We start from the raw sequence: 57,671 nt of genomic DNA on the forward strand, positions 1-57,671 counted from the left end.
GAGAAACCCTTTAGTTACTCAAAAGTCTGCACCCAATCCTTATTTTAAAGATACCATTGTAACCAAGAAAGCCGCACCGAGCAACCCCTCAACTTTAATCATGGCTCAATCCATTACCGAGGCGGTGGATGGGACAGGTACAACGGTTCACCAAAACGGTAACCAATTTAACATCGACGGTGGCACAATTTCTGGAGATGGGGCAAATCTATTTCAGAGTTTTCAACAATTTGGTCTTTCATCGGATGAAATTGCCAATTTTATTTCTAATCCTCAAATTAGTAATATCTTAGGGCGGGTGGTTGGGGGGAATGCCTCAATTATTAATGGTTTGATTAAAGTTACGGGAGGCAACTCAAATCTGTTTCTGATGAATCCGGCGGGAATTATATTTGGCGCCAATGCGAGCTTAAATGTTCCCGCGTCATTTACAGCCACAACCGCGACAGGAATTGGCTTTGAGGGTGAGAATTGGTTTAATGTCTTTAGTGAAAATAACTATCAAAGCTTAATTGGTGATCCCAATCAGTTTGCCTTTGATTTGGCTCAAGGAGCAACTCTCATTAATGGTGGCAATTTAGCTGTATCTGAAGGACACAATTTAACCTTACTGGCGGGACATACGATTAACACCGGGCAACTGAGTGCACCGGGCGGCACAATTACAATGGCGGCTGTACCGGAATCCCATCGGGTGCGGATTAGTCAACCGGGACAATTATTAAGTTTAGAATTTGTACCGCCAACAGGTGTCAATGGGGAGATCAAAGCCATTGAACCCTTGGATTTACCAACGCTGCTGACGGGTACAGAGGAAAGTGTGGAGACGGGATTAACCGTTACGGATACAGGTCAAGTACAGCTTCAGGATTCTGGTATGAGTGTACCCACACAAGCAGGCGTTGCGATCGCGTCTGGTACTCTGGATGTTTCTCATGCGTCTCCTACTGTCGATTCCCAGTCTGTGAATGTCTTGGGCAACAAAATTGGTGTATTTGATGCCACAATTAACGCTTCTGGGACTTATGGCGGGGGAACAGTACGACTGGGCGGCGACTATCAGGGTCAAGGTACGTTTAATGCCTCTCAAACCCTCGTCAGTGAAAACTCGCTGATTACGGCTGATGCCGGGGTACAGGGGACAGGCGGTGCGGTTTTTGTTTGGGCAAATGGGGTTACAGGCTTTTACGGGACGATAAGCGCCCGTGGTGGAACTCAAGTGGGAGATGGGGGATTTATTGAGGTTTCTGGCAAAGAGTTGCTAGTTTTTACGGGGCACGCTGATGCTGGAGCAGATAACGGTCAACCGGGTACGTTATTGCTTGATCCTAAAAATATCATAATTGGGGAGACTAATGCTCCGTTAAAAGAACTTTTTAATCCTAATAACCTAACCAATAATCAATTTGGATATTCAGTCGCGGCAGTCGGCTCCAATATATTAGTGGGTGATCCTGGGGATGATACGAAGGGAACCAATGCAGGTGCGGCTTATTTATTTGATGGTAACGATGGAAGCTTAATCCACAGTTTTCTAAATCCCGATGATACTAATGCAGCGGGAGATCAATTTGGTTTTTCTGTCGCTGGAGTAGGGATAAACGTGCTAATTGGCGCTCCTGCAGATGATCCAGGAGGAGTTAATAATGCAGGTGCAGCGTATTTGTTTGATAATTCAGGGAATCAATTAGGAATCTTTTTGAAACCAAGCTTCGCTGGTGGAGCCACACAAGGCGACCAATTTGGTTTTTCTGTCGCTGGAGTAGGGAACAATGTAGTAGTTGGTGTTCCTTTTGATGATACGGCAGGAGCCTCGGATGCTGGAGCTGCCTATTTATTTAGTGGCAATGATTGGCAAGACAAAACAGGTTTGCTCAGCCAAAAACCTACAAATGGTGGTCACTTTGGTTATGCCGTATCAGGAGTTGGTTCAGATATAGTAGTTGGTGCCCCTGGTGATGCTCCAAATACTATCACTACAGGAGCAGCCTATTTGTTCAATAGTCAAGGTAACTTGATACGTAGCTTCCAAAACCTAAATAATGAAAATGGTGAATTTGGCACTTCTGTAGCTGCAGCAGGAGAAAATATCCTGATCGGTGCGCCTAAGAATAACACGAATTCAGGAACAACAGGAGCTGCCTATTTGTTTGATCAGCAAGGCAATCTTCTGCAAACATTTGAAAGTCCCCAATCTACACCGAATGGAGCTTTCGGCTCGTCGATAGCGATGGTAGGAGCAAATGTTTTAGGGGGTGCGCCTAGTGATAATACAAAAATAGGGACGGTAGGCTCTGCCTATTTGTTTAATTCCAACACAGGAGATATACTACAAACGCTTCCCAATCCTTCTGGTGGCTCTCATTTTGGAAATTCGGTGACTACAGTTGGCACACAGATATTTGTCGGAGACTATACGGGTGATGTTGCTAACAATACTGGAAAGGTTTACTTATTTTCTTCAAGCTTCATGTTTGATGATAACCCTAACTCCGAGGTTACCATCGATGCTGACACCATTACCAACATTACTAACACTGGCACAGAGATGGTGTTGCAGGCAAACAACGATATTATCGTGAATAATGTTATTGAAACTCAAGCGGAGGGGGTTGGCGGCGGATTAACGTTACAAGCCGGTCGGAGTATTTCTGTTAAGGCTGATATTACAACCGATAATGGCGATTTGACCTTAATTGCCAATGATAGGAATGCGATTAGAGATTTTCGTGATGCAGGGCAAGCTGAGATTTTAATTGACCCTAAAGTACGAATTAATTCTGGTACGGGAGATACAACGATCCGGTTAGATACAGGTGCTGAAGGTGGCAATATTACTCTCGCTAATATCACTGCCAGAAATTTAACTGTAAACAATAGTGCGACAGGGGGTAAGGTTAACATTCCCGAACAAATTCAGCTAAGTGGTGACTTCCAGATTACTACGGTTGGCGGTACTATTGAATTTGAAAATGCTTTCACTCTGACGGGTGAAACGTTCCTATCTACAGGCGCTGGAACGGGAGATATTCTGTTTAATAATCTTTTGGATGGGACTCAAAATCTAAATCTTACGGCGGGAACAGGTAATGTGATCTTTGAGGAGAAAGTAGGTAGCCGTATACCTCTGGGAAACCTGACAATTAGTAGTGCTTTTAATGTGACGGCAAAAGACGCGACAAGAGCCACTAGCTTGACTCATCAACCGGAAACTGGCACAATTAATCTGGCAAATCTTCGAGATATTCAAATCCTGGAGGGAGACTTACTTCTCAATACCACGAATACCCTGACTGTCGGCAATATTACAGCAACTGACGGCAAGGTAGAACTGAGTGCCAATACTGATCTGAACACAGAAAATATCACCACCTCTGGCGGCATAATTAATCTCACCAGTCAAGCCGGAAGGATTAATACGGGTGACTTAAATTCTTCTGCAGCCACTGGTGGCGATATCACTGTAAATGCGAATATCAGGATTACGACTGGAGCTATCAATTCTAGTGGCACTGAAGGCGATGGCGGTAACGTTCTGCTTGATCCCATCCAAGATATTACCGTCAGTTCCATTAATGCTCAAGGCGGAAGCAATGGTCAAGGCGGTGATGTTGAAATCACGACCCAACGCTTCTTTAAAGCAACAGGCAGTTTTACTGATCAAAATAGCAGAGAAGCTAGCATTTCTACGGCTGGCGGTAACGGTGGCGGCGATATTACTATTCGTCACGATGGTGGCGCAAGAAATGAGCCTTTTGTAGTGGGTAATGGCAGTGATAATGGTACGGCTGAAGCCATTACCAGTGGTGAGTTTACTATCGCACCGGTTCAGTCATTTCCAGGAAGCTATACTCTGGGCAATATTCGGATTATTACAACTGACCCGAATGATCCAAATAATCCAAATAATCCAAATAATCCGAATAGTCCGAATAATCCAAATAATCCAAATAATCCGAATAATCCGAATAATCTGAATAATCCGAATAGTCCGCTAATAGAGTTTAAAAGACCTTTAGAACGACCTCCTACTCCTAATGCCTTAGATCAAGAGCCAATTCTCAATGCTGATGTTTACAAAATAGAACGCTACTTTACTCAAGCATTTGAGAAACAAATGGGAATGGAGGCGGAAAAAATCCTCACCTTAGATGAAATTCGGAGTCGCCTGCGTAGCATTGAAGTTGCGACTGGGGTCAAGCCTGCTGTAATTTACGGGTTTTTTGTACCTAGCAGCACTAACTCAGAAATGGAACTCGAACTGATGCTGGTAACAGCGGAGCAGGATGTGATCACTAAGCGAGTGTCAGGGGCTAAACAATCGGATGTACTGCTTACCGGACAGAACTTTCGTCAGGAAATTATTGATGGTGGGTTTGGGTATTTAAATGATGCCAAACAACTGTATCAATGGTTAGTAGCACCCTTAGAACCAGAATTACAAGAGAAAGGAATTGAAAATCTCGTGTTCATTCTCGACGAAGGGTTGCGCTCATTGCCCCTAGCCGCTATTCATGATGGAGATGGCTTTATTGTGCAGCGATATAGCGTCAGTTTGATGCCTAGTGTTAGCCTCACGGATACCCGTTATGCTAGTATTAAAACAATGCCCGTTTTGGCAATGGGAGCCTCAGAATTTCCCAATAATCCCCTTTTGGAACAATTACCTGCTGCCGCTGCTGAGGTATCGATTCTGACTAATACACTGTGGCGAGGTCAAGCCTTTTTCAATGATAAGTTTACCGTTAACAATCTCAAGAGACAACGAGAAGACAAACCCTTTGGTATTATTCACCTCGCCACCCATGCTGAATTTGTACCGGGTGTACCCAGTAATTCCTATATTCAGTTATGGGATACTAAGGTAGGATTAGACCAAGTACGTAGTTTAGGCTGGAATGATCCGCCTGTAGAATTAGTGGTATTAAGTGCTTGTCGTACCGCATTAGGTGATCCGAGTGCAGAACTGGGATTTGCTGGATTTGCAGCTAAAGCTGGAGTTAAATCAGTATTAGCCAGTTTGTGGTACATCGAAGATTGGGGAACGTTGCCAATGATGGCAGAATTTTACAATCATCTGGATGACGCACCGATTAAAGCCGAAGCATGGCGACGGGCGCAAGTGGCAATGATTGACGGGAGGGTTAGGTATGAAGACAATCAATTAATCTTGTCTGATAAAGCAATTACTTTGCCACCTTCTGATGCCAAACCAGGTAATCCAGATCTGTCTCATCCCTACTACTGGTCAGCATTTAGTATTGTTGGCAATCCTTGGTAAAGTGAAGGCTCCAAGGCAAAGGGTACAGGGATGAAAAATGACCAATGACCAATGATAAATGACAAAAAATGAGCGTAGATAATCAGAATCAGTTTGAGCCACTTTTGGGCGGTGAAGTTTTGTCCGTTGATGAATCAGCACAACTTTTACTTGGGAATCGCACGTTCCGAGTTGAGGAATTCGTAGAAGCGATACGGATGCAGCTTGAAGATTTAGAGGGATGGACTCAAGATAAGAATGCCTGGTTTAGCGAAAAGGGTATTCCGGCTGAAGTTTTGAGATTTACGGCTAAAGGTTGGCAAAAAGGCACGGTGAGAATCAGCCTAGAATTTGTTCCAGAAGAAACTGAGAGTCGGAAATCCAAAAACTTGAAGATCAGCAATACATCACCAGAACAAGAGTAACTACCAATTATTGGAATGATGGGCTAGATTAGCACATTGTTCAATGGTAAGCTAATTTGATGTCGGGTGAGCAAGAGTTATCAAGAACAAATTGCCTCAAGCACAAGTAGGAGTAGACTGATGCCTATTTCATCTCAGCTTATGGTGTGGATTGCGATCGCGTTAGTGCAAGTCAGCCTCCTGGCAATAGCACCGTTGTTGATTCGCTGGCTTTCATTACTGCCTTAAATGTTCGGAAAATCTCTCTCTTATGTCTTAGAAGAAAGCGGTGAGATATTTGCTGATAAAGTGTTAGTGATCAATACCGCTGCAACAACAGAGCCAATTCTGGCAGAACAGAATGTCCGAGTTATTGGGGAAGTTCAAGAACTCGTAGTGGCTGATTTTGAGCGGGATTATGACCTAACCTGGGAGGGGGATATTCGGCGGACGATAGAAGCTGAGTATGCAGGAAAGCCTGTTATCGTTGCTGATGCTGTCGAGGTATTGGATATCCCCTAGACTTTCGGTTGAGTCAAAAACATGGATTATTCCATGGTTGCGCTACATTACCCCCTGATTACGAACTAGGATATCTTGAGAGAAGAACCGTCCCGTAAGATAAAATCCTTTTTCAATGACTGCGATTACTCCCAACTCCGCCAAACACAAAAAAGCTAAAGCCCTGAAACCAGGGACTATACGCCCTGCCAAGGAACTCTGTAGCGAATGTGGTCTGTGTGATACATACTATATTCACTATGTCAAGGAAGCTTGTGCATTTCTTAACCAACAGATTCCCAAATTAGAAACCCAAACTCACGGACGTAGCCGGAATCTAGATAATCCCGATGATTGGTATTTCGGCGTCAACCAAAACATGATGGCGGCGCGGAAAATTCAACCCATTGAAGGGGCGCAGTGGACAGGAATTGTCAGCACCATTGCCATTGAAATGCTCACAAGTGGCAAAGTCGAAGGCGTCGTCTGTGTGCAGAACACAAAAGAAGACCGTTTTCAACCCATGCCGATTATCGCCCGGACTCCAGAGGACATTCTCGCCGCGCGGGTGAATAAGCCAACCCTGTCTCCTAACCTTTCGGTATTGGAACAAGTCGAACAGTCGGGGATGAAACGCCTATTAGTGATTGGCGTCGGCTGTCAAATTCAGGCATTACGGGCGGTGGAAAAAGAACTGGGCTTAGAAAAACTCTATGTTCTGGGTACGCCCTGTGTAGATAATGTTACCCGCGCCGGCTTGCAGAAATTCCTAGACACCACCAGCAAGTCCCCTGATACAGTCGTGCATTATGAGTTTATGCAGGATTTTCAAGTTCATTTCAAACACGAAGATGGTTCAATTGAGAAAGTCCCCTTCTTCGGATTGAATACTAAAGAACTTAAGGATGTATTTGCCCCGTCTTGTATGAGTTGTTTTGATTATGTCAACTCTCTGGCGGATTTGGTTGTCGGTTACATGGGCGCCCCCTTTGGTTGGCAATGGATAGTGGTGCGAAATGAGCGGGGACAGGAAATGCTGGATTTGGTGCAAAATCAGCTAGAAACTCAATCGGTTATGTCTAAGGGCGATAGACACCAAGCGGTGCAACAGAGTATTCCGGCTTATGATAAAGGTGTCACTTTACCGATGTGGGCAGCCAAATTAATGGGGGTGGTGATTGAAAAGATTGGTCCGAAAGGATTGGAGTATGCTCGTTTTTCGATTGACTCCCACTTTACCCGCAATTATCTCTATGTGAAGCGCCATCATCCAGAGAAATTAGAAGCCCATGTGCCAGAGTTTGCTAAGCGAATTGTCGGACAGTATACTTTACCTGATTAAGGGAGTTAACTAAAAATTTGGGGGTAGGGGTGAGCATAGGTTTGGGCGAAGCATTCGCGGTGAAAATTGAGCTGTAGAATCGAACAATCTAGGCGCGAATGCTTCGCCCCTACAGCCCTACACCCCTACTCCTACAGGAATGTAACATTTAAATATTACAATACAATACTGATTATTCTACACCAATGCCCTCCAAAACGTTTATTGTTCGCGCCCACGCGAGAACCATCTATACCCGCCCCGTCACATTTATTTGTGCGAAGTGTCATCAGGCGACGACTCGTGAGTGCTATCCGGGTACACCACCAAAGTACTGCCTCAACTGTGCGCCGAGGAAGAAGAAAGCATCAGCAACCCGAAAACCGGAAAAGGGAATGTTTAAACCCACTCATCACTTGGTTGCTCAGAGTACGGGTGAACGAACACCTGTGTGCTTAGAAATGTCCTCTGTTCCGGGATGTTTCTGGGTGCGTACAGCCCTAGATTGGTTTGCGGGAGAGTCGATTATTCAATATCACAAACAAAAGGGATTATATAGCCGAGATATGCCCTTGGTGGGGTATTCCCTGGACGAGATAGCATCTGATATAGGGACGGGAAACTCTAAGCAAGAGCAAGGCGCGATCGCAACCGCTTCTCCTCCCCAAACCCGACCCCACAGCGCCAGAGAACTCTGCAAGCGCTTCAAATGTGGCGATCGATTACTCAAGAGAATGCGTTCGGCTCCAGACTTTGAACAATGGAGTCAATCGAGAGATCCACTGGGAATCGCCTGGGTCTACCGGGATGAAAAATTCTTGCCCAAAATGCAGGATGAGGTTTAACCTGAATTTGTCACTCCAGGTTAATTAATAGAGGGAACTTTTAAAATCATTAAAGCTAGAAAAATTTCCCCAAAGGATTTGCCCACCCCAGTTTGGCAGGTTTTAAGGCTCGCTGAGTGGGGAAGCGTTCAAATAAAATGTCTAATTCACTTTTGCCGTATTCATTCCACAGCATTTCAATGGGTTTAAATTGCTCGGTATGTGGAAAATCGGCAGTATGGTGGGTTAAGCGTTTAGCGTATTGGGTCAACGGCTTAAAGTGAATAGAATAATATAATCCGTTGACCGGATAGTTTTTTAGTTCAAAGCAGGGAAAAAATTCTGGAAAGCGTTCCCTAGCTTCCTTAAAACGGCTATAGATATCCCGTTCCCAACGCTTGCGGGTAATTTCGTCAATTTCTATAACTTGCTCATTTAGGAGAATCATTGAGTTATTGGAACCGTGCATAATCTGGAGGGAACTCGCTTCACTCCCTACTCTAGAAAGATGGTATGACAAGGTTATGACAACTTAATGACAATCTTACACAGGGCTGAATCAATGAGACATAGATTACCAGCATCTCCTTCTAGATTTTAACCCTTATACGCCATTCTCAAATCGTCGCCCATTTTCAGTTTCAATTGATCAATTATTACTTACTAAGCGCCACTAACTGTGGTTATACCAAGCCATGCTTTCAGAGTGCAGAATGTTCGTTTCCGGATAACCATTAGGTACTGCATCCGCCAGAAAATAATAAACTTACGCGATACCACACAGTCAAATAGTTTAAACATTTAAATGATAACGTCTTTGTAGCAAAAGTTCATAAACTCCAGTTTTTGAGCCATTTTCCCAATAAATTGACGAGATTATGGGGGTTCCAGCGATTTGTCGATTTGGGGTATAATATTATATATTGGGGAATACTATTGACTAAAATAGGGTAACAATTCGCCAAACCCTTAATAATTCGTGCAATTTCTGTATTTTTCTACTCCTCTACTAAGGAATTATTTTCTCGCCAAGCTATGTATTTACTTAAAGACGTGTAAAAAAATATTGCCATGGGTTGACTATAAGCGTGTTGTATTGTTTGGATTTGGGGTTAGTAAGGGCGGGTTTTGCTACAGATGTTATCGGTGGGATTCAACATTGAGTGTCTAAACCCGCCCCTACAGCCCTGCTCCAATAACCTCCCCTTGCAACTACTGCGCCAACGCCAATCCATCCCCACGGGGTTCAGACGCCGCAACAAAAACGCCTCTCTGCCGTAAAATCATCTGACCCTTGCCAAACCGTTTCCCATCGGCACTTATTTCAATGTCATGTCCCCGTTGGGCGAGTGCCAAGGCAACCTCAGCAGGTACAGTTGGCTCCAAAAGTACCTGATTTGCGGCGATAAACTGCCATCGTGGGGCATCCAGTGCCGCTTGGGGATTCATCCCATAATCTGCCAGATTCACCACCATTTGTAGATGTCCCTGGGGCTGCATATATTCCCCCATCACGCCAAAAGGTCCTAAAGGTTGACCGTCTTGGGTGAGAAAGCTGGGAATTATCGTATGATAGGGACGCTTTCCCGGCGCGACTTGATTAGGATGACCTGTTTCTAAGGTGAAACCACACCCCCGATTATGCAGGGCAATCCCCGTACCCGGAATCAGAAGCCCACTGCCAAAGCCTTGATAATTGGATTGAATCAACGACACCATCACCTCCCCATCGGCGGCGGCTAAATAGACGGTTCCGCCTTTGGCTAAACCGGGTTGGGCTAAGGGAATCGCGGTTTGTGTGATTAACTGGCGACGGGTTTGGGCATAGTCTTTATCCAGGAGTCGCTCAACTGCCATGTCCATAAATCGAGGATCGGCAATATAACGATTGGCATCGGCAAATGCCAGTTTCATCGCTTCAATTTGCAGGTGATAGCTTTCCACGGAGTCACGGGGATATTGACTTAAGTCGAATCCTTCTAAGATATTCAAGGCGATTAATGCCGTTAATCCTTGGGTGTTGGGGGGAATTTCCCAAACCTGTAAGTCTCGATAGGTGGTGGAAATGGGGTTAACCCAATCCGCTTGATGGGCGGCGAAATCTGCCACGGTTAATAAGCCACCTGTATCCGCCGCAAAGTTCGCGATCGCAACAGCCATATCCCCCTGATAAAAGCATTCACCCCCCGTTTGAGCAATCTGGGTTAAGGTTTGAGCATGAGCCTCACTTGCCCAAATCTCTCCCGGATGCGGCGCCCGGTTATTGGGGAAAAATACGGATTTAAATGGCTCAAATTCTCGCCCCTTCAGGGGGAGGAAAATCGCCTCCGCTTGTTTCCAAGCCGTTGCGGTAACCGGGGAAACCGGATATCCTGACCGAGCATAGCGAATCGCCGGGGCAAATAATTGCTCAAAGGGTAATTTTCCCCACCGTTGCCATAATGTTCGCCAAGCACAGACGCATCCGGGTACGGTGACAGGTAACCACCCCCGTTGGGGGATGTCTCCCATTCCAGCAAAATGGTCTAAAGTTAAGGCTTGAGGACTTTTACCGGAAGCGTTGAGTCCATGTAACTCACCATCCCAGACTAAGGCAAAGGTATCAGACCCAATCCCGTTAGAGGTGGGTTCAACAACTGTGAGTGCGATCGCGATCGCTAAGGCTGCATCAACAGCATTCCCCCCCGCCCAAATCATCTCCATCCCCGCTAATGTGGCGAGGGGTTGGCTAGTGGCGACAGCACAATGCTTACCCATAATCACCCGTCGCGTTGAAGGGTAAGGATAGTGAGTTAGGTCATGGTTCATTGTTCATTGTTCATTATTTTCTCCCTTATCTCGCAGCATTCCCAGGGAGAGGACACGGGCGTGATTTTACAATAAAAATAAGTCTCTCCCCAAGGGTAATAATACTATGGTACAAACAATCTTTGCCAAAGAACTCAGCCTCTACGATTTAGAAACAGCATTTGATTTACAGTTAACCGAAGACGCTTGTTTTACGGAATGGGTGAGTGATGTCACGGTTACCGAATCTGAAAAGCAAGCATTAAACCGCATCCGCAGCAATTACTTGAATTTAACTCGATACCGTTTCATGTCAGAAGAGGCAGTCAAAATGGTTGTGCTGTCTCCTTTACTGGATTTAGCTGCATTTTATCAGCCCCCCTTTACCATTGAAACGGAAACCTCGATTCAAATTTCGGCTGAAGATGAAGGCATTATCGTTAAAGGTAGTATTGATGTGTTAGTCGTACAGCAACGGTTGTGGATATTAGTGATTGAATCCAAGGCGACTAAATTTGATGTGATGACGGCTTTACCTCAAGCCCTGGCTTATATGCTGAGTGATGGGAACAGAAAACAACCAAGGTTTGGTTTATTGGTGAATGGCAGAGAATTTGTTTTTGTTAAACTCATTGGGCAAGATCAACCCCAGTACAGTTTATCTCAGGCGTTTTCTATCCTTAAACCAGAAGATGACTTATATAATGTCCTAAATTTACTTAAATACATTGGTGGTTTGATTCGCTAGTAGTAGGTTAGGTTGAGGAACGAAACCCAACAAGTTAACCTTAAATACATTAGTGGTTTGATTGGTAGGGGCGCACGCTCCGTGCTATTGGTGTAAACTTAAAACTGAAACCCTTACTTAGTAAGAGATCCCCCCTAGCCCCCCTTAAAAAGGGGGGAACCAGAGGATGCGAGAGCTTTTTTTGCATGGGGGATTAAGGGGGATCTAAACGGCTGAGGTGTAAGTTCAGGGAGAATAAGCCTGAGATTTAGGAGTTTATAGTCAGGGATGCCAATGTTGTTGAGCAGGGGGTTATAGGAGCGCACATTTTCCCATGATGAAATAGTACCTGAAATCACAGCAGAAATCAAGAGATTCATTCGATTTTTTTGAGCAGTGATTTGCCGGATAACTCGGTGGGTTACGACGGCGCGTTCATTCAAGGGTTTGTTGTATTAATGAAGCATCGTCTCACCCATGATGGCGGCTGCATTGAATTAAACAAGAAGTTAGGGAGCGATCGCGCAACCTGCTACAAGCCTTGCAGCGAAGAAAGGATATCGAGAATAGACTGCGGGAATTCAGGTTGGCGCATGATGATTATTGATTTGACTCCAATCATAACTTGACCTCTCCCCCAACCCCTCTCCTTGTAGGAGAGGGGAGTAGAACTCCCCCTTCCGTGCAAAAAAGTGAAACATCCTTTGTCCTCCCCCCTCGCAGGGGGGAACGAAAGGGGAGGGAAGGGGGGTGGGGGCGGTTCGATAATTTATGCGATCGCATAAATCCCCGCATCCTGTCCGGCTTTCTAAACCAACACCCCATCACCCGCCGCCATATCCTTAGCATAGCGAGTCACCAACCAGGGCATTTGCACAAAAATAGAGGCTAGCCTCTGGCTAACCTCTAATCCTAACCGACTATTTCGTTTCCGAGAATTCAGCGTCGATGACATCATCACCACCACCGGATTCACTACCAGGAGCAGCACCGGCTTCAGCACCACCCGGAGCACCAGCACCACCGGGAGCAGCACCGGCTTCAGCACCACCCGCTTGTTGATACAAGTTAGCACTGATGCTGTAGAGAGCTTGTTGCAATTCCGTAGTCAGCGTCTTAATCTTCTCATCGTCTTCTTGAGACACCGCATCTCGCAGATCCTTAATCAAGCCTTCAACCTTAGTCTTATCAGCTGCTGGGACTTTATCACCCAATTCATTAATCTGCTTCTCAGCTTGATACGTCAGAGAATCGGCTTGGTTCTTGCGATCAATTTTCTCACGACGCTCTTTGTCCGCCGTCGCATTGGCTTCGGCTTCCTTAACCATGCGATCAACGTCTTCACTGGGGAGGGTGGATGCGCCAGTAATGCTAATTGATTGCTCTTTACCCGTACCTTTATCCTTCGCCGTAACGTTCAGGATACCATTGGCGTCAATATCAAAAGTGACTTCAATTTGGGGAACGCCGCGCGGTGCTGGGGGAATACCATCGAGACGGAAAGTCCCCAGACTCTTGTTATCGCCGGACATTTCCCGTTCACCTTGGAGAACGTGGATTTCTACGTTGGTTTGACCATCAACAGCCGTGGAGAAGGTTTCTGACTTCTTGGTGGGAATGGTGGTGTTGCGGGGGATAATCTTAGTCATTACACCGCCCAAGGTTTCTACACCCAGGGATAGAGGTGTAACATCCAGTAGCAGAATGTCTTTAACTTCACCCGCCAGAACACCCGCTTGAATCGCTGCGCCAACTGCAACCACTTCATCTGGGTTTACAGTTTGGTTGGGTTCCTTACCCAATACCCGCTTGACTACCTCTTGCACCGCCGGAATCCGGGTTGAACCTCCAACCAAGACAATCTCATCAATCGCGCTTTTATCAATTTTGGCATCGCGCACCGAATTCTCAACTGGGATGCGACACCGGTCAATTAAGTCCGCACAGAGTTCTTCAAACTTCGCCCGAGTCAAGGTCATATCCAGGTGCTTGGGACCTTCCTGGGTAGCGGTAATGAAGGGTAGGTTAATTTCGGCTTGGGTAACGCTGGAGAGTTCAATCTTGGCTTTCTCCGCCGCTTCCGTTAGACGTTGCAGAGCTTGCTTGTCTTTGCGTAAGTCAATCCCTTCGGATTTCTGGAATTCAGCGGCGAGGTAATCGACAATTTTCTTATCAAAGTCGTCACCACCCAAGTGAGTGTCACCGGAGGTAGATAATACTTCAAAGACACCATCACCGACTTCCAGGATGGATACGTCAAAGGTTCCACCACCGAGGTCAAAGACCAAAATCGTTTCGTTGCTCTTTTTGTCTAAGCCATAGGCGAGAGAAGCCGCCGTGGGTTCGTTAATAATCCGCAACACTTCAACGCCAGCAATCTTACCTGCGTCTTTCGTAGCTTGACGCTGGGAGTCGTTGAAGTAGGCGGGAACGGTAATCACGGCTTGAGTCACCGTTTCACCCAGGTACTTACTGGCGTCATCGACTAACTTACGTAGGACTTGAGCCGAAATCTCTTCAGGCGCAAATTGTTTGCCTTGAGAGGGACAATCAAGTTTGACGTTATCGCCAACTTTGAGGACTTTATAAGAGACTTCAGTAGCTTCATTGGTGACTTCGCCATGTCTACGCCCAATAAAGCGTTTGACTGAGTAGAACGTATTTTCCGGGTTCATCACCGCCTGACGTTTGGCGATTTGACCCACAAGGCGATCGCCATTTTTGGCATAAGCCACAACAGAAGGGGTTGTACGTCCGCCTTCGGCGTTAGCAATCACGGTGGGTTTACCACCTTCCATGACGGCTACGCAGGAGTTTGTCGTACCTAGGTCAATTCCAACTACTTTTGCCATAAGAGTGTTCCAAGTTCGCTTAACTACAAATACTGGAGAAGTCGGGGAGCATGACTGTTGAACCTTAACTTGGCTCAATCAGCAGCCTTGGGGAGCTTCAATATTGCTTCGGCTACCAATCTCTATACTGAACTCGGTTAGCCTGTCTCATGAAGGGGGGGTTCCCGAACCTGAGATGGGACGGTTCGATTTGGTGATTGCTAGTTTTAGTCGCTCTCCCATTAACAATAATCAACGGTTAACTTTGTGCTGATGTCTTGCGCTGTGTCTAATGTAAGAAACTCGACGGTATAAAGGATTGGGGCGAACCGTAATGAATCAGTTGTGTTTGCCGTCTGTTACTGTGTTAAAGCATCTGTGTCCCTTCTAGGCTGGCAAACCTTAGTCTCAAGCACAACCAGGAATAAGTGGTTAAGCACTTGATTTTTCCCACGATATCGGGGTAATATATAGGGTTATTTTAGAAGCAATACTCTACTTTTTGTCTCCTAGGGAGCTTCTAAATAGCCGATTTTTTGATAAATAATCAGTCTATTGTAGGGGCGGGTTTAGGAACTACAATCCGCATTGCTGAAATAACTGAACAACAAAACCCGCCCTGATTAAAAAGCCTGGTTACAGATTGACTTAACCATCGCTCAAAAGCCGGACTGCAATCCTAAAGCCATCAACGCTAAAAGCCCACCTGTCAAATAAAACGCACCCACAATTTGGGTTTCTGACCAACCGCTTAATTCCAAATGATTATGAAAGGGTGACATTTTAAACAGCCGTTTGCCTATCCCAGCCTCATCTTTTGTGGCTTTGTAGTAAGCAACTTGGGCAATCACAGAGATCGATTCCCAACAGAAAATACCACTGAGAACAAATAAACACCAGAGATTCTGACTCAATAGTCCTACCGCCGCCAGGGCGCCGCCTAAAGCGAGGGAACCCGTATCTCCCATAAACACAGCGGCTGGGTGGCGATTATGTGCAACAAACCCCAGACAACTACCACTGAGACAGGCACAGAACACCATTAAACCCGGTGAAGTTGGGGCAACGATCGCAGCCAATGCCAAAAGCGCGATCGCACAGGTGCCCCCAGCCAATCCATCGACCCCATCGGTAAGATTCGTGGCATTACTTTCCGCCGCCAGAACAAACAGGGCTAGGGGCCAAAACAGTAATCCTAAGGGTAAAACCACCCCAAACGGCAGTGCGATCGCGGTAATACTAATCGGTTGACTTGCCGCTAGCCAGATACAAAACATCAACCCCACGCTGATTTGCAGTGCCAATTTCAGGCGAGGGGAAATCCCTTTATTAGAACGGCGGCGGATAATTTGCCAATCATCCAACCAGCCAATCATCCCATAAGCCAGGGTCACAACGGATACAACTAGGACATTAACAAACTCTTGCCCTCCCAGCGCCAATCCCGACCAAAATAGAGCAACCATTACCGCCACAGGTACAAAAAACACCCCACCCATAGTTGGGGTGCCAGCTTTTTGTAAATGGGTTTGCGGACCATCCTCCCGGACAATCTGACCCATTTTCAGCCTTTGCAGAAAAGGAACAACCCCATATCCCAGCGCCGAACTCAGCAGGGCACAAATCAACAACGGCAAGGTCATGGAGACTCCGGCGAAAAGGGAGCGTTCCCCCAACCCATCTAGAATGAGTGATCCCAGACTCAAGCCAACGGCTAGTAACGTCAAGAGGCCCGAACCCGTTAAATTAAACGAGCGCCCAGAAGTTAATTTTGCGTCTATCACGGACAAAAACATCCCTTTATCGAACTTCCTCACACACAATGCGACGCATGGCGTCTTGACGATTCCCGTGTGACCCACGGCACTGATGGGAATCGTAACATCAATAGGGTACTTTCAATCAATCCTTCAAGCAAGCAAATTTACTTATTGTTGCCCGATGATTCATCACGATCGCTAACGACCAAGCCATTAATAACGGAAAACTGCCGCTATCGGTGATTGAGCTGGTACTCGCTCTGGTTCTACAGCAAAGACAGTTCCACCATTCAAAACGGTATAAACCGCGGCTAAATCCAATAAATCTTGGTCACCAGCCTGGTGTTGCTCATGTAGCTGCACCGTATTGCTCTGTGGGTCAAAGCTACCCCACTGCTGATGGTTTAGGGCGACAAACAACGAATCAATGCGTCGATTATAAGCCGCCTGCACTACTTCTTTCAGGGCATCAGAGGCTTGTTCCTGATTATTTCCAGAAAATTCTCTGAAGCGGTCAATTGCCTCTTTCTCTGCCTGTTGAAACGTAGGCTGAACGATTGCCCAGGCTTGAGTATGGAGTTCTTCTGGCTTGGAGAGCTCTGGATTGCCCGTAATGCCTTCCTCCAGAAGATGGGGGTAAGAATTCACTCGTTTATAAATCGGGAGGAGATAATCTACACAGGCTAGCACTAGGGGGACAGTCTCATCCTGTAGAAACTCCTGTATCCCTTTATTCACTTTGCTCAAAAAGCGGACAATCTGATTTTCGTGATCTTCATCCACACCTCGTCCATGGAGTGTTCCCGGAGCTGAACCCGGTAATCCACCAGGGGAATAGGTTTCAGAGGACATGAATTGGGTCTGATTTTCAGAATCCTCATCACTGTTGCACACTCATCAGACTTTCTGGCAGATTGTCAACCTCCTCAGGCTGAATTTCCCGAATGCGATCGCGCCCTCCTACTAAAAGTCGCACCTTCTTTTGACTCAGTGCCAAAATATAGAAACGCCCATCGCCCGTCAGCAGTGGCATCAGTGGCTTGAGGTGAAATTGCTCACCGACTACGACTAACTCCTCAAAATCCAGGGGTAGACGGTAATAGCGAAAGAAATTGGGGGCGATGAACAGGGCGAGTCCCTGATTCTGATGACGCCAAAAGTCATCACGATCCAACTCTTGAGCGCTTTTAAGCATTTCTTGGGCATCGGCTGAGCGCATACCCTGCTCAACTAGCTGGGCTTCAGCTTTCCCCATGAGATTCTTGAAACGAATAGGATCTTGTTTGATTTGCGGACCTGCCGTATGGGTAGGCATAAAAATAGAAACACACAATCCTTCTGGCTGTGTAACCAGAGTTTTGAGTTCTTCTGTGGATAGTAATGGCATGAAGTTGAACTCCTATCTTCTCTTCAATTGAAAAAAATTAAACGAACAGGCAAGATAGCCAGCTAACCGTTACGGTTAGAGGCTAAATCTCTGACTATTTTTTGGGTTGGGCTGCCGTTTAGCCCAAAAGCTCGGATCTTGCCTGCCTTCATTTCAACGAAGGTAGTATGTCCAATACATCTGCCTTACGATAGGAAAGTTATGCTCCCCTTGCCAAAGAATATGTGCTGGAAATAATAGCAACTGCTGGTATTGGTACAGAACACACAATTTGGTAGAGACGTTGCATGCAACGTCTCTACCACAGTTGATTTTTCCTAACTTATGTGTCTACTGCTATAACTGTAGTTACGTGAAGTGCGACTTCAAATACCCATCAGTTAACAAGCTTGCCAAAGCAGATATCAGAAACAAATGCAGCCTTATTTTTTATATTAGATGCTACCAAACGTAGGAATTGGGCTATTACTGGGACGACCGAAACTGGGTAAGTCAACATGGGTAATATTGCGATTCTTGACCGCTAGCCGATAGCTGACACTTTGCAACTCAGCATGAAGTTGGCGATTCTCCCGTTGTAGTCTGCTCACCTTCTCTCTCACAGGCGCCATGCGTTCAGCAAACTTCTGACGATAAATTTGGGGTAGCTCCTGAACCACCTGCTCCAACATACGAGAACGATCGGTTAGTTCTTGCACGGACTGGCGCAACTGATAAATTTCTTGATCGCGAGTTGTAATCTGCTCTTGGTAAAATCTAACTTGCTGCTCGACATCTTGCAACTGTTCTCGCAAGACTCGCATTTGGGCTTGATGACGCTCAGAAACCTCGGCTGGCGGTTTGAAGTTCGCATTGCCTTTAACCAAGCGAAATAGCTCTTGAGAGAGCTGCTGCACGAGCTGATCTCTCAGATGTAACTCTTCCCGAAGCCGAGACACTTCAGTTTGCAGCGCTGGTAGGGTTTGGGTTTCAGTCGCGTTCACGATAGCAAAAAGCTCCAATACAATAGGGACTGCTACATAAAACTAATACAATTTCCGCCAAACGCGGACATTGATGTTTACTTACTGCTTCAACCAGGGCTGTCGGCAGCGTCCTGTCCACAGTCGTTAAGTTCCGAGCTAGCCGCCCGTACTTTTTCTTTTGGTGCGTTTTCTAGGTTAACTGCTGCGTTGAAATCACGACACTTAACAGCACCGCACCCAAGACAATGAAATACCCTATCGCTCAACTTCATCGGTTGTGTGTGTCCACAGTCTGAACACATCTTCGATGAAGGGAACCATCGGTCTACCAATTCCACCACTGTACCAAACATCGATTGTTTGTAGGTGAGTTGACGCCGAAATTCATAAAACCCTAAACTGCCAATCGCATCGGCTAACTTTGAATTAGCCATCATCCCGGACACATTTAAATCTTCTATCCGAATGTGATGATAGTTTCGACTGATAGAAGTGGTTAACTTCTGTAGGAAATCACGTCGAATATTGGTAATTCGGCTATGCAATCGGGCAACTCGTTTGTAGAACTTCTTGGCGTTATTGGAAGCGGGTATTCCCTGTTTCCTATTTCCTAGTTGTTTATGGCGGTTACGCCATTGTATCTTAGCTAGCTTGATTTTCGCTTGCTTTATCGATGGGGGCGCTTCTACTGTTGTCCCATCACTGAATGTGGCAAAGCTTTTCACTCCCAAGTCGATACCAACCTTCTCCAAAGCCTGACAGCCAACAGGCAGTTTATCAGCCCGGATAGCAAAGGACACATACCATTTAGATGCAACACGAGATAGAGTAAATGTCTGCGTCGCACAGGTCAAGGGTACGGGTTCAGCTAACCTAAACGTCCCTAGAGTCGGGATTTTTATCCTCCGACCAGCCCACACCGTTACCTGTCCATTCGATGAATCAACTGTGAATGATGCTTTGTCTTTTTTGCGCTTGAATTTCGGGAACTCTCCCAACCCTTTAAAAAAGCGAGTCAATGCGTTTTTCAGGGCAATCAATGCGTTTTGATACACACGAGAGGAGAGCTGATTCATCCAAGTGAATTCGGGCTTTTTCTTTGTGAAGTTGGTTAGCACTTTACGGATTGCCGAAATCTTCTTGGTCACACCTCCTTTGATATCCATCACCTGCTGGTAGAGCGCCAGTCCATAGTTATAGACCAACCGCGAAAAGCCAGCGTGTTGCGCCATCAACGTTTGTTCAATGTTATTGAGTTTTAGTTCCAGCTTGATGGCATACATAGTAGGTAAGACACAAGGGTAGCAACCCCAGTCCATTGACTCTCTCTGAAATCATGTTAATTTATTTTGGCAACAAAGAGCGAGCGCTTCAAACATAACGGATAATGTCGCAAAATGTCAGTAAGATCATTGTCCTAGGTCATCCTCCCAATAGCAGAAGACGATGGGCAACGTCGGTCGGTGATGTGATTACCCTGTAGGAGGATGATATCACTACTAGGGTTATGGTTGACACGTTAACTCCAAAATAGTAATTTGTCATTTGTCATGGGTGAGTTCCTCTTGCACCAATTGTGCTAACTTTTGGGCTGCACCCGATGCACCCCGAACTGCCCGCAGGCGCGATCGCATGTCTTCGAGTTTTTCGGGATGCTCTAAATACTCAAGTACCAATTGTGCCACATCCTGGGGTTTCAGTTGACCCACGACTTCTGGCACGATTTCTGCTTTTGCCCAAATATTGGGCCACGCAAATAGGCGTCCTTGTTGTAGAATCAGCCAATTAATCAACTTAGCAAAGCTGGTTCCTACCCCAGGTAACCGGGCGAATAATCCGGGTAATCCATCCCAAGCCCGCATTGCATCCAGTTGCTGGGTGGGTAATAACACGATCATCGGTACCCCAAGGGAACCTAATTCTGCCGTATTCGCTCCCACTGTGGTTAAGCACAAACAGCATTGGGATAATATATCATGGGCGGGAAATTCGGTTGTCAGTTCTACCGTTAAACCACTCGCCATTATGAGTGTTGAGTGTAGGGGCGGGTTTAGGGAATTTTGTTTCGCGATTGATGATAATTTGGGTTCAAAACCCGCCCTGAATAATGTAGAGACTTCTCTATCTCCCTCATCTTCCCTATCTAGTATCACCAATCTCGCCGCCCCCCATCCTAATTTCTGAATCAGGGGATTTTCTTGGGGATCAGCAAAACGGGCTAGGGTGGGTACATCCAAGGTTGGTGCAACAGGAATCACAAAACGGGTTTGGGGTCTAGCTTTGTGAATGTGTTCAGCAATAGCTAACCCTAGCGGTACTCCCTGAATCAGTTTGGCAGGTTTTGACCCTGGAAGTAACCCAATCCATTCAATTGGGGATTGGTGATTGGGCGAAGCATTCGCGCTCTTGTGTTGGCATAAAACCGAGACATCTGGGCGCGAATGCTTCGCCCCTACAGCCCCTACATCCCCTACGAATGCCACATCTGCCATTAAATCTCCGACTACTGTTAACTTGTGGCGATACTTTTTTGGGGCTTTGGCAATGATATCGGGTTTCATCACGCCAAACCGATCAATCCAGCGATGCCAACGGGCATCCCATTCGGCATAAACAACGGTACGATATCCTAAGCGAGAGCCAATCACGACGGGGAAAAATTGGTCGCCGCCTAAGAATACCACCACGCCGCGATCGCGCCAGTCCCAGTTTTCGGCAGTTTTCCCCCAGAGTAAGAAGCCAAAGAAATGCTGTGCCCCTTGCACCCGGTCTACTTCGGGATAGGATTGAACAATCTGGGCTTCTTTGCCTGTGGCGTTGGGACAAGGAGACAGGATAACCGAGATTCGGATCAATGCGCGATCGCATCCTAGCTGCTGGCGCAATGCTTTGACCACAGGACGTACCCATGTGGTGACTTCACCCGGACCATTGGAGAGAATTAAAATATCATTGGTCATTGGTCATTGGTCATTTATCATTTGTCATTTTTCATTTGTCAAATGGAATGAGCTAACTTTAACAAAAATCAGCCAAATCAGTGAGTGCTATTCGTTTTGATCAAGTTCGTCTCCAATTTCCAGGGACACCCCAACCCGCCGTAAATGGAGTAACCTGCGACATTGAAGCGGGTCAACTGGTGGTAATTTTAGGTCTATCGGGGTGTGGTAAAACTACCGTTCTCAAGATGGTCAATCGACTGTATGAACCTACATCCGGCGCGATTTATCTGGATGGGGTCAACATCCGCCAAATGAAAGTCACGAAGCTGCGTCAGCAAATTGGCTACGTGATTCAGCAGTCGGGCTTATTTCCCCACATGACGGTGGCGGAGAATATTGCAGTTGTTCCCAAGCTTTTAGGATGGTCACGCCCAAAATACCAGTCTCGTGTTGATGAGTTATTGCAGCTAGTCGAACTACCCCCTCAAGTTTACCGGAATCGGTATCCGGCACAGCTATCTGGAGGACAGCAGCAGCGTGTTGGTGTGGCGCGGGCGTTGGCTGGTGATCCGAAGTTCATGTTAATGGATGAACCCTTTGGTGCTATTGATGCGATTACTCGCCAATCTCTGCAAGACGAAATCTTACGAATTCAGCGGAAGGTACACAAAACAATTCTGTTTGTCTCCCATGATGTTGAGGAAGCGCTGCGTCTGGGGGATAAGATTATGATTTTGCAAAAGGGTAATATTTTACAATTTGATACGCCGTTAAATATTCTGACAAGTCCTGCTAATGATTTCGTCCGGGAGTTAATGGGGGCTGATGATATATTGCGTCAGTTAAGTTTACGGCGGGTGGATGGGGCAATGCAGCTAGTTTCTTCAGATTATCAGCATCAGGGGGAGCGTGCGATCGCGCCTCACGAGAATTTGCGTCAGGCTTTATCTCTCCTCTTACAGACAGGTAGTCAAAAATTGCCTGTCATGGATGAAGGAAAGGTAATTGGTGTGTTAACTTTAGAGACAATTCAAAAAGCAGCTAAAATGGGTCAGAGTTAGTCATTATTTCTCTGCCATTAACCACCTTACCCATCAGAGTGAGAGGATTATAAGGAGTTTATTAGTAAGCGTTGGTTGAAATAGCCTCTGGGTAAAAAGCACTGCTTCAAGAAAAATGGATCTTGTTCATCTCCAAATAATCCATTCCCAGGTTGGCTCAGATTACTAAAGGGTGGTACTAATCCCCACTTTTCTGCTAGTTCGAGCCAATAACCCATTTCGATGCCATCAATATTTGGAAAGACAAAAGTATCCCCTGTGCTATTGTTGATAGACACTAAACTTGATAATGACTTTATATCTATCAATAGCCAAGCCAACTCTTTTTGAGTAAAATAATAACCCTGCTCGACTGCAATTTGGATAAATTCATCTGGATTCTGGCTAGATAGTAGCTGTTGCTTCAGAGAAGGTGTTTTTTGCGCCAGGGCTAAACAATCCCAGATTTGTTTCTGAATAATCACAAACCAGGCAAGTTCTTCTTGAGTCAACTGATAACCGTTATTTCTAGCAATTTGGATAAACTGCTCAAGGTTATGAGCTTGTAACAATTGATGACTCAACGGGTTATGTCGCTCTATAACACACAAAAAATCACGGATTTTTTCCCAGGTTATCCGATTAAATTCCTGAGACTGTTGAATTTGCTCCTGCCAATAGGGATAATTTTCTTCTGTACAGAAAAAATCCCAAATATTATAATGCATAGGTAATCTCTACTCAGTCTGACTATTGGTAGAGCAGCCTGTTCAAGATGAGTTTAGCCGAATAAGCTTATTTCATCTGTAGATACTGGCTATTAGAGTAGCATGGATTTGAGCTAAAATCCCATTGTTAACAAACTATTATAGCGGTTCCTATGCAGGTGAGGTACACCGGAATGAATGTAGGGGCGCAAGGCTTGCGCCCTTATCGATGTACCGCATATTCTACTGTCTTCCCGCCATTGCTGTTGGTGTTGTTTCCAAGCTAACGGTATCTCATCCCAAATCTTTCCATCTAGTTCTCTTCCTCCAGCTTTTGGAGTTCTACCTCCCCATTGTTTAAAGAAAAATGCGACACCAAACCTCTGACATTGGTCACGAATACTTTGCGCCCACTCTAACTTCATCGGACGATATCTATTTCCCGATTCGCCACCAACAATAACCCAATGAATATCCGTTAAATCAAGATGTAAATCACCCAGAAGCGGTTCACAAGAGAGAAAGCGCACGTTTGCTGGAACTTCTCGCAGGAAATCAATCCGATGAACATAGTCCTGATTTTCAATCGATACCCCCATCCAAATATTTTTATGCCATTCTAACTGAGGAGCCAACTCAACTAAACGTTCATGTCGTTTGGTCAAAATCTGATAGATATGCTGCGGCGTTTGACCCATCACATCAAACACTTCTTTAAGAAACTCGATAGGCACGTCTTCGTGAAAAAGATCACTCATCGAGTTGACAAAAATGCGACTTGGCTTGCGCCAACGCAAGGGTTCTTTTATGCGTTCCCGATGCAGGGTTAAATCAAATCCATTAGGAAAATTATGATGAAACCGTTTAGTTAGTGCTTCAGCATAACAATGGGTACAACCTGGACTAACTTTGTTGCAGCCAGTTGTGGGGTTCCATGTTCGGTCTGTCCACTCTATACCTGTATGAGTGCTAGCCATATTCTCAGTCTACCCCTAACATTAATAGTCTTTATTTCCGCTTATTTTTTATAGTACCTATGTATTGTAAAAATGTCCAGATTGATTTTTTATTAAAAATATCCTTGACATCAGATGAAGCGACTATATTTTATTTGATTAGGTCGGTGGAGATAAATTCAGTCTTTAAGTTAAGATAAAAGCAGAGTTGAGAGGGATACGGGTATGGTACAATCTGACTCCAAGCTCCGCTTACCAACGAGCGATGAATTGCCTGACTCTAATGGGTTGCCTGTGGATGATGAACTTCATACTCTCGTGACCAATTTATTAGGGTTGATTCTCGGTTTCTTATGGGGTCAGCGCTTTGATTGGTTCTTTGGGGTCAATATTGGAATTTACCATACGACTGGAATCAATCCCAGAGTTCCGATTGTGCCGGATGGTTTTTTGAGTTTGGGCGTTGAACGGATTCGAGCAAATCAGCTACGTAAAAGTTATGTGGTGTGGGAAGAAAATGATATCATTCCGATTTTTATTTTAGAAATCGTCTCTGAAACACCAAGGGGAGAGTATGATGATAAATTATCAATTTATTCCAAGTTGGGAGTTTTATATTACGTCATCTATAATCCCGATTTTTGGCGCAGAGATCAACAGGAACTATTTGAAGTTTATCGCTTAGTTAATAGCAGGTATCAACGTCAAATTGGTGAGCTATTCTGGATGCCAGAAATTGGGTTGGGAATTGGTCGGGAAATCGGCAGTCATCGAGGATTGCAGCGCGAGTGGTTGTATTGGTTTGACGAGAGAGGAAATCGGATTTTAACGCCAGAGGAATTGTTAGCGCGTTATCAAGAACAGTTTGGTGAGTTGCCAGAAAATGATTAAAGTTGTCCTGATGTTGATATTCTAAAGACGCTGTGTTGCTATTTCAAGACTTTCACCCTCTAGTTGCGATCGCAACAACTCCTACCGCCGCTCAAACCCTAGAGCCTCTGTGCCATACAGCCGGGGCAATGTTGTGGCTTCCTGAGTCTGTTCATACTCCTGAACGTAAGGATGTTCCCACCGAATCGTTCTACCAGGGTTCTCTGAAATCCCACATCGCCTCCCTCTGGCAAAACCACCGCGCTTTTATTTTCTGTTTGGCAACGGGGGCGGTGGTGCGCCTTATCGCCCCGCTTTTAAAGGATAAATCCTCTGATCCAGCGGTTATCGTTGTTGATGAAACTGGGCAATTTGTGATTAGTCTATGTAGTGGACATCAAGGTAAAGCCGATCAACTGGCGAGGATGATTGCCTTGCAACTGGGGGCGACTCCTGTTTTAACCGGGGGTTCGACAGGGTTAAATTTACCTGCTATCGATATGGTAGGTATTCCCTTCGGTTGGCAACGGGGTGAGGGAGATTGGACAGGTGTCAGTGCAGCCGTAGCCAGAGGTGAACGGGTTGAGGTGATCCAAGAGGTGGGTTCTACTTTGTGGCAACAGCACCTCCCCCCAGGACATCCGTTTGTATTCGATGGGGGCGAAGAGACGGTTGATTCTAACTCAGCTAATGCCCGGATTTGGATTAGTTTTACTCAGCGTCGCTTTTCTCCAGACTCTGATTTGCCCAAGATTCAATGGCATCCACGGGTATTATGGGTGGGGATTGGGTGTGAACGAGGAACATCGAGAGAATTAATTGAAACGGCGATAATCCAAACCTGTCAACGTTATCATCTAGCTGTAGATGCGATCGCAGGAATTGCCACGATTGATATTAAAGCGGATGAAGTGGGATTGGTGGAATTTTGTCAAGCCCGTGATTTGCCTTTGCGAACGTTTCCGGCTGAGGTGTTGCGTTCGGTAAATGTGCCTACGCCTTCAACGGTGGTGAATCAGGAAGTGGGTACTCCCAGTGTGGCAGAAGCCGCCGCTTTGGTTTGTAGTGAGCGCTTTAGCGCTTCTGGCACTAAAGTGCCGACTACGAACCTACTGGTGCAAAAACAAATTGTGCGGGCGGACAATCAACCGGGGGCGGTGACAGTGGCGATTGCTGTGGCTCAACGAGAATATACGGGTAGAATTGGACAACTGTTTTTGGTGGGTATCGGACCTGGAGAGTTGGATCAAATAACGCCAGCGGCTAAAACGGCACTCTCTCAGGCTGATGCAGTTATCGGTTATTCTCTCTATATTGATTTAATTACTCCCATTTTGCATCCCGGACAAATTATTGAACGCCTGCCAATTACTCAAGAACGTCAACGGGCGCAACGGGCGATTGAGTTAGCCGAGTGGGGACTAACGGTGGCGGTTGTGTCGTCGGGGGATTGCGGTATTTATGGGATGGCGGGATTAGTTTTGGAGGAACTCAAAGCCCAAGGTTGGGATGGGAAAATGCCAGGGGTACAAGTCTTTCCCGGAATTACCGCCCTGCAAGCGGCGGCGTCTCGCGTGGGTGCGCCCCTGATGCATGATTTTTGTGCGATTAGTTTAAGTAACTTGTTGACCCCTTGGGATGTGATTGAAAAGCGGCTGAACGCTGCTGCCCAAGCGGATTTCGTCATTGCCTTATATAATCCGCGATCGCACACCCGGATCGAACAACTGGCAATCGCCCATAGCATCTTACTCCAATACCGTTCCCCCCAAACCCCAGTCGCGATCGTGCGATCGGCTTATCGCGAGGATGAAGAAATCACCCTTTCCACACTTGACAAATTACTCGATATCCCCATTGATATGCTCACGACTGTACTCATTGGTAATCAAAGTACCCGTCTTCATGGGGATTGGATGATTACCCCACGGGGGTATTTTGTGAACGATGAATGAGATGTAGAGACGTTGCATGCAACGTCTCTACAGAATAATTGTCGGGGTTATTCGTTTAAAGATAGAATTAAACTATCTTCCATCACTTCAGAAGCAAGAGGGAGAAACTTATGAGATTTATTAATCCAAAGGTCGATTATGCCTTTAAAAAAATATTTGGTTCCGAACAAAGCAAAGAGATCTTAATCAGCTTTCTCAATGCCATCATTTATGATGGGGAAACAGTTATTCAATCCTTAACCATTGTTAACCCTTATAATCCCGGTCAGGTACTCAGTTTAAAAGATACGTATTTAGATGTCAAAGCTATTTTAGCGGATGGTTCTATTGTCGTCATCGAAATGCAAGTCGCATCAATGACGGCGTTTAACAAACGAGTGGCTTACAACCTCGCCAAAGCCTACGCGAATCAGTTGACTACCGGAGAGGATTACCCGCTGCTTAATCCAGCCATAGCGGTAACGATTACCGATTTTATCCTGTTTAAACAAACAGCGGACGTAATCAACCAATTTGTGTTTCAAGAAAAAACCAAAAAATTTGAAATTCTCGATCAAGAATTGCAGTTAATCTTTGTGGAATTACCCAAATTCCAGAAAACCCTCTCTAAGTTAAACAGTTTAAGCGATAAATGGATTTATTTTCTGAAAGAAGCAGCCACTTTAGAGGATATCCCTGAAACGTTAGGGCAAGTATCGGAAATAGAATTGGCTTTAAATCTGGCTAACCAAGCAACCATGACTCCAGAAGAGTTAGATATCGTTGATCGACGGGGTATGCTCTTACAAGATGAAAAGGGACGAATTACTTATGCCAAAGAAGAAGGACGACTTCAACAAACGATCGCGCTAGTGATACGTCAACTCAACAAGCGTTTTGGAGAAATCCCAGGGGCAATAACTAGCCAAGTTGAAGACTTACCTTTAGCAGAGTTAGAACGTTTAGGAGAAGATTTTTTAGACTTCACCAGTCTAGACGATTTGGTCAATTGGCTGGAGAGACGTACTTAAGCGGAAAAGCAGGGTAAGCCGGGGAGACGAATGACCAATCACCAATGACTATCACTCTTAATCAATCACCCGATCCAGCGTTTGCCACATAATCTCCCGTTGTTCAGCATCATATTGCCAACGTTCCAGAAATGCCTTATAATTACCCTCTCCGGTTATGGCACTTTCCCGTAACGCCACCGCTTTTTCCTGAACTTGAGGCAAATTAACTCTTTCAATTAAATGAATCGCTCGTATTCGCACTCGATCTGATCCTTGCGCCATATCTTCATTCTGATTACGACGGTGGGTAATCGCCATCGCTGCTGACATGGCTAAATTTTTCACCAACAGTTCAGCAACGGTATCCGGTGAGGATTGCAGGGCTTGAATCACTTCTGGTGAGGGATGATCGGCTAAACTATCCTCAGCCGTGAGGTAGGTGACAAAGAACCCTCTAGCACCGTTTTTGGTTTGCACCAATTGGGCGATTGCATCAGCGGCTGCTACGGGGGAGAGTTCACCGGATGACAGTTGTGTCATCAGGGATTGAGTAAGTGCGATCGCGTCTTCAAAAGTAACGTCTTCTGGAATATCCACCTGATTCCATCTCGTAATAAAATGCTAATCAAGTTATCTTGATCCAAAATTAATCCTAATGCAAGCACTTTGGCTGGAAAACAATCAACTGCAACTCCGCCAAGATATCCCCATTCCTCAACCACCATCGGGGGAAGCCTTGGTGCGCGTTATCCGGGCGGGTATCTGCAACACGGATTTGGAATTAATTCGAGGCTATTATCCCTACAAGGGTATTTTAGGTCATGAATTTGTGGGTGTTGTTGAACAAGGACCGACACAGTTGCAGGGACAACGAGTGGTGGGCGAGATTAACGCCGTCTGTGGGCAATGTCAATATTGTCAGAAGGGACAGTCAACCCATTGCGAAAACCGCACAGTATTAGGTATTGTCAACCGCCATGGTGCTTTTGCCGACTATCTCTGTTTGCCGATAGAGAATTTGCATCGAGTTCCCGATAATTTAGCCACAGATTTGGCTACCTTTACCGAACCCGTCGCCGCCGCTTTGGAAATTCAGCAGCAAGTCACGGTGAGTTCGAGGGAACGGGTATTAGTGGTTGGAGATGGTAAACTAGGGCAATTAGTCGCCCAAACCCTTGCCCTAACCGGATGTGACCTTTTCGTGATTGGACGTTATCCAGATAAGTTGGCAAATTTATCGGCACGAGGGATTAAAGTTGGATTTGCCGATGCGATCGCTAAACGATCCTTTGATATATCTGTAGAGTGTACAGGCAATCCGGCTGGATTTGAACTCGCCCGCCGCGCTTTGCATCCACGAGGTATTTTAGTCCTTAAAAGTACATACGCGGGTCAGTTAACCTTTGATGCCTCTTCTCTAGTTGTAGACGAAATTACCCTGATTGGGTCGCGTTGTGGTCCTTTTGCCCCCGCCCTTGAGCTACTGGCGTCAGGACAAGTGGATGTGAAACCCCTAATTCAGGGTTATTATCCCTTACGAGACGGACTCAAAGCGGTTGAACAGGCAAAAACCAAAGGCATGTTAAAGGTTTTATTGGATATGAGTGAAGGGGGTTAAGGTTTGTCATTTGTCATAATTTGTGTAGGGGCGTTAGCGAAGCGGTAGCGACGTAAGGAGCGTCAGCATTCGTGCAGCCAACCTTATCCGAAGCCAAAAACCTTCATTCACGAATGCGAGAGCCCAGTTATTTGGATTCGCGATCGCGGGTCATGGTTTATATACATGGGGGAAAACGAATGAGTGTTACGCTACCCAATATCAAGTATATTTTGTTGGATATTGAAGGCACAACCTCCGATATTCAATTTGTCCATAAGGTGATGTTTCCTTACTCTAGAGAACGGTTGGAACAGTTTGTTTTAACCCATAAAAATTTAGAGGAGGTGGTTGAGGCGATTAACCTGACACAGCAAACGGTTAAAGCCGAAACCGGACAAGACATTGATTTAGAGGGCGCGATCGCGACATTACTGGAATGGATTGATGGCGATCGCAAACACCCCGCCCTGAAATCGATTCAAGGACTCATTTGGCAAGAAGGGTTCGAGACGGGGGCATTTAATGCACATCTTTATCCGGATGTCAAGCCTAAGTTAGAAGAATGGACGCGATCGGGGTTAAAGTTAGGCATATATTCATCGGGTTCAATTGCCACTCAAAAAATGTTCTTCAGCCACACGGTAGAGGGAGATCTAACCCCACTGCTTTCTAATTATTTCGATTTAACAACAGGGAGTAAAAAAGAAGCGATTAGTTACGAACAGATTAGCGATGTTTTAGGATTAGCCCCCAATAAAATCGTCTTCTTTTCCGACGTTCCAGCCGAATTAGTAGCGGCGCGAGAGAAAGGTTTACGAGTGGTTCATGTCAAGCGAGAGGGAACAGAATCTTGGTCTGACGTGCCAGAAGTAGAATCTTTTCAAGAGATATCAATATCACAAACTTAGCCGAAATTGTCGGGACGCAAGCCTTGCCACCCGTGTCAACTTAAGCCATAACCTCAACCGAGGTATTTCCTTATCGAACTTGGTAACGAAAGTATTTCTACTTCCCCTGCTCCCCCTACTTCCCCTGCTTCCCCTGCTCCCCCTGCTTTTAGCGCTTAAGTTTACACCAATGAAGCCTTGCGCCCGATTCATCCGATACGGCACTTTTGTCCTATCTCACAAAATCAGTTCACGCCTCAAAACACAGGTAAATCTAAAACATATCTTCTTACTTTACTCCTGCTGTATCATCCACACCAAAAAGGCTAAAATTTGCTCAACGGGTGGGAGGGGATAAATGACCAAATCAATCGTAACTGTGGTATCTTCCAGTTGAAGAAATTGCCACTGGTTGCCATTACTAACTGTACCATAAATACTCTGAAGCGGTTTTTCTTTAGCGATGTTAAATTTCTGGACAGCAACCATTTCAGCCACACATTGACCAATTCCTGATTTAAGGTTAGCTTGTTTAGCCTCCACAATCACAACCGCCGGGGCTTCAATGTCTAAAAGTTCGGGGGAACGACTGAGGAGGAAGTCACAACGTCCATTGAGTCCTAGTGATTCATCGACGTTAAACTCTTCGCCAGAAAATAAACTAATTTGACGGTTTAAAATGCGCCGCACTTCCACTAGAACCGGGCTAATAATTAATTCAGATCTGGCTTTTTCACTCCCTGTAGCCACGGCTAGAGGGAGATTTTCTTCCAGAACGGCGGCTAAGGTAGAACTGGGTTGAATCGGTTCAATTTCCGGCAGAAATCTGATATTCTCTACTGTCGTGAGGTTGAAGGCTTCTTTGGCTTTAGCCAGAGTAGTGAATTGGCTGTATGGCATGGTTGTCCTATCTGATCAAATCAGTTCGCACCTCAGAAAATCGCTTAAACCAACGTTGTCTAAGTTGAGAATTACTGGAGTTGAAGTAATCATTGCCATGCCATAAACTCATAGAATACCGACCCGTTGAAACTGGCATATCCTCTCATATTAACAGATAGAACTTAGACTCGCGATCGCACGTTTCCCCCTTATCCCCTAAATTCTTCCCACCACCCGACTGAGATAAGCAAAACTTTTAGTATTTACGCTTACGTTTTAATCATTTAAAGTTAATCAAAATTAACACAGGCAGAAAACGTCACGGGTCAATCCTGATTTGATCGGGGTTTGAGGTTGTAGTAGAATGTTAACTTAATCCTGTATTGTGCCATTTTTATCAATGGATAATTAGTAATTGATAATTGACAATTGATTAATTGGGTCTAAGACCTCTTCGTAAACGAAGAAATTAAAAAAGATTTTCCTTAATTTCAATCCTATTCTTTTAAGGAGAGGTCATTATCAATTGTTCATTATCCATTGTCAATTTGTGAACTCGATCAACGGTTAACCAACTGTTTCCGAAACACCAGCCATTTTTCCATAGCATCAGAATTAGAGTCTACACCTTTGTGCAATAAAATCACTCCATCCTCAAAGCCAATAATGCCATACTCCTGCTTTGCCGTTACCGTATCAATTAGCGATACCAGCATTTCTAAGAATCCTCGTTCCTGATCAAAAGCTACCTGATATTGCTGCAACCGCCAAAGATCAGCAATCATATAGTCTACATTAATTACCTCCTGCTGATCATTTCGTAACCTTAAATCAGGTAAGCGGATAATTTCACGGCGACTAGAGAGATGAGGAATAATATAAGTCGTCGCCGAAACACTCGCATCCGGTGGAATTTGGGCAACTAAAGGACGCATTTCTTGCACATGGTGCCACTGTTGGGGTAATGATATATGTACCCACGGATCAAAGGAATCGGGTAAGATAAAATAAAAGGCACGATTTAAGGCTGAAGCACTGGATGTATAGGAAAAAAGTAGAGTCAAACTAATACAAAAAATCCAAAAATATCGAAATAGCGATCGCTTATATAAATCTTGATGCTGTGACCACCAAAGAATCGCCCCATAAAATATCCCTGGCACTACTGTCATTGCATAGCGAATATTAATCGCGAGTACCGATTCTCCCTTGCCTAAAAATAACTTAAGTAAGGGAAATCCAGCTATCATCCAAGAGGCGGGTGAAATAGCTGGTACAAATGCCAAGGGTAACCATTGTCCCAATAAATAATTCAACGTGCGACCAAAGGGTGTAACCAATTCCACCAACACCCGCCCCGGATTACTAACCATTCCCCAGATAATCTCTAAGGTCGAAGCCTCATCCCCTGAAGCATATTGACCGAATCGTTCCATCATAAACCGTTGAGAAATATCCTCAGAAAATAACGGCATAACTAGATTCGTCAACAGAATCATATAGCAAAAACTTAGGCTACAAACCCCTAACCCAATCCGGGGATAGCGCCGACTCAGGATTAGGTAAACTCCCACACCAAATAATCCGATTCCCGCATCTTCGCGCACGGCTAAAAGTAAAACGGCTAATAGCAAAAACAGCCACCAGCAGCGTTTTTCCATAGCTAGCAGCAGTCCGAAAACAAACAAGGGAATCTGGGAAATATCGTGAAAGTTCGATAAAGTTGGAGCAATAACCGCATTAGCACAGTAAAAGCTAACTATAATCATCCCAGCTAAGGTTGGTTCCAGATACTCTCGTGCGAGAACATACAAAACTAAACCCGCCGCCGTGACGAAGGTTACCTGCAATACGGTTAACGTGGCGGGTGTGGGAAATAAAGCATACAGCGGTAACCACAGTAACAACGCTGGGGTAAAATGTTGTCCCAAACGATGATAATTCACCCTGGGAACTTCTCCCTGATGAACCACATTAGTCGAAAGTTGGGAGGATAGAGAACTCTCAAAAAAACGTCCGTGCAGGTTATTCCAGAAAACCTGATTAAAAATACCTTGGTCGTAGGACGAGTAAAAAGTATAGTGTCGATGTAAGCCTAAAATTAAGGTAATACAAAAAAAGGCGAGTGCCGCCTTAATCGCTAAACTTGATAGAGATACATGATAAAATTTTAATCGCACCATATTATGTCCGGTTGTATAGTTCATCTATTTTGTAGGTTGGGTTGAGGGACGAAACCCAACGCCATCGTTATAGCAGTCGCCCACTCATTAGACCAAGAGACAAATTGTATCGTAAATTATATAGATTCTGTTCTCCGTTCCCTATTTTGCTACCATAGCGGGAGTCCCCTTGCTAATTGTAAGATGATCAAGACAATTCCCTTAAGCTTGTGCTTGTTGAGTGGCATCCTATTCACAGGCAATCCGGTTAATGCTGATATACCCCTAACTCAAGCCTCCACTGCATCCCCAACAGTTCCCCAAAGGATTTCCCAAGCCTCCACCTCTGCCAATGTCAAACTGTTACTAGAAGATTTACCTGAGGGATTTCAGGAACTCCCCCCCGAATTAGCCGCCTCACTTGCCTCTCAATTTAGACTCCTAACCCAGCAATTCCAGCAAGCCAACCTGAACCCAGAAAATTTATTCGCCTTTGTCAATCCCGAAAGCTTCCAAATTGTTCTGGGGTTTACCAGTCCCCTGTCTAGCGAACAGGATTGGGTAAACTTTGATACCACTGTACAACAGTTACAGCAACCCGAAATTCAACAGTTGCTAGTTAGCCAATTGAAGCAACGATTGCAAGGGATGGGAGAAATCAACGTTTTGGAATACAAACCCCTCCCAGAATTGAATAATTTGGCAGATACTTCAACAGGCTTTACCTTAGGTATCGATATGGAAGGAACACCTCTACAATTAGACATGGCAACCTTTCGCCGAGGTGGAATGGTTGCATTCACTGGGGTAATGTATCTGAATGGACAAATGCCATTAATTCAAGTTGGCGATGTTGCTCAAACGCTTGATAGTCGTATTGTAAAAGTTTCGGCTCAATCCTACCCGGCTAGTTTAGCCAAACATCGGTTTTAAATCCACAATCTACAACGTAGATATACACCCACCTGGCGTATATGTAGGGGCGGGTTTCACGACTATCTTTTTGGTTGCACAAAGATGTGACTAAACCCGCCCCGATAAAGTAGAGACGTTGCATGCAACGTCTCTACCAAATGATGCGTCCTAACCGCTATGGCGATTGCTATATCATCGATCAATTCTCTCCCTAATCCACTTCCGAAAAGCTCTTAAAGCCGCACTTGAACCTTGCATCAAACTCATTTGGACAAATTGTGAAACCCCCTCAATCATCGGGAAATTCTCAAAAGTAGGACTCAAAGAAGACTCAACATAATCACCCGCTTGCAGGACATTAATTTTTAAAGTTCCCTGAGAAAACTGCCATAACTCCGGCACTCCCAAAGCAGCATAAGCACTCAGTTGTGTTTTGGAGGTAACATCAACCTCAATGGCGAGATCAGGGGGGGGATCTACCGTTAAATCTAATCGTCTTTTGCCAATCATTAAACGATGATTTTGAATATAAAAACAATTATCTGGCTCGATTCCTGCTGCCATATCCTGGCGCTTGAACGTCGTTGAACCGTAACATTCGCGGTCAATCTCCAATTCTTCTAGCAAAATCTTTACCATGTCACCAATAATTTCTTTATCAAATTCATGTTCTGGTAATGGCATCCTAATTTCTAATTGACTGTGATAGTAAGCTACTCTAGTCGCTCGTTTTTCACCGAGTTCTTGCAAAATATCCTCGAATTTTGACCAGTTTACATCAGTCAAAATAATCCGCTGTCCTAGAGGAACACTTAACTGTTTGAGTTGTAATGTTACCATTTATAGTTGCCTTCGGGTTAACCTGCTTCTATAGACAAAGGACAAATAACCCTTACCGCTCAAAACTGTAGATTTTTTGCGTGGTTAAATGTTCAAATACACGAGAAGGACACTGATTCAGAGAGAACATTTGCCGATCAAGCTGAACTTGTAAACTAAGCAGGGGATCGACTCCAGTAGACACTAGAAATTCTAGACGTCCCAGTTGCGACCAGGTACTGAGTGTATCTAAGATTTTCGCGATCGCGATGGCGTAGGGATGATTGCTATCCTTGTACCAGTCTGGTTCTGCCAGGTTAGCTTGATCAAAGCCCAGATGAACAATTAAAGAAGGTTTCCCAAATAGTGCGATCGCCACAGGACGGGCTTCTTCCTGTAACAGTAAGTTATGGCTTTCTGCTAAATGTCGCAGTTTTTCCAGTCGTTCATACCGTTGTGTCACCGGTTGTGGCGCATCTAACCACTGAATTCCCACAGTGACTAAATAAGTTTGTAGCAACAGATGCCCCAGTTTCTGTGCCTTGGTTGCTAAATAGATCGAGTTATAGTCATTCGCTTCAATCAACAGGGGAACCCGATCAACCACCTCAATCCCATATCCCCTTAATCCAGCAATCTTACGGGGATTATTGGTAATCAGGCGAATTTTTTTGACGCCAATATCATTAAGCATTTGCGCTCCCATACCATAGTTACGCAGATCCGCCGGAAATCCCAAGCGTTCATTTGCTTCCACGGTATCCAGTCCCATATCCTGAAGGGAATAGGCTTTGAGCTTATTCACCAAACCAATTCCCCGTCCCTCTTGGCGCAAATACACCACCACTCCTTGACCCGCCGCCTCAATCATTTTTAACGCGGCTTCGAGTTGCTGGCGACAATCACAGCGCAGGGAACCCAAGGCATCTCCGGTGAGACATTCCGAGTGCATCCGTACCATCACAGGTTGGTCTTGAAACTTTTCCGGATCTCCCTTGACAATTGCCACATGTTCTGAATTGTCCAAGGTATTGCGATAGCCATAAATTTTAAACGTGCCAAACTCCGTCGGCAATTTAGCCACCGTTTCCCGGTAGACGAAGCGATCATGTTGCAGGCGATAACTAATTAAATCGGCAATGCTAATCAGTTTAAGATTATGCTGTTTAGCATACTGAATCAACTGCGGCAAACGCGCCATCGACCCATCTGGATTTTGAATCTCACAGATCACCCCGGCTGGGTATAATCCTGCCAATCGTGGCAAATCCACCGCCGCTTCCGTATGACCCGCCCGCTTGAGGACACCCCCTTCCCGGGCACGAATCGGGAAAATATGACCCGGACGACGTAAATCACAGGGTTTCGTCTGGGGATTAATCGCAATTTGGATAGTTCGCGCCCGGTCTTCTGCCGAGATCCCCGTTGTCACTCCCAGATGGGATGCTGCATCAATACTAATCGTGAAAGCCGTTTGATTGCTATCGGTATTTTTGGTAACCATTAACGGCAAATCGAGGGCATCGAGGCGTTCTCCCATCAGCGCCAGACAAATCAAGCCCCTGGCTTCCACCGCCATGAAATTAATCATATCCGGTGTAGCAAATTGGGCAGCGCAAATTACGTCCCCTTCGTTTTCTCGGTTTTCATCGTCAACCACAACCAAAGCGCGACCGGCTTTGAGGTCAGCTAGGGCTTCATCAATCGAGTTGAATTCAAACAAAACAGTTTCAGGCGATTCCACGTCAAAAGCGCGAGTGCTAGATCCTTAAGATTTATAGCGTGAGTTCCTTTTTGATTGTATCCCGTTTATCTGGGTATAGAATTCACAGATGCAAGAGTTCCCCAAGAAGGGCGGGTTTAGTTAAGTTATGGGTTTGTGCCAAAGGTTATGGATAAAACCCGCCCCTACAGATTGGCTCCCCCAGCTCCCCCAGCTCCCCCAGCTCCCCCAGCTTCCCTTACTCCCCCCTTTCCCTCATCTGTGACTGCTTTAATGCCGCTTTCGCTTGCTGCCAAAGCTGCTCTAATTCATCCAGGGTATACTCAGACAAGGAACGAGTTGCGATCGCTTCCATACCTGACAAACGCTGGATAAACCGTTGGTTGGTATCTTGCAGCGCTGTGGCTGGGTCAAGCTCATACCAACGGGCGACATTAATTAGTGTAAACAATAAGTCCCCTAACTCTGAGAGCTGCTCCTCTTTCCCTTCTTGGTCAATTGCCTGATGGAATTCGGCTAATTCTTCCTCAAATTTTGCCCACACCCCATCGACATCATGCCATTCAAATCCGGCTGCTGCGGCTTTTTCGGAAATTTTCATCCCTGCCATTAAGGGGGGGAGTTTCCGGGCGTATCCCTGGAGTTTACGACTCAACCGTTGTGCTTCGGCTGAAGTTTCTCCTTTTTCAGCAGCTTTGATTTGCTCCCAATTGTAACGGACTTCTTCGGCGTCTTGCACATTGACATCGCTGAAGACGTGGGGATGACGACGGATGAGTTTTTCGGTAATGCCATCCGCCACCTCTTTTAGGGTAAATTGACCGACTTCGGCGGCGATTTGGGCTTGTAATACTACCTGAAGCAGTAAATCGCCCAATTCTTCGGCAATGGCTTGGGGATCGCCACTGCGAATGGCATCCACAACTTCATAAGCTTCTTCAATCACATAAGGGGTCAACGTCTCCGGAGTTTGGGCAAGATCCCAAGGACAACCCCCATCTGGCGATCGCAACTGGGCAACCACATCGATAAGCTGTTGTAGGGCAGCTAATACCGAGGCTTGAGGGGAGGTTTGGGCAGTGTCTGGGGAATTGGACATCAGGGGCTATTCAACAACCACGTAACTATTCTTAACGAAATTGCTGATTTGTGCCAATCTAGCGCTATCCTCATTCATGCCCTAAGTTTTTATTACTATGAATTCCTGGGTTAATTCAATTGCTCACCTTTTTCTTTAATCAGGTAACCATGAATCTCACTATTGTTGATCAAAAACTCCGCATCGAACTGGAATGGTACGAGCAACTCTGGGCGTTCACCTTAGATAAAGGGTGGGAAATCCCCCTCAACCATATTACCAGGGTCACAACTGATGAACCTCCTAGCAGTTGGACAGAAATTCGCGCCCCAGGTACAGCTTTACCGGGAGTGATTAAGGCGGGAACTTATTACAGTTCCAGAGGGAAAGAATTTTGGTATGTGACTCGCGATCGCAATTACCTGGTACTAGCACTACAAGATGAACCCTACCAGAAAATTGTCCTGACGTTAGACCAAAATGAATTTTGGGCAGAACGCATTCAGCAAGCACAAGCGTCATCAATTTGAGGATAACTTCTGTTCCCTGTTCTCTGTTCCCCAAACTTAAATTTATTTTGGTGAATAAAGCCAGCTTTGATATTCAGGATTAGCATCTTTCATATCTTCATAAAGCCACACCATGCGATCTAGAAACCACAGCTTACCTGCATAAGTCAGCGCTGCACCAAACAGAGTGATCCAAATGGCAAGTTCAATGACGCCCCAAGCCACAAACCCTGTACCAATCGCCGCTACTGTAGTTAGGATATTAGGCATAATCTGATGTCGGGCGGGGACGGGAATTTTATCTCGATTCATCCAAACCCGTTCGCCAAACACCGCTTTAGACGCCCAATTATCAGTCGTTTCCGGTTGAGCAAAGAGGCGTGGATTTACCCAATTCCAAAGTAACGCCACTGCAACCAAAAGCAAAGACCACCAGCCCAGCCAAACTCGACTCCAGATGGCTAGGATTAGCAAAGGTAATACAGTGTTGCGCGTCCAGACACTCCAGGGATTAGCATGACGTGTCCATGTGGCTTCATCCATCTGAAACAGTTGAGCAATTTTGTTTTCTAGAGTCATGGTTGTTATATCCCAGAAGTATTAAGTTCATCGATTTGAGGTTCGCTGGCGTTTGGTGGATTTACGGCGCGGCGTTTGCTTTCGACGCTGGTAGCGCTTGTAGGTGGAACTTGTCCAATCACTGACGGAGTGGAGGATAGCGCCGAGTTCTAAGCCGATAAATAAAGCAATCCAGTGGGCTTGATAATCGAGGAGCGATCGCGTGATATGTTGTTTTAACTCTTCCCCAGTCCAAGGTACAGCCTGGAATAAGTACATAATCACAAATCCTACTCCCGCCAAGGCGATGATCCAACTTCCCAGATAGAGGATACGAATCGTAGTCCCTAGGATAAAGCCGTGGGAAAAAATAGAGCGGTGGCGCATCACCTTTTGGTAGGGTAGCCAAATCCAGCGTAGCCACCCCCAGCGTTTAAAGGGGCGTGAGTAGAGATCTAAGTCGGGACTGAACATGAGTCCACTAAAAAAAAAGCCTCCAGATACGATCAGGGTTAAGTCCCCATTCCTAGTCATGATGCGGGTTACAGCGGTTATAAGGGGGAGACTCCATAAGGTAATGCGATCGTGTATTTGACCAGAGGGCATATTTTTGGTAATTTTGTGTTAATCTAAGTAGGTATGATACATACCGGGCGGTTAGCTCAGCGGTAGAGCGCCTGCCTTACAAGCAGGATGTCACTGGTTCGAATCCAGTACTGCCCATTTTTGTCCATTAAAGAGCTATTTGTCAGTTTTAAGGACTTAGTGTCTAAAACTGCAGCGGCAAATTATTTATGGGCGATCGCACGTTGGTTAAGTTTTCTGAAGCGGGGTAGAATGCTATGCTCTTTGGGGATATGGTTAAAGATATTTTCTGCTACCAATCTCATAGACGCGATCGCGCCTCCTGGGAAGGACAGAAAAGACCTGCATAAATCGGGGGAACCTCTGGTAATGTCTTTCCGAGAACCAATCCGCAAACCAAATTTCTCGCCCTTGAGTCGCAAGTCCGCGCCGAATCCGTTGCAGCAACGCCGTTTCAAAGTTCCGAAACCCCAGGAACCTGTGGTAAGACGCTCACCGGAGGAACAGAAGGCGTTTTTGCAACAGAAACTGGAGCAGTCAGCTTTTGTCGGCTATAACGGTCTTAATGTCCCGGTTAATGCACCCAAAACACCACCCCCGCAACCTGTACAGGAGAAGTCCGCTAATGCAGGGTTAGGACAGTATCATCCCAAAATAGAACAGAGAACTTATTCTGTCTTCAATGGGTTGAATCGGTTTAACGTTCAGCAATCGAGTCAGCCAGAAACGGTTCAGCGCTCATGTTCCGCCTGTGAGCAGAAAGAGAAAGAAGAAGAGGAAAAGCACACAGGAACCATCCAGGCGAAAGCTGATATAGCGGGTGCTAGGGGTTTGAATAAAAACCCATTATCGTTACAGGGAAATAACCTCACTCCTACACTACCAGCTAAGACGATTGAGGAGCAGGAGTCTCCAGCTACATCCAACAAAAATCCGTATAAAATATCCGTAGATAAGAATTCCCCGCCACTTCCGGCTAAAGAAATTCCACCGCCTAATACTCAAACAGCCACAGGTGCAGAATCTCAGCTAACGGAAACTTCACCAGATGTTGCACAAGACAAGGTGGATAAGCCGTTAGTCACAGAGACAGAGACTCAAGAGGTACAAAAACCTGCTCCAGCTCAACCCCAATCGTCGAATCAACCCCAAGGGAAAATCGAGCCACCTCCTCAAGCCGAACCCTCCACAGACGCGAAATCGGAAGCACAAGATACTAAAACTCAACCTGAAGTTGCGCCAGCGCCAAAACCTGAAGCCACCACACCCAAAGCACAAGATAATTCAACTGAATCCCCAGCTACCCCAGCACCCACAAAAGAACCTAAACCAGACACAGAAGGTACTGCGCCTCAACCGGAAGCTGAATCTGCACCGACTGAACCTGTAGCCGAACCAGAGTCAAAACCCCCAGAACCCCCTGTAGCTGAACCGAATCAGAAAATACTTGAACCTGAATCCTCTGAGATTGAGTCAAAAACAGAACCCACACCGGAACAGTCAACGGAAACGGCGTCACTCACTCCAACCAACCAGGAAAACGCCCAAACTTCAGATAGTTCTCCAAATACTGAAGCAGCAGCGAAGGAAACCCCCGCCACAGCAGCGCCAGAGAAAGCGGAATCCCCCTCTTTAACAGAAGCTTGGCAGATGGCGCAAGCCCAAGTCACCAATGATGAAGCGTCAGCGCCGGAACCAACACCTGGGGATGGGGATTTGAAGACAACCCTGGAAACGGCATTACAATCGGCACAAGCGCAAATAGCCGCCATTCAGACACCGGAAAAGCCACCAGAAGCCGAGCCAATTTCTCAGGCGATCGCACCCTCGGCGAAAAGCCCTGAACCTAAGACTGCACCTGCATCTCAGGGTAAGGGAGAACCACAGAAACCGTCAGATACAGAGGCTAAATCCTCAGCGACGCCAGCACAGGTGTCTCAGACGCCGGAATCGGCTAAACCCAAGCCTGTATCGGAATCGCCTCAGACGGAAAAGCAACCCGAACAATCAACGGCGAAGGGAGACAAGACTCAAGAGACGCCAACGCCTAAATTACCAGAATCAGAAACCGTAGCCGGAGGAGATGCGATCGCGAAGTCGTCGGATACTCAGGATTTGCCCGGTGTCGAAGTTTCTCAACCCAGTGAACCTGATACCATTCAACGCGCCTGTGCTGCTTGTGAACAAGAGAAAGAAGAGGAGACGGTACAACCTTTACTGATTCAGCGTCAACCGATGGGAATCAGCCCTACCTCTGACTCCCAAGCAACCATTATTCAGGCAAAACTAGAAAATCCGATTGAATGGGCGCAAGGGATTTTAGACGGCTTGCGGGGGGATGCGTCGGCGAAGCAGAGTGAACTTCAGGGAGATGCTGCGGCGAAACAATCAGGGGTTAATCGTCAGGCGCAGGGTAAGAGTGTAGAAATAGATAGTCAGGGGAAAGGGAAAGCCTCTGAGGTTGATGCGGAGGGGAAAAATAAAGGCTCAGAACTTGATGCCGATAGTCAATCAAAAGCCTCTGAAGTTGATACAGAAGGGAAAAATAAAGGCTCAGAACTTGATGCCGACAGTCAATCAAAAGCCTCTGAAGTTGATGCGGAGGGAAAAAATAAAGGCTCAGAACTTGATACCGATAGTCAAGCCAAAGCCTCTGAACTTGACACTGAAGGGAAGACAAAAGGGAGTGAATTACAAACCGAAAGTCAAGGGAAAGGGGAAACCCTGACAACTGACAGTCAAACCAAAGGGTCAGAATTAGAAACAGATAGCCAGACAAAAGGTGGGGAACTAGAAGCCGAAAGTCAAGCGAAAGGGAATGACCTAGAAACTGAAGCCACCGCCAAAGGGAATGACCTAGAAACTGAAGCCGAGACTCAGGCGCAGGAATTGCAAGGGGATGAGGCAGGGTTTGAACAAGAGGCGGAGAATACCAAGACCGATATTGAGAATCAGGTTAATAATAAGATAACCGAAATTCAAGGTAAAGGGAGTGAATTAACCACTGAACTGGAAGGAAATTGGGCAGGATTAAAAGGGAATGCCGAAGCATCAGTCACATCTCTGGATAATCAGGCAAGTGAACTCTGTGGACGCTATCAGAGTCAAGCCGAAGCATTGATTCAAAATCTGGATAATCAGGCGGGTTCATCGGCGGATATCCAGGAACAGTGGCAAGCCCTTGAAGCCGAAGCTCAAGCGGCGTGGACTGATTTTATGGCTCAGGTGAGTCCAGTTACCCAAGGCATTGATCAACAGTGGCAACAGTTTAGTCAATGGGCGCAGACACTCTGGGAACCCCTCCGCCAAAAAGCGGGAGAATTGGCAAGTTGGGTAGAAGGATTGCTGAGTAATGCGAATACTTGGGTGCAGGAACAATGGACAGTTCTCCAGAGTAAAGCGGCGGAAAAATGGAATGGCTTCCAAGCATCGTTTACGGGTGCTAAAGGTTGGGTAGACGAGAAGGTTAATAGTACGGAGAATTGGGTTAAGGAAAAATCGAAGAGTACCGAGAATTGGATTCAGGACAAATCGAATAGTGCCGGGAATTGGATTAATGAGAAAACGAATGGTGCGAGAAATTGGATAGGGGAGAAAGCCACCTCAGCCGGAAATTGGATGGGCGAGAAAGCCAATGGTACGAAGAATTGGATGGGTGAGAAAGCTACCTCAGCCGGAAATTGGATGGGTGAGAAAGCCAATGGTGCAAGAAACTGGATGGGCGATAAAGCACAGGCGGCGGGAAGTTGGATGGGTGAGAAAGCCAATGGTGCGAAAAACTGGATGGGCGATAAAGCCACCTCAGCCGGAAATTGGATGACTGAAAAATCCAATAGCGCTCGCAGTTGGATTAGTGAGAAAGCCGGGAGTGCGGGGAGTTGGTTAAATCAAACCAGCAATTCTTTATTAACGACACTCAGTCAAAAAGGCAGCAGTTTTGTGTCGGGTATCCGTAATACAGGTAGCTCGATTCTCCAGTGGTTAGGTGGCGAAGTGGGTTCCCTGATTTCCGGTGTTCAAGGGGCAAAAGATGGAGCCGTTTCGGGTTTAAGGGGGGCGATAGGTAAGGGTACGAGTTTGCTTCAGGGGAAAAGTAGTAGTGTTGTTAATTGGGTAGGTGAACAAGGAAGCAGTGCAGTTAACTGGGTGAAACAAGAGGGAAGTCGTGCGAAGAGTTGGTTAGGGGAAAAAGGCAGTAGTGCGACGAATTTTGTTAAGGAGAAGGGAAGCGATGCGGTTAGTTGGGTTGGTGACACGAGTCAACGTGTGTCGGGTTGGGTGCAGCAAAAGGGAAGCGATGCCAAAAATTGGATTGGTGAGACGAGTCAAGGTGCAGTAGGTTGGGTGCAGCAAAAGGGAAGCGATGCCAAAAATTGGATTGGTGAGAAGAGTCAAGGTGCAGCAGGTTGGGTGCAGCAAAAGGGAAGCGATGCCAAAAATTGGATTGGTGAAAAGAGACAAGGTGCGGCGAATTGGGTTAAGGATAAAGGTGCTAGCGCGAAGTATTGGGTACAGCATCCCGGTGAGTTGGGACGGAATTTGTTGCAACAGGCAAAGGATGGGATAAAGGGTGGCTGGGATGTGATCAGTACCGAGTTCGGGAATTTAGGGAGTCGGGTACAAGAGAAGGTTAGTGGGTTGTCGGGTTGGGTGAATGATAATCTGATTCAGCCTGGTAAGAATTGGGTGCAGGAGCAGTGGGGTAAGCTGCAAAGTTGGATTCAGAAATTTATTCTCAATTTGCCAAAGTATTGGGGTGCTTTACAGAGATTATTTAGCAAATTATCAGCATTTAGCCAGCCAATCGATAAGACTGAAGTCAATAACGATAAGCCTTGGGAAAGCAGTCTTCATCAAGACTATGAGAATCTTGCTAAGGAGAAAGGTGTTTACAAGGGTCAAGATGGTGACCTTAAAGGGTATAAGGTGGATCAAGTCTTTAAGGACGAGGCTACAGGTCTTTATGCTTTTGCCTTAGTCGCAGAAGGAAAAACACCAGTTATTGTATTTCGTGGGACAGAACCAAAACCACCCTTCAACGATATCGAAACTGATATTAACCCACTAGGAATTGGTTATGAACAATTTAAAGCTCTTCAACAAAAAACAGAATTTGAGAGTTGGTTGGCAGCACAGAAAATGAAGCCTAATGTAGTCGGTCACAGTTTAGGAGGGGCATTAGCACAACTGACAACTTCTAATTACCCAGGACAGGTAGGAAACGTTATTACATTTAACTCGCCAGGGATTGATTCAGGTGCAGTAGATAATTATAAAAAAAATCAGGAAAACCGAGACGACTCTGAAGTTTATCATTATATTGTCAACGGTGATTTAGTATCAACCGGAGGAGAGAAGTTTTTGCCTGGTTATGTAACTGAAATATCCGGAAAGCCTATACCTAAACTTAATCTACCTAAGCCGTTATTAATATTGAGTCCAGCAACTTTTGTTGGTACAAAAATATCGCATTATAGTTATCGTTCCTTAACAAATCGTTATAATAATCATGTTGATGATAAGTTACTTAGTGATGATTCCCGTCATAAATCAGTTAAATATGAAGAAAGACAAGGAAACCTCATAGTCGAAAGACTCAGAAAGTCAGTTGGTTATGAATGGAATAAGACTAAACGTATGCATAAGCAAGGCAAAAAAATACATAATTATATTACTAATGCTGATGATAGATTTAATCAATGGTATGCAGATACAGAACGGGATATTATTTATTGGGCATATCCAAATTATCCATTTTTAGATTAGATAAATAAACTATATATATTGAAATTTAATTTAAAACAAGTGAACGTTATGGAAGATATCAATATCCAAAATCAAACCGACCAAAACCCAACCCCCACCCCCTCTAAAACCTTACAACAAGAATACCAAGAATCCCTATTAAAATCTGGCATTCAAGCCGCTAAACTACTGAATGAGTTGATCGAGTTGAAATTAATGCCAGACCCCCGCGCTAAAGAAATGGCTGATTTGGCTTTGGAGGTGATAAAAATAATTCATTCAGCCCCGGAAGAAATTGTTAATTTCAAAGAAAACAATGATCAGCCTTAAGGATTATCTGTAAACTAAGTAAATTGGCAATCCATCAACCCTTGTATTAATCCTTTGGCGATACGATGACAGGAAAACTCCCAATGTGACACCTGAAGACATTCCCTCAACACAACCCATTTTTACCGCCATCGTCAACTTCTTCACAGAAGACAATTGGCACTATGCCCAGCTAGAAGAACAATCAGCTTTACGCCTAGCGTTTAAGGGCAAAAATGACCAATACGACTGTTATGCCCAAGCGATAGAATCACAGCAGCAGTTTATCTTCTACTGCTTATGCCCGATTAAAATTCCCAAGTCTAAGCGTCGAGCGGTAGGAGAGTTTCTATCGAGAGCCAACTATGGCATGATTATCGGCAATTTTGAGTTAAATTTCGATGATGGGGAGATTCGTTACAAGACTAGCACCAATGTCAAAAATCACTCTCTTGATTCAGACACCATCAAACAGTTGGTTTACACCAATGTGAAAATGATGGATGAATACCTCCCTGGTATCATCGCTGTCAAGAGTGGAGTGTCGCCAGCCGATGCGATTCGCGATTTGCCATAGTTGACGAGATCAGGTAACACTCCGAACCATTTGGGAAATCACGGCTAAAAACCAACAGCCGCGTTTAATATCTGCATTTATCAAGTGATATGGAAAATCTGAATTTGCTGGATACAATTGCCACCTTAAAACCGATTCCCTTGAAGCGGTTGCACTTAGTTGAATCTGACTATGTAAGGCTTGAAAACTTACCAGTCGGACAGGTGGGTACGGTTGTCAATATTTATGATGAGCAGGAAGAACCTCACTATTTAGTTGAGTTTGCCGATTTACAGGGGCGGGAATATGCAATGGCTACATTGAAACGAGACGAAGTTTTGATACTGCACTATGAACTTTCAGTGGCTTAACAATAGCAGGATTTACGCCGTGAAAAGTCACCTTTGTAGGTTGGGTTGAGCAACGGATGGGGAAATTAAAACCTCATAAGAATGGCACTGAATTAAGATTGGTGGGCAATGCCCACCCTACGGTATATCAAAGATTTCGGCGATCCCAAAATGCTTATTTCACCACCATTGAACCTAAGATATGTCAATATCGCTCTTTGGTTACTCTCAACTAGACTAGAACTGTATTGAACCTCTCAGATAAGCAATATGTCTCTTAGCGAACTTTTACCCACTGTTAGTCAACTCTCTCATCAAGATAAACTTCGACTTATCCACTTTCTGCTTCTTGCCGTTGCTAAAGAGGAAGGATGCAGCCTAGAACCTGTAGGCAATAGTGATTCAGCTAATGCACTTTTGAATCAATTGGCATCAACAGAAGCCGTTGTCTGGTCTCCTCAAGCAGATCAGGCAAGTGTTCAAGCCTTGTCGGATCTTTTGGTGGCGGCGCGGAGAGAAACTAATGCTTAATGGTCAACGATTCCCGTTCATTGAGCGCATAAATAGCCTTGGACTTTCGAGTGTCATGCCATATTTGCCTATCACTCTTGTCAATGGAAGCTGCACTGTCGAGGTAATGGCACTTGTAGATACGGGTGCAAGTGTCAATGTTCTACCTTACGAGATTGGTGTACAGTTAGGGGCAGTCTGGGAAGAGCAAACTGTTCCGATTCAGTTAAGTGGAAATTTAGCTGATCACGAAGCACGAGGCTTGGTGGTATCGGGTATCGTTGTGCCGTTTTCGCCTGTCTTATTGGCATTTGCTTGGACTCAATCAAGAGATGCGCCTGTAATCCTGGGACATACAAACTTTTTGGCGGAATTTAATGTGTGTTTTTATCGCCATGAGTTAGCTTTTGAGGTTTGTCCAATAGACAAATGAACACAACAGATGTTCACGCTTTAGGGCGCAAGCCTTCATTGGTGTCAACTTAAGGTGAAGAGCCAGGAGAGCGGGGGGTGTAGGGGCGGGTTTTACAGATAACTTATGACACCCAACTGATAACTTGACTAAACCCGCCCTTCTCCCATAGCCGGGGAGCGGAAACCCCATAGCTGAAAATTAGAATGGGTAAGGGTTATGGCTTAAGTTGACACGGGCGCACGTCGGTGCGCCCCTACAATTCCAATCCACCAATTAAGGTGTGCCACGCCACTACGGTGAAAAGGCGCAATCTATTTACAGCCACGAAGTATTTATGGTTAAATACTATTTAGATATGCATCTGCTATACCTATGAATATTTTCACTCAAGGACAGGGGCGGCTGTTGGCAGGATTGGCATTAACCGTTACGTTTGCTGCTGTAAAACCTGCTTACTCCCAACCCATTACCCCCGCCGCCGATGGTACAGAAACCACGGTTACTTCTGAGGGAAACCGCTACGATATCCAAGGGGGTACAGTTTCGGGGGATGGGGTAAATCTGTTTCATAGTTTTGAGCAGTTTGGACTCGATACGAACCAAATTGCTAATTTTTTGTCTAATCCAGAGATTCAGAATATTTTAGGGCGGGTGGTGAATGGTGAACCGTCGCTGATTAATGGGTTGATTCAGGTAACAGGGGGACACTCAAATCTGTTTCTGATGAATCCGGCGGGGATTATTTTTGGTGAAAATGCTCGGCTGAATGTGACGGGTGATTTTACCGCAACCACGGCGACGGGGATTGGTTTTGAGGGGGGATTGTTTGAGGCGTTTGGTAGCAATAGTTACAGCAATTTAGTCGGCAATCCGAATGGATTTAAGTTTGAGACGTTGCAGCCCGGAGCGATTATTAATGCGGGTGATTTAGAGGTATCCGAGGGACAGAATCTTTCGCTGATTGGTGGTGAAGTGCTGAGTACGGGGAGTTTGACAGCACCAGAGGGTAATATTTCGGTAACGACAGTACCGGGAACGAGTCGGGTACGGTTGACTCAGGAGGGACAACTGCTGAGTTTGGAGGTTGAATTACCGACGGATAATCAGGGGAATTTGTTGGCGATTGAACCGTTAATGTTACCTGAATTGTTGACGAATGAGGGTGTGGTTGAAGCGACGGGAATCACGGCGGCTGATGTGGAAGCTGAAGCTGGAGATATTGTTGTTAATCAGGTAACAGCATACACCGCAACGTTATCGGCTGAAGGGGATTTAACGTTAGTTCCCGTAGGGGCGCAAGGCGTTGCGCCCTCGCCCTCTTTGGTAACAACGGGGGATTTAAATCTATTGGCGAAGGATACGGTATTGGTAAGAGATAACCCAACCAGTCCTTTTTTAGCCCAAGCGGGGGGAAATCTTTATATTCAGGGGAATAATGGAATTGATATTCTGGCGCTGAATCATCCAGAAACCCCGTTTGTGAGTGGGGGAAATTTGAGTTTAGTCAGTGATGGAATTATTTCTGGCGATGCTCACTTTGCTAGTGGGGGTGATTTTTCACTTCTCAATTTAGCTGGAGGTGGTGGAGAATTTGTTAGTTTCTATGATCCTATTATCGAGGCTGGAAATCATCTGGGTGGATCTTACTTAGGTACATCCCTCAAAATCAAGGCTACAGGAAACATTACTTTTGAGGGTCCAATCAGAATAAATGGAAAAGATGACAATATTCTCAATGCAGATCCTGATGCATCATTATTAACCACCTATCCCGCCCTAATATTGGATGCAGGCGGCAACATCACGGTTGAAAGTATAGCCACTTTCGCTGCAGCCCCTCCTAATCTTCCCGAAATTGCAGGACCAATAATATTAGATGCTGGGGGTGATATTAAAACTACAGGTCACTTCTTAACCATTGACGATCCCCCAATCAGAATTAGCCTTGGCTCATTTGTAAGTCCAGGTCGAACGGGGGATGCGGAATATATTAGAATTGAAAGCGGTGGTTCTATTGATGTTAGTTCAGGTGAAGTCTCCACATTTACTAATGATGGTACGGCTGGCGATATCACATTAGAAGCTGAGGGTGATATTAGAATAGCTGACATAAATGCGACGAGTTTAAGTGGTGGCGATGGCGGAAACGTTAGTCTGGAAAGTACCTCTGGATCTATCATATCGAATGGAGAGATATTATCTTTTGCCCAAACAGGTAAGGGTGGAAGTATCAGATTCAACGGTGCAGCCACTCTGGAAAATGATATATTGTCTGATGGCGCTTCCGGTGGAAATTCAATCACCTTCAATGGCGCAGTTACTCTCAAAAATGATGTAAATCTCAGCACGGGCACTAGCACTAACACAGGTGATATTATCTTTGATGGCACCCTGAACGGAGATCATCAGCTAGAACTTGATGCTGGCTCTGGTATAATTCAGTTTAAAGATTGGGTGGGTAATGAGAATCCCCTAAATCGCCTCGAAATTATAAACGCGGATAAAGTAGAGATTGCTGGTGGTATTATTACGGGCAACCGTGATTTGTTTATTGAGCAACCCGTATCATTGACAGGGGATACAACATTTGATGTGGGTACAGCTACACTTAGCTTTGATTCAACTCTGGCTGTAGCTGAAAATAATTTAACCCTGCTAACGAATGAGATTGACTTTGAAGGCGGAACTAATTCAGTGACTGGTACAGGTGTCCTTCAGCTTCGCCCTTCAACACCCAACCGAGGGATTGCCATCAGTGGTTTAGCCGATAGCGGTTTGGACACTTTTGATATCACCCAAGTAGATCTTGAGGCATTGGATGGGTTTAATCTGATTATTATTGGTCAAGAGAATAGTTCTAGCGCAATCACTATTAATGACGTTACTTTTGATAATTCTGTAAAGATTCAGTCTCCTCAAGGTTCAATTACTGTTGATGGAAATATTACAGGAACAGGAAATGCTTCAATCGAACTCAACAGTGCTAACACAACCTTGAATGCCAATATTACCACAGATGGTCAGGATATCATTGTCGGTAACACTCCCAATCCCATAGGGAATAGTGTGTGGATTGGTACAGATTTGGTAGTTCTCAACACGGGTTTAGAGCAAGGCGGGGATATTATCTTTAATGGTAATGTTAATAGTAAACTAAACAATGAGCAAAGTCTCAATGTTACCCCAGGTATGGGGGGAGTTGTATTTAACGGTGACGTGGGTAATGTTAATTCTTTAGAGAATTTAATTATTGGCGATGATGTCACAGGAAGCGCTAACTTAATTGGCAACTCAACCACAGTTTTCAACAGTTTATTTATTAATGCTGAACAAACCCAGGTGGCAGGTGTAATTACAACTACTGGAGGTTCTATTGAATTTACTGGTCATGTAATTTTGCTAACTGATGTAACATTAGACACAACTTTTAATACTGACGATACGGGAACATCAGGCAATATTATTTTTGGCAAAACTGTTTCCAGTGCGGGGTCAGATGATAACTTTCCTGATGATACTGACACTCCTCCCTTCAACCTAACCCTAATCGCTGGGTCTGGAGATATCAATTTTAATGATGCTATAGGGACTCAAGATTCTCTAGGAACAATTGATTTAGGTCAAATCAATATCGAAAGTGCTAATCAGGTAACAGCCGCCTCAACAATTGCAACCAGTGGGTCAGAAGGTTTTAGGATTACAGCTAGCAGCATTAATATCCAGGGTGACTTAAACACTAATGATGGACTCGTGAATTTTATAGCGAATAATGAAATTATCGTTAGCAATATCACCTCTGAAAGTGGGGACATCAGTTTAAATAGTGATACTGGCAGTATCAATACTAACACTCTAAGCGCTACTAATGGCTCAGTACAGCTAACCGCCGGGAATCAGATTAGCACTGATGATGTATCTGGTAATGTAGTGAATCTTTTTGCCAACAATAACATTGATGTCGCTAACGTTACCTCAACGAATGGGAATATTACTGTTACGAGTCAAATAGGTGCAGTTGAAAGCGGCGACTTAATCGCGACGGGAGAAACAGGAGGTGGAGACGTTACCATTACAGCACGCGATCGCATCATTACTGGAAAAATAGATACCAGTTCAATATCAGGTAATGGCGGAAATGTCAACCTAGACCCGGAAAATGAGATTGAAGTAGTATCGATTAACGCTCAAGGCGGTACAGATGGTACAGGTGGAACCGTTGATATTACGACAGAACAATTCTTCCGCGCCACTGGCACATTTACAGACCAAAATGGTATAACTGCCAGCATTTCGACGGCGGGTGGCGCTGGTGAGGGATCAATAACGATTCGCCATGATGGTGGAGCCAGAGAAACATTTTTCTATGTTGGAGATGCGCTAATAAACGGCACGGCTGGAACCCTTACCACAGGTTCAGACAACTCAATTTTATCCCTAAGAATTTTTCCGGGTTCCTATACCCAAGGCGCTATTTCGATTATTACCTCTCAAGACTTCGCCCAATTCTTACAAGAACTATTACCAGACGCTGATCCCCCCTCATCCTTAACAGTTACACTTGAAAACAGGGGTTTCCCTTTAGAAGAATTATTTACCCGTGAGTTTGAGAAATATCTGGGCATCTTCAATCCTTCTATTAACACACTAGGGCAAATTCGGATAACATTGAGCAATATTGAGTCAGCCACGGGTCAAAAGCCTGCCCTGATTTATACCGTCTTTTACCCCACCCGACTCACTCCAGACTCCGGTTCTTTAACCAATCCCATTCCCCAAGATAATGACCAATTGCAACTGGTTGTAGTTACACCAACCGGGGAACCGATTTTCATGCCGATTCCCGGTGCAACTCGCGCTAATGTTCTAGCTGAAGCCCAGAAGTTACGCCGTGCGATTACTAATCCAATTACACGCAGTACCAACCGTTATTTAGCCCCAGCCCAACAACTGTATCAATGGATAATTGCCCCAATTGAGGAACAGTTACAAAATCAAGGTATCCAAAATCTCAGCTTTATCATGGATGGGGGATTGCGTTCCATTCCCTTACTGGCTCTCCACGATGGCGAACAATTCCTAATTGAAAAATACAGTGCGGGTTTAATGCCCAGTATCAGCTTAACCGATACCCGCTATCGCGATATTAATGACTTCCAAGTTTTGGCAATGGGGGCGTCTGAATTTACCGACGCCAACCCCTTAAAAGCTGTCCCGGTTGAATTAGCCGCAATTACCCAAGAAATATGGCAAGGAGAATCCTTTCTTAACCAAGAATTCACCCTGGAGAACCTAAAAACCCAACGTCAATTACAACCCTTTGGGATTGTCCACTTAGCCACTCATGGTGAATTTAAATCGGGACGCCTGGAAAATTCTTATATTCAGTTATGGGATACCAAACTACGCCTCGACCAACTGCGTGAATTAAAGTTGTATGAACCCACAGTAGAATTATTAGTCCTGAGTGCTTGTCGCACCGCCGTGGGGGATGAGGAAGCTGAGTTAGGCTTTGCCGGGTTAGCGGTACAAGCTGGGGTTAAATCGGCACTGGGAAGCCTCTGGTATGTCAGTGATGAAGCAACGTTGGGACTAATGACTGAATTTTACCGTCAGTTAGAGACAGCACCGATTAAATCAGAAGCGCTGCGACAGGCGCAAATTTTGATGATTCGGGGAGAAGTGCGGTTAGAAGAGGGGAAATTATTGGGGAGTGGGGAGAGTATTTCGTTACCTCCAGAGTTAGCACAAATAGGAGATAAAGATTTGTCTCATCCCTATTTTTGGTCAGCATTTACGATGATTGGTAGTCCATGGTAGCAAGAGGAGGCGATTGAAATCGCTGCTACACAAACTTTCGTCCGCCTGCGCGGACTAGGTTATAACGGGGGTAGCGTTCTTCGGATTTAGTATTATGTAAACCCATCCTGTTTCTGGTGTTGTTAATTATACCAAGCGAGTCGCCCCTACAGGTTAAAGCGGCTTTTCTGTATCATGGGACTAACGATAGGTTAGCGCCATTAAAGTCGGGCAAGAGATATAATACTGACTTAAGTGGAATGACACTGAATTAAGGCTGGTGGGCATTGCCCACCCTACGGGGTATCAAGGGTTTTGGCGATTCCAAAATGCCAATTTTCAGTGCCATTGGATTTAAGTGCTAGCTATAATATCGCCGCACGATATTTAGCCGATAAACTTAAACTCACCGCTTTTAGGGGTGAGTTGAACATTAGTAAAAAGCACCCAGTTTTCATGTCACAAGCATTTATTTTAGCTCACTTGAGTCACACATCCTCTGTACCGAACCTGATCGCATCTGAACCGACGTTAAGTACGATTTTAATCGGGATTGCGATCGCGTTTGGATTCGGTGCGGTTCATGCACTCTCCCCTGGACATGGTAAAACCCTTGTAAGCGCCTATTTTATTGGCTCTCAAGGAACCGCACAGCAGGCTGTTTTACTGGGATTAACCATAACCTTTACCCATACGCTGAGTATTTTCCTCTTAGGTGCGATCGCGCTGTTTGCGTCTCAATACGTTTTGCCCGAACAATCTTATCCGGTGCTGAGTTTCGTGAGCGGGTTAACCATTGGTATCCTCGGATTGAGCTTGCTGAGAAAGCGGCTGCATTCCCATTCCCATTCCCATTCCCATTCACATTCACACGTACACTCACCCACTAGCCTTTCATCTCTGGTTAAATTAGGGATTGCGGGGGGATTAATTCCTTGTCCTTCAGCATTGGTGATGTTATTGAGTGCTGTGGCTTTGCACCAGATCAGCTATGGACTGTTTTTAGTGGGCGGGTTTAGTCTAGGGTTAGCATCAGTGTTAGTTATTTTGGGTGTCGTCGCCATTTATGCTCGCCAGTGGCTGGAGCGATTGCCACAAACGGATCAAGTGTTGCAGAAGTTATCAATTTTGAGTGCGATCGTGATCATGGTCATTGGCTTTGGTATAACATTTGTTTCAATCACCACCTCTCTATAAGGCAAAATCAATCACAACCTTTTACAGATATCCAATGAAAGTAAAACAGTTCTTTGTTGTTCTACTGGTACTTATCAGTCTTTTGGGCTTTCCCAGCCAAGCACTAGCCCATGGTGTGGAAACCAACTATCACTTAAAGATTAATTCCCTAGAAATTCAATCCGTGTTCAGCACAGGGGAAGCGTTTAAAGATGCACCTGTGATTGTCCATCCTCCTGAGGGTTCAAACTATGCGCCGATTGCAGGAAGGACAAACGAACAAGGGATGTTTGTCTTTGAACCCGATTACTCCGTCAGTGGAGAGTGGGAGGTGGAGATTGGTGAAGACAGTCATTGGGATATGTTAGTGATTCCGGTGAGCGATCGCGGAATTGATGTCGAGGCGATCAGCCAGATTCAGGAGGATCATCCTCACCATCATCACTATCTTGCCAGTCAAATTATTGTCGTGGTGCTTGCCATTGGTTGTGGCATTAGTAGTCAATTTATCAGCCATAAATTCAAGAATTAGTCTCGTAGGGGCGCACACTCCGTGCGCCCACAGGGAGAAAAACAGGCGATCGCAATTTTGAGTTGTGACGAACAATGATTCCAATTATAATCCCACAAACCCTAAAAGTTACTCAGGAGCAGTTTGAGGAACTCGCTGCGGCTAATCGCGATGTGCGACTCGAACGAACAGCGATAGGAGAATTAATTATTATGCCACCCACTGGGGGAATTACAGGAAAACGAAATATTGATATAGAGGGACAACTGTGGTTTTGGAATCGCCAGACAAAACTAGGGGTTGCTTTCAACTCTTCTACTGCATTTCGGCTTCCTAATGGTGCAGATCGTTCTCCTGATGCATCGTGGGTGAGTCAAGAACGATGGGATACATTGACACCCGAACAACAGGAAGCATTTCCGCCACTGTGTCCGGATTTTGTGATTGAATTGCGTTCTAAGAGTGACAATATGGAACCTTTACGCAAAAAGATGCAGGAATATTTAGACAATGGGTTGCGTTTGGGGTGGTTGATTGATGCGAAGAATAAAAGGGTTGAAATTTATCGACCGAATCGGGAGGTTGAGGTTTTACAGTCGCCTGTGAGTTTATCAGGGGAAGATGTTTTACCTGGATTTGTACTCGATTTACAGGTGGTTTTGGGGAGTTAACAGTTAACAGTTATCAGTTAACAGTTATCAGTTAACAGTTATCAGTTATCAGTTATCAGTTATCAGTTATCAGGGAGTGGATATGAAGAGTATTGCATACCAGAAAGCGTATCGATTTGCTATTCGGGTTGTTAAAGCTTACCAATATCTCACTGAAAACAAGAAAGAGTTTATTTTATCAAAACAGTTAATTAGAAGTGGAACTTCGATTGGTGCGAACCTCGCTGAAGCAAACGGTGCTATATCTACAGCAGATTTTTCTGCTAAAGTATCAATAGCCTATAAAGAGTGCCTAGAAACCAAATATTGGCTATCTCTGTTGAAAGATACAGGATACATTGCGGAAAAAACCTTCAATAGCATACACGCCGACGCTGACGAGATAGGCAAAATCCTCTTCTCAATCCTCAAAACAACCCAACTCTCTGACAACTGATAACTAACAACTGATAACTGACAACTGATAACTGACAACTGATAACTGACAACTGATGACTGATAACTGACAACTGATGACTGATAAAGGATTTAGTAAACCATCGACTGTGCCAACGCGGGATGCCAAGACGTTTATGCTGGCATTCATCAAGCGTGTGAGGAAAACCCAGGGCAATAAAGCCCAGGTTGATGATTTTTTACAGTCTAAACTAGCCAAGCTGGATGAATCACTATTGGCAGCATTACCGCTAGTGTTTGCAAGGTTGACGGCAGATCAGTTGCCGGACGAGCGGAAAAACATTGCACGATTGTTTGGATATTTTGGTATTTCGATTCGACAGTTTCCTTTGGGTGATAAGAAGCTGAACCTGGAGTTGAGCATCTCAGCTTATCAACTCGCCCTGAAAGTTTTTACCCGTGAGGCATTCCCCCAAGATTGGGCGATGACGCAAAACAACTTGGGCAATGCTTACAGCGATCGCATCCGGGGAGAGCGTGCGGAGAATCTGGAACAGGCAATCGCTGCCTACGAATTGGCTTTACAGGTTTATACCCGCAAGGCATTCCCGGAAAAATGGGCGGGAACGCAAAACAATTTGGGAAATGCTTACGGCGATCGCATTCGGGGAGAACGTGCCGAGAATTTGGAACAGGCAATCGCTGCCTACGAGTTGGCTTTACAGGTAAGAACCCCTGAGGCATTTCCTCAAGATTGGGCGACGACGCAAAACAACTTGGCAAATGCCTATCTTTACCGCATCCGGGGAGAGCGTGCTGAGAATTTGGAACAGGCAATCGCCGCCTACGAATTGGCTTGGCAGGTAAGAACCCGTGAGGCATTCCCGGAACAATGGGCGGTGACGCAAAACAACTTGGCAAATGCTTACCGCGATCGCATCCGGGGAGAACGTGTGGAGAATTTAGAACAGGCAATTACCGCCTACGAATTGGCTTTGCAGGTAAGAACCCGCGAGGCATTCCCCGAAGATTGGGCGGCAACGCAAAACAACTTGGGAAATGCCTATGTTTACCGCATCCGGGGAGAGCGTGCCGAGAATCTGGAACAGGCAATTACCGCCTACGAATTGGCTTTGCAGGTAAGAACTCGCGAGGCATTTCCTCAAAATTGGGCGATGACGCAAAACAACTTGGCAAATGCTTACTGCAATCGCATCCGGGGAGAACGTGCCGAGAATCTGGAACAGGCGATCGCCGCCTACAACTTAGCTTTACAGGTTTCTACCCGT

48 protein-coding genes and 1 tRNA gene (2 of these 49 cut by a window edge) are annotated in these 57,671 nt (G+C 45.4%); 28 read left to right on the plus strand and 21 right to left on the minus strand.

The window, feature by feature from the left end; genetic code table 11:
• From RLO19_RS02405 to RLO19_RS02425, 5 genes are all read left to right on the plus strand, one after another.
• On the plus strand, window positions 1-5,281 hold the 3' portion of the coding sequence (locus RLO19_RS02405; RefSeq protein ID WP_446353513.1) for a CHAT domain-containing protein. The gene continues 164 nt to the left of window position 1, outside the view; the window shows 5,281 of its 5,445 coding nt (coding positions 165-5,445); the start codon falls outside the window, past its left edge; it ends in the stop codon at window positions 5,279-5,281.
• A 68-nt stretch (window positions 5,282-5,349) separates the two neighbouring features.
• Window positions 5,350-5,685 carry a KGK domain-containing protein gene (locus tag RLO19_RS02410; protein WP_446353515.1) on the plus strand — a complete coding sequence of 112 codons (336 nt, stop codon included), beginning with the start codon at window positions 5,350-5,352 and terminating at the stop codon, window positions 5,683-5,685.
• A gap of 228 nt (window positions 5,686-5,913) precedes the next feature.
• Complete coding sequence (locus tag RLO19_RS02415; RefSeq protein ID WP_446353517.1) at window positions 5,914-6,186, plus strand: hypothetical protein; 273 nt, start codon at window positions 5,914-5,916, stop codon at window positions 6,184-6,186.
• Window positions 6,187-6,301: 115 nt separating this feature from the next.
• Entirely contained in the window at window positions 6,302-7,507 is a 1,206-nt protein-coding gene (locus tag RLO19_RS02420; RefSeq protein WP_446353519.1) for a Coenzyme F420 hydrogenase/dehydrogenase, beta subunit C-terminal domain, read from the plus strand.
• A gap of 185 nt (window positions 7,508-7,692) precedes the next feature.
• Window positions 7,693-8,331 (plus strand): hypothetical protein, encoded by a 639-nt coding sequence (locus tag RLO19_RS02425; protein WP_446353521.1) that lies wholly within the window; start codon window positions 7,693-7,695, stop codon window positions 8,329-8,331.
• A gap of 55 nt (window positions 8,332-8,386) precedes the next feature.
• Here the strand turns inward: RLO19_RS02425 and RLO19_RS02430 are convergent, their stop codons facing one another.
• Entirely contained in the window at window positions 8,387-8,830 is a 444-nt protein-coding gene (locus RLO19_RS02430) for a hypothetical protein (protein WP_446353523.1), read from the minus strand.
• Between the two features lie 692 nt (window positions 8,831-9,522).
• The gene (locus RLO19_RS02435; protein WP_446353525.1) at window positions 9,523-11,118 is read right to left on the minus strand and encodes a gamma-glutamyltransferase family protein; all 1,596 of its coding nucleotides are present in this window, start codon (window positions 11,116-11,118) and stop codon (window positions 9,523-9,525) included.
• Between the two features lie 106 nt (window positions 11,119-11,224).
• Here RLO19_RS02435 and RLO19_RS02440 point away from each other — a divergent pair, with 106 nt between their 5' ends.
• Window positions 11,225-11,845 (plus strand): type I restriction endonuclease, encoded by a 621-nt coding sequence (locus RLO19_RS02440; protein WP_446353527.1) that lies wholly within the window; start codon window positions 11,225-11,227, stop codon window positions 11,843-11,845.
• A 368-nt stretch (window positions 11,846-12,213) separates the two neighbouring features.
• A complete protein-coding gene (locus RLO19_RS02445; protein ID WP_446353529.1) occupies window positions 12,214-12,453 on the plus strand; it encodes a hypothetical protein in 240 nt (79 codons plus the stop codon).
• A gap of 179 nt (window positions 12,454-12,632) precedes the next feature.
• Here the strand turns inward: RLO19_RS02445 and RLO19_RS02450 are convergent, their stop codons facing one another.
• From RLO19_RS02450 to RLO19_RS02485, 8 genes are all read right to left on the minus strand, one after another.
• Window positions 12,633-12,782 carry a hypothetical protein gene (locus RLO19_RS02450; protein WP_446353531.1) on the minus strand — a complete coding sequence of 50 codons (150 nt, stop codon included), beginning with the start codon at window positions 12,780-12,782 and terminating at the stop codon, window positions 12,633-12,635.
• Complete coding sequence (dnaK, locus tag RLO19_RS02455) at window positions 12,745-14,676, minus strand: molecular chaperone DnaK (protein ID WP_446353533.1); 1,932 nt, start codon at window positions 14,674-14,676, stop codon at window positions 12,745-12,747. The genes RLO19_RS02450 and dnaK overlap by 38 nt, the downstream gene beginning before the upstream one ends.
• A 638-nt stretch (window positions 14,677-15,314) precedes the next feature.
• Window positions 15,315-16,436 (minus strand): phospho-N-acetylmuramoyl-pentapeptide-transferase, encoded by a 1,122-nt coding sequence (gene mraY, locus RLO19_RS02460; protein WP_446353652.1) that lies wholly within the window; start codon window positions 16,434-16,436, stop codon window positions 15,315-15,317.
• Window positions 16,437-16,628: 192 nt separating this feature from the next.
• Window positions 16,629-17,267 carry a baeRF3 domain-containing protein gene (locus RLO19_RS02465; RefSeq protein ID WP_446353534.1) on the minus strand — a complete coding sequence of 213 codons (639 nt, stop codon included), beginning with the start codon at window positions 17,265-17,267 and terminating at the stop codon, window positions 16,629-16,631.
• Between the two features lie 28 nt (window positions 17,268-17,295).
• Window positions 17,296-17,802, minus strand: coding sequence for a hypothetical protein (locus tag RLO19_RS02470; protein ID WP_446353536.1), 507 nt, complete (start codon window positions 17,800-17,802; stop codon window positions 17,296-17,298).
• Between the two features lie 434 nt (window positions 17,803-18,236).
• Window positions 18,237-18,785, minus strand: a complete 549-nt coding sequence (locus tag RLO19_RS02475; protein WP_446335986.1) for an Npun_F5560 family protein — start codon at window positions 18,783-18,785, stop codon at window positions 18,237-18,239.
• Window positions 18,786-18,874: 89 nt separating this feature from the next.
• Window positions 18,875-20,050 (minus strand): RNA-guided endonuclease InsQ/TnpB family protein, encoded by a 1,176-nt coding sequence (locus RLO19_RS02480; protein WP_446353538.1) that lies wholly within the window; start codon window positions 20,048-20,050, stop codon window positions 18,875-18,877.
• Between the two features lie 258 nt (window positions 20,051-20,308).
• Window positions 20,309-21,727 (minus strand): lipid-A-disaccharide synthase, encoded by a 1,419-nt coding sequence (locus RLO19_RS02485; RefSeq protein WP_446353540.1) that lies wholly within the window; start codon window positions 21,725-21,727, stop codon window positions 20,309-20,311.
• An 80-nt stretch (window positions 21,728-21,807) separates the two neighbouring features.
• On the opposite strand from RLO19_RS02485, the gene RLO19_RS02490 reads away from it, so the two are divergent.
• Window positions 21,808-22,770: an ABC transporter ATP-binding protein gene (locus tag RLO19_RS02490; RefSeq protein WP_446353542.1), complete on the plus strand. Its 963-nt coding sequence runs from the start codon at window positions 21,808-21,810 to the stop codon at window positions 22,768-22,770.
• Between the two features lie 47 nt (window positions 22,771-22,817).
• Here the strand turns inward: RLO19_RS02490 and RLO19_RS02495 are convergent, their stop codons facing one another.
• Together RLO19_RS02495 and RLO19_RS02500 are read right to left on the minus strand one after the other, a co-directional pair.
• Window positions 22,818-23,477 (minus strand): Nif11-like leader peptide family natural product precursor, encoded by a 660-nt coding sequence (locus tag RLO19_RS02495; protein ID WP_446353544.1) that lies wholly within the window; start codon window positions 23,475-23,477, stop codon window positions 22,818-22,820.
• A gap of 113 nt (window positions 23,478-23,590) precedes the next feature.
• Window positions 23,591-24,433, minus strand: a complete 843-nt coding sequence (locus RLO19_RS02500) for a DUF5131 family protein (RefSeq protein ID WP_446353546.1) — start codon at window positions 24,431-24,433, stop codon at window positions 23,591-23,593.
• Between the two features lie 204 nt (window positions 24,434-24,637).
• Here RLO19_RS02500 and RLO19_RS02505 point away from each other — a divergent pair, with 204 nt between their 5' ends.
• The 3 genes from RLO19_RS02505 (at window position 24,638) to RLO19_RS02515 (ending at window position 28,247) form a co-directional block, all read left to right on the plus strand.
• Window positions 24,638-25,303: a Uma2 family endonuclease gene (locus RLO19_RS02505; RefSeq protein ID WP_446353548.1), complete on the plus strand. Its 666-nt coding sequence runs from the start codon at window positions 24,638-24,640 to the stop codon at window positions 25,301-25,303.
• Between the two features lie 32 nt (window positions 25,304-25,335).
• A complete protein-coding gene (gene cobJ / locus RLO19_RS02510; protein ID WP_446353550.1) occupies window positions 25,336-27,237 on the plus strand; it encodes a precorrin-3B C(17)-methyltransferase in 1,902 nt (633 codons plus the stop codon).
• A 110-nt stretch (window positions 27,238-27,347) separates the two neighbouring features.
• Entirely contained in the window at window positions 27,348-28,247 is a 900-nt protein-coding gene (locus RLO19_RS02515) for an Rpn family recombination-promoting nuclease/putative transposase (protein WP_446353552.1), read from the plus strand.
• Window positions 28,248-28,304: 57 nt separating this feature from the next.
• Here RLO19_RS02515 and RLO19_RS02520 read toward each other — a convergent pair whose 3' ends face one another.
• Entirely contained in the window at window positions 28,305-28,826 is a 522-nt protein-coding gene (locus RLO19_RS02520) for a hypothetical protein (RefSeq protein WP_446353554.1), read from the minus strand.
• Window positions 28,827-28,884: 58 nt separating this feature from the next.
• Between RLO19_RS02520 and RLO19_RS02525 the strand changes: the two genes are divergently transcribed.
• Window positions 28,885-29,847, plus strand: coding sequence for an MDR/zinc-dependent alcohol dehydrogenase-like family protein (locus RLO19_RS02525; RefSeq protein WP_446353555.1), 963 nt, complete (start codon window positions 28,885-28,887; stop codon window positions 29,845-29,847).
• Between the two features lie 113 nt (window positions 29,848-29,960).
• On the plus strand, window positions 29,961-30,737 hold the full coding sequence (mtnC, locus tag RLO19_RS02530; protein WP_446353557.1) for an acireductone synthase: 777 nt from the start codon (window positions 29,961-29,963) through the stop codon (window positions 30,735-30,737).
• Between the two features lie 273 nt (window positions 30,738-31,010).
• Here mtnC and RLO19_RS02535 read toward each other — a convergent pair whose 3' ends face one another.
• Together RLO19_RS02535 and RLO19_RS02540 are read right to left on the minus strand one after the other, a co-directional pair.
• Complete coding sequence (locus tag RLO19_RS02535) at window positions 31,011-31,616, minus strand: hypothetical protein (RefSeq protein WP_446353559.1); 606 nt, start codon at window positions 31,614-31,616, stop codon at window positions 31,011-31,013.
• A gap of 542 nt (window positions 31,617-32,158) precedes the next feature.
• Window positions 32,159-33,805, minus strand: a complete 1,647-nt coding sequence (locus tag RLO19_RS02540) for a DUF2079 domain-containing protein (RefSeq protein WP_446353560.1) — start codon at window positions 33,803-33,805, stop codon at window positions 32,159-32,161.
• Window positions 33,806-33,964: 159 nt separating this feature from the next.
• Between RLO19_RS02540 and RLO19_RS02545 the strand changes: the two genes are divergently transcribed.
• Window positions 33,965-34,693: a hypothetical protein gene (locus tag RLO19_RS02545; RefSeq protein ID WP_446353562.1), complete on the plus strand. Its 729-nt coding sequence runs from the start codon at window positions 33,965-33,967 to the stop codon at window positions 34,691-34,693.
• Here RLO19_RS02545 and RLO19_RS02550 read toward each other — a convergent pair.
• From RLO19_RS02550 to mazG, 4 genes are all read right to left on the minus strand, one after another.
• Window positions 34,668-34,817: a hypothetical protein gene (locus RLO19_RS02550; protein ID WP_446353564.1), complete on the minus strand. Its 150-nt coding sequence runs from the start codon at window positions 34,815-34,817 to the stop codon at window positions 34,668-34,670. The two genes, RLO19_RS02545 and RLO19_RS02550, sit on opposite strands and share 26 nt — an antisense overlap.
• A gap of 50 nt (window positions 34,818-34,867) precedes the next feature.
• Window positions 34,868-35,515 carry a Uma2 family endonuclease gene (locus tag RLO19_RS02555; protein ID WP_446353566.1) on the minus strand — a complete coding sequence of 216 codons (648 nt, stop codon included), beginning with the start codon at window positions 35,513-35,515 and terminating at the stop codon, window positions 34,868-34,870.
• 52 nt (window positions 35,516-35,567) lie between these two features.
• Entirely contained in the window at window positions 35,568-37,217 is a 1,650-nt protein-coding gene (gene ribBA, locus RLO19_RS02560; protein WP_446353568.1) for a bifunctional 3,4-dihydroxy-2-butanone-4-phosphate synthase/GTP cyclohydrolase II, read from the minus strand.
• Window positions 37,218-37,455: 238 nt separating this feature from the next.
• Window positions 37,456-38,316: a nucleoside triphosphate pyrophosphohydrolase gene (gene mazG, locus RLO19_RS02565; protein ID WP_446353570.1), complete on the minus strand. Its 861-nt coding sequence runs from the start codon at window positions 38,314-38,316 to the stop codon at window positions 37,456-37,458.
• A gap of 149 nt (window positions 38,317-38,465) precedes the next feature.
• On the opposite strand from mazG, the gene RLO19_RS02570 reads away from it, so the two are divergent.
• On the plus strand, window positions 38,466-38,825 hold the full coding sequence (locus RLO19_RS02570; protein ID WP_446353572.1) for a hypothetical protein: 360 nt from the start codon (window positions 38,466-38,468) through the stop codon (window positions 38,823-38,825).
• A 42-nt stretch (window positions 38,826-38,867) separates the two neighbouring features.
• On the opposite strand, the gene RLO19_RS02575 is transcribed toward RLO19_RS02570, so the two are convergent.
• Window positions 38,868-39,383 carry a DUF6653 family protein gene (locus RLO19_RS02575; protein ID WP_446353574.1) on the minus strand — a complete coding sequence of 172 codons (516 nt, stop codon included), beginning with the start codon at window positions 39,381-39,383 and terminating at the stop codon, window positions 38,868-38,870.
• Between the two features lie 27 nt (window positions 39,384-39,410).
• Window positions 39,411-39,968 (minus strand): metal-binding protein, encoded by a 558-nt coding sequence (locus RLO19_RS02580; protein ID WP_446353576.1) that lies wholly within the window; start codon window positions 39,966-39,968, stop codon window positions 39,411-39,413.
• 45 nt (window positions 39,969-40,013) lie between these two features.
• On the opposite strand from RLO19_RS02580, the gene RLO19_RS02585 reads away from it, so the two are divergent.
• The 13 genes from RLO19_RS02585 to RLO19_RS02645 form a co-directional block, all read left to right on the plus strand.
• Window positions 40,014-40,085, plus strand: a tRNA-Val gene (locus RLO19_RS02585).
• A 42-nt stretch (window positions 40,086-40,127) separates the two neighbouring features.
• Window positions 40,128-45,713: a lipase family protein gene (locus RLO19_RS02590; protein WP_446353578.1), complete on the plus strand. Its 5,586-nt coding sequence runs from the start codon at window positions 40,128-40,130 to the stop codon at window positions 45,711-45,713.
• 48 nt (window positions 45,714-45,761) lie between these two features.
• On the plus strand, window positions 45,762-46,022 hold the full coding sequence (locus tag RLO19_RS02595; RefSeq protein WP_446353654.1) for a hypothetical protein: 261 nt from the start codon (window positions 45,762-45,764) through the stop codon (window positions 46,020-46,022).
• Between the two features lie 85 nt (window positions 46,023-46,107).
• Entirely contained in the window at window positions 46,108-46,578 is a 471-nt protein-coding gene (locus RLO19_RS02600) for a YbjN domain-containing protein (protein WP_446353580.1), read from the plus strand.
• 89 nt (window positions 46,579-46,667) lie between these two features.
• Window positions 46,668-46,928 carry a DUF4926 domain-containing protein gene (locus tag RLO19_RS02605; protein WP_446353582.1) on the plus strand — a complete coding sequence of 87 codons (261 nt, stop codon included), beginning with the start codon at window positions 46,668-46,670 and terminating at the stop codon, window positions 46,926-46,928.
• 249 nt (window positions 46,929-47,177) lie between these two features.
• Entirely contained in the window at window positions 47,178-47,438 is a 261-nt protein-coding gene (locus tag RLO19_RS02610; RefSeq protein ID WP_446339680.1) for a hypothetical protein, read from the plus strand.
• Window positions 47,431-47,850, plus strand: a complete 420-nt coding sequence (locus RLO19_RS02615; RefSeq protein WP_446339679.1) for a hypothetical protein — start codon at window positions 47,431-47,433, stop codon at window positions 47,848-47,850. Before RLO19_RS02610 ends, RLO19_RS02615 begins: the two co-directional genes overlap by 8 nt.
• Before the next feature lie 354 nt (window positions 47,851-48,204).
• Window positions 48,205-53,649, plus strand: a complete 5,445-nt coding sequence (locus RLO19_RS02620) for a CHAT domain-containing protein (RefSeq protein ID WP_446353584.1) — start codon at window positions 48,205-48,207, stop codon at window positions 53,647-53,649.
• A gap of 435 nt (window positions 53,650-54,084) precedes the next feature.
• Complete coding sequence (locus RLO19_RS02625; RefSeq protein WP_446353655.1) at window positions 54,085-54,825, plus strand: nickel/cobalt transporter; 741 nt, start codon at window positions 54,085-54,087, stop codon at window positions 54,823-54,825.
• 34 nt (window positions 54,826-54,859) lie between these two features.
• Window positions 54,860-55,336, plus strand: a complete 477-nt coding sequence (locus RLO19_RS02630; RefSeq protein WP_446353585.1) for a hypothetical protein — start codon at window positions 54,860-54,862, stop codon at window positions 55,334-55,336.
• Window positions 55,337-55,410: 74 nt separating this feature from the next.
• On the plus strand, window positions 55,411-55,986 hold the full coding sequence (locus RLO19_RS02635) for a Uma2 family endonuclease (RefSeq protein WP_446353587.1): 576 nt from the start codon (window positions 55,411-55,413) through the stop codon (window positions 55,984-55,986).
• Window positions 55,987-56,068: 82 nt separating this feature from the next.
• A complete protein-coding gene (locus RLO19_RS02640) occupies window positions 56,069-56,422 on the plus strand; it encodes a four helix bundle protein (protein WP_446353589.1) in 354 nt (117 codons plus the stop codon).
• Between the two features lie 76 nt (window positions 56,423-56,498).
• On the plus strand, window positions 56,499-57,671 hold the 5' portion of the coding sequence (locus RLO19_RS02645; RefSeq protein ID WP_446353590.1) for a tetratricopeptide repeat protein. 744 nt of this gene lie beyond the right edge of the window; only the first 1,173 of its 1,917 coding nucleotides appear in the window; the start codon lies at window positions 56,499-56,501; its stop codon lies off the right edge, out of view.

Source organism: Coleofasciculus sp. G2-EDA-02 (assembly GCF_040226375.1).
GTDB lineage: Bacteria > Cyanobacteriota > Cyanobacteriia > Cyanobacteriales > Coleofasciculaceae > Coleofasciculus.

Bases quoted from the DNA above. Each gene is read 5' to 3' on its own strand.
- RLO19_RS02635 (WP_446353587.1), top strand. From the start codon at position 55,411: ATGATTCCAATTATAATCCCACAAACCCTAAAAGTTACTCAGGAGCAG.
- mazG (WP_446353570.1), bottom strand. From the start codon at position 38,316: ATGTCCAATTCCCCAGACACTGCCCAAACCTCCCCTCAAGCCTCGGTA.
- RLO19_RS02525 (WP_446353555.1), top strand. From the start codon at position 28,885: ATGCAAGCACTTTGGCTGGAAAACAATCAACTGCAACTCCGCCAAGAT.
- RLO19_RS02495 (WP_446353544.1), bottom strand. From the start codon at position 23,477: ATGCATTATAATATTTGGGATTTTTTCTGTACAGAAGAAAATTATCCC.
- RLO19_RS02500 (WP_446353546.1), bottom strand. From the start codon at position 24,433: ATGGCTAGCACTCATACAGGTATAGAGTGGACAGACCGAACATGGAAC.
- RLO19_RS02625 (WP_446353655.1), top strand. From the start codon at position 54,085: ATGTCACAAGCATTTATTTTAGCTCACTTGAGTCACACATCCTCTGTA.
- RLO19_RS02435 (WP_446353525.1), bottom strand. From the start codon at position 11,118: ATGAACCATGACCTAACTCACTATCCTTACCCTTCAACGCGACGGGTG.
- RLO19_RS02615 (WP_446339679.1), top strand. From the start codon at position 47,431: ATGCTTAATGGTCAACGATTCCCGTTCATTGAGCGCATAAATAGCCTT.
- RLO19_RS02505 (WP_446353548.1), top strand. From the start codon at position 24,638: ATGGTACAATCTGACTCCAAGCTCCGCTTACCAACGAGCGATGAATTG.
- dnaK (WP_446353533.1), bottom strand. From the start codon at position 14,676: ATGGCAAAAGTAGTTGGAATTGACCTAGGTACGACAAACTCCTGCGTA.
- RLO19_RS02605 (WP_446353582.1), top strand. From the start codon at position 46,668: ATGGAAAATCTGAATTTGCTGGATACAATTGCCACCTTAAAACCGATT.
- RLO19_RS02610 (WP_446339680.1), top strand. From the start codon at position 47,178: ATGTCTCTTAGCGAACTTTTACCCACTGTTAGTCAACTCTCTCATCAA.
- RLO19_RS02440 (WP_446353527.1), top strand. From the start codon at position 11,225: ATGGTACAAACAATCTTTGCCAAAGAACTCAGCCTCTACGATTTAGAA.
- RLO19_RS02485 (WP_446353540.1), bottom strand. From the start codon at position 21,727: ATGACCAATGATATTTTAATTCTCTCCAATGGTCCGGGTGAAGTCACC.
- RLO19_RS02480 (WP_446353538.1), bottom strand. From the start codon at position 20,050: ATGTATGCCATCAAGCTGGAACTAAAACTCAATAACATTGAACAAACG.
- RLO19_RS02410 (WP_446353515.1), top strand. From the start codon at position 5,350: ATGAGCGTAGATAATCAGAATCAGTTTGAGCCACTTTTGGGCGGTGAA.
- RLO19_RS02595 (WP_446353654.1), top strand. From the start codon at position 45,762: ATGGAAGATATCAATATCCAAAATCAAACCGACCAAAACCCAACCCCC.
- RLO19_RS02465 (WP_446353534.1), bottom strand. From the start codon at position 17,267: ATGTCCTCTGAAACCTATTCCCCTGGTGGATTACCGGGTTCAGCTCCG.
- RLO19_RS02450 (WP_446353531.1), bottom strand. From the start codon at position 12,782: ATGATGTCATCGACGCTGAATTCTCGGAAACGAAATAGTCGGTTAGGA.
- RLO19_RS02535 (WP_446353559.1), bottom strand. From the start codon at position 31,616: ATGCCATACAGCCAATTCACTACTCTGGCTAAAGCCAAAGAAGCCTTC.
- RLO19_RS02620 (WP_446353584.1), top strand. From the start codon at position 48,205: ATGAATATTTTCACTCAAGGACAGGGGCGGCTGTTGGCAGGATTGGCA.
- RLO19_RS02540 (WP_446353560.1), bottom strand. From the start codon at position 33,805: ATGAACTATACAACCGGACATAATATGGTGCGATTAAAATTTTATCAT.
- RLO19_RS02420 (WP_446353519.1), top strand. From the start codon at position 6,302: ATGACTGCGATTACTCCCAACTCCGCCAAACACAAAAAAGCTAAAGCC.
- RLO19_RS02640 (WP_446353589.1), top strand. From the start codon at position 56,069: ATGAAGAGTATTGCATACCAGAAAGCGTATCGATTTGCTATTCGGGTT.
- RLO19_RS02415 (WP_446353517.1), top strand. From the start codon at position 5,914: ATGTTCGGAAAATCTCTCTCTTATGTCTTAGAAGAAAGCGGTGAGATA.
- RLO19_RS02580 (WP_446353576.1), bottom strand. From the start codon at position 39,968: ATGCCCTCTGGTCAAATACACGATCGCATTACCTTATGGAGTCTCCCC.
- RLO19_RS02570 (WP_446353572.1), top strand. From the start codon at position 38,466: ATGAATCTCACTATTGTTGATCAAAAACTCCGCATCGAACTGGAATGG.
- RLO19_RS02515 (WP_446353552.1), top strand. From the start codon at position 27,348: ATGAGATTTATTAATCCAAAGGTCGATTATGCCTTTAAAAAAATATTT.
- RLO19_RS02575 (WP_446353574.1), bottom strand. From the start codon at position 39,383: ATGACTCTAGAAAACAAAATTGCTCAACTGTTTCAGATGGATGAAGCC.
- RLO19_RS02550 (WP_446353564.1), bottom strand. From the start codon at position 34,817: ATGCAACGTCTCTACTTTATCGGGGCGGGTTTAGTCACATCTTTGTGC.
- RLO19_RS02470 (WP_446353536.1), bottom strand. From the start codon at position 17,802: ATGCCATTACTATCCACAGAAGAACTCAAAACTCTGGTTACACAGCCA.
- RLO19_RS02425 (WP_446353521.1), top strand. From the start codon at position 7,693: ATGCCCTCCAAAACGTTTATTGTTCGCGCCCACGCGAGAACCATCTAT.
- RLO19_RS02545 (WP_446353562.1), top strand. From the start codon at position 33,965: ATGATCAAGACAATTCCCTTAAGCTTGTGCTTGTTGAGTGGCATCCTA.
- RLO19_RS02555 (WP_446353566.1), bottom strand. From the start codon at position 35,515: ATGGTAACATTACAACTCAAACAGTTAAGTGTTCCTCTAGGACAGCGG.
- RLO19_RS02630 (WP_446353585.1), top strand. From the start codon at position 54,860: ATGAAAGTAAAACAGTTCTTTGTTGTTCTACTGGTACTTATCAGTCTT.
- mtnC (WP_446353557.1), top strand. From the start codon at position 29,961: ATGCGAGAGCCCAGTTATTTGGATTCGCGATCGCGGGTCATGGTTTAT.